Below are 57671 nucleotides of genomic sequence, written 5' to 3' on the forward strand. Positions count from 1 at the left end.
AATAGATGGCGCCGAACATGACGATGGAGAAGAAGGCATACAGCCCCAGGTGGGCGTGCGCCACGGTGAAGTGCGTGAAGTGCGCCACGCGGCTGACGCTGCGCAGGGCCTCGAAGGAGCCTTCGAAGGAACTGACCGTATACATCATGGCGCCCAGCACGATGAAGCGCAGCGTAGGCGAGTAGTACATGGTCTTGAAATGGCCGCGCATCGTCAAATGCTGGTTCACCGAAAAGGCCAGCACCGGGATGATCATCATCATCGACTGGACGATGGACAGCGACACCAGCCAGTGCGGCACCGGGCCGCCCACCAGGTGGTGACCGCCGACCTGGCCGTAAAAGAACGCCAGCGCCCAGAAACCGATCAGGGACAGGTTGTAGGACTGGATCGGGCGACCGATGATCTTGGGCAGGAAGTAGTACACCGAGGCCAGGGCGATCGGGGTGTAGTACAGACCCAGCACGTTATGGCCGAACCACCAGTTCATGGTGGCCTGCTCGACACCGAAGTGGACACCGGGGACTTTACCGACCAGATACAGCACCGGGAACCAGAACAGCGCGGCGCCCATGTACCAGATCGAAACATACAGATGATCGACCTTGCGGTTACGCAGCGTGAACACCAGCGGCAGGGCGATCAGCGAACCGCCGATCACCAGCAGGATACTGACCTGCCAGGGGATTTCCAGCCATTCCAGGCCGTCGTTGATGCCTGCAGCAATCGCGCCCAGGCCTGCAATCAGGCCGGCATTCCACAACATGCAGCCCAGCAGCGCGAAACGACCGCCGTACAGGCGGGTTTTCAGCAGACGCGGCAACACCCAGATGGCAATCCCGAAAGCGGCCATCGGGCACCAGCCGTAGGCCACCATATTCAGGTGCAGCGTCCGGGTGCGGCCAAAGGTCAGCCAGGCGTAGTCCGTCAGGAATTCTGGGCTGTGCAGCTTGATCGAGCTGATCAGACCAAAGGTCGATGCAGCGACCAGCCAGACGATGGCACAGGCCAGGAAGACGAAGGTCACATAGGCGGTGGACTGGTCAGCCTCCATGCGCTCGGTCAGTTCCGCCTTGAGCTTTTCAGCCAGCGAGGGGTCGATGACGGCCTTGCCGCCGTCGGTGACGACCTGCTGCAAGCCAGCCCGCTGTTCGGGCGTGGCGGAAGGGTCTTCAACGTGGCCGATTTCGCCGGTTGAAAAGATCACCCCCGCAGCCGCAGGGTTGTCGTCGAACATGTTCCGTCGCAGGGACCAGATAAAAATACCCAGCCCGGTCACGGACATGATAAAGGTCAGAAGTAGTACGGTGACGGTATCCACAGCGCTTCCAGTGAAGGACAATTGACGCTCGAGCGCGGATAAAATCCGGGGCTCGGCAGCCGACAATTGTAGCGTTAGTTTTGATTTATGATAAATCTACGGTTTAGATCAAGAAGGATAAACCCCCATACGGAGCAAGGGTTTCCGACCGTTCTGACGATGACTGTCATAGCAACATAATCAGGGAAAACCCTAGGAAACACACGATCATGGAATGCACCCTCGACTGGCAAGGCCCGGATGGCATGCTGTTCATTTCACGCACCGGCAGCGGACACGTCCTGGCGATGGATGGCGCCCCGGATGGCGGCGGCCAGAATCTGGCGGCACGCCCGATGGAGACTGTCCTGACCGGCGCCGGCGGCTGCGCCGCCTACGATGTCGTGCTGATCCTGAAGCGCGGCCGCCATGCCATCACCGGCTGCCGGGTCAAGCTGACCGCTGAACGCGCCGATACGGAACCCAAAGTTTTCACCCGCATCCATTTCGCCTTTCAGGTCACGGGCCGGGATCTGCCTGCCGCTGCCGTCGAACGCGCGGTGGAACTGTCGCACACGAAATATTGTTCCGCCGTGGCCATGCTGGAAAAGACGGCGACGATCACACATTCAGTAGAGATCATCGCCGCCTGACAGGCGCTACACCGCCATCGGCGCCGTCAGCGGCGGGTGGTGCCGATAGCCTTCCAGTACGAAGTCGCCGGGCTCCACGCGATCCAGCCATTCCGGCGCATAGACGCCGGTGTCGGCATAGGCGGGGATGCGGTCCGACAGGCGCAATTGCGGCGCCGGGTACGGATCGCGGCGCAGCTGTTCGCGCAGCATGTCGACATGCGTCTCATAGATATGCGCATCGCCGATGAAATACGTGAACCAGCGTGGCGTATAGCCCGTCAGCTTGGCCATCAGATGCGTCAGGGCAGCGCCTTCGGTCAGATTGAAGGGCGTCCCCAGACCGACGTCATTGCTGCGGATGTACAGGCACAGGGATAGTTCACGCGTCGTCGGGTTGGCTAGAAACTGGTACAGCAGATGGCACGGCGGCAAGGCCATTTCTTCGATCTGCGCCCAGTTCCAGCCATGAAACAGAATACGGCGGCTGCCGGGGTCGTTCATCAGGGTGTCCAGGCACTGCCGCAACTGGTCCACTGCCTTGTACAGCACAGCCTGGCGGGCCTTGCCGTTGCCAGCAGGGTCTGCCACCACGCCGACCTGCCGGTAGCCGCGCGCCTGCGCATCGATCATCTGCGCGGCGCTACGCGGTTGATCCAGGTCGATCAGCTTGTAGGCCGGCCACTGGCGCCACTGCACGCCATAGACGGGCCCCAGATCATCGGGACCGTCGCGCCAGGGGCTGGCCAGCCAGGCCTGGTTTTCATTGGCGTTCTGATCCCAGACGCGGCAGCCCAGGGCGCGAAAATCCGCCGCGCTGTCGGCCGCCCGCAAAAACCCGACCAGCTCGCCGATGGCCGACTTGAACGCCAAGCGCTTGGTCGTGACAGCCGGGAAGCCTTTGCTCAAGTCGAAACGCAGGCAGGCGCCGGGCAGGCTGAGCGTGCGCACCCCCGTGCGGTTGTCCTGCCAGGATCCCTGATCAAAAATCGACTGCACCAGGTCCAGATACGCCCTCATGCCGAGCGCATCCGGTACAGATTGCCGCGTTCCAGCACGCGCCGGGCGCTTTCGATCACCGGCAGATCCACCATGCGGCCATCCAGGCGGAACGCATATTCCCCGGTACTGTCCGCATGATCGACCACGCGCTGCGCCCAATCGAGTTCCTCGGGCAGCGGCTGATACACCTGATGCACGACCGGCACCTGCTTGGGATGAATGCACAGCATGCCGCCGAATCCCATGTCGCGGGCCAGCACGGCGGTACGTTCCAGGCCCTCGAGATCAGAAAAGTCGGCGTAGATCGTATCGACCGGATCGGCCAGCCCGTGCATGCGGCTGGCCTGCAAAATCTGGAAGCGCACCTGATCCAGGATCCGCTGGGCGCCTTCTGTGCGCGGCCGGGTGCCGAATTCCACCATCAGGTCCAGGATTCCGAACGTCAGGCGCACTACCCCGTTGGCGCCGGCGATATCGTCCAGCACCCGCAGGCCCTGGGCGGACTCGATGGCCGGGATCAAGGGCTTGCCGGCGCCGGAGACCGTGTAGACGTGCTCTGCCGCCTGGGCCTTGGGCAGCACGATGCCGGCCACGGCGGACAGTTCACGGCACATGGCCAGATCGTCGTCGAACCAAGGCGTCGAGCCATCGTTGATCCGCACCCACAAACGATCCTGGGGATGTTCGGCCGCGTAACGGACCAAGGCATCCCGCGCGGTGGATTTATCATCAGGCGCCACGGAGTCTTCCAGGTCGACGATGACGACATCCGCGCCGCTGGCGATGGCCTTGGGAAAGCGATCCGGTCGGTTGGCCGGCACGAACAGCGCACTGCGCATCAAAGTGTCATGCATAGCATCCCCCTGTGTCATGAAGAAAAAACCCGTTCAAGCCCCGGCGGCGACCACGCGAGCGGCAATCCGCTGCTGCCATTCCCGAGGACCGGTCGTGTGCACGGACACCCCTTGGGAATCCACCGCCACCGTGACCGGCATGTCCTGCACCCGGAATTCATAGATGGCTTCCATGCCCAGGTCTTCAAAGCCCACCACCCGGGCGGAGCGGATGGCCTTGGACACCAGGTAGGCGGAACCGCCCACGGCCATCAGGTAGGCCGAACCGTGCTGCCGAATGGATTCGATGGCCTCGGGGCCGCGTTCGGCCTTGCCGATCATGGCCAGCAAACCGGTCTTTCCCAACATCATATCGGTAAACTTGTCCATGCGCGTGGACGTGGTGGGGCCGGCGGGGCCGACAACCTCGTCGCGCACCGGATCGACCGGCCCGACGTAGTAGATCACCCGCCCGGCGAAATCGACCGGCAAGGATTCGCCTCGGGCCAGCATGTCCTGGATGCGCTTGTGGGCGGCATCACGGCCGGTCAGGATATGGCCGGACAACAGCAGGCGCTCGCCTGGTTTCCAGGAAGCGACGTCTTCTTTGGTCAGGGTATCCAGATCGACCTGGCGCGAGGCTTTGTAGTCGGGCTTCCAGTGGACTTCGGGCCATGCGGACAGCGCCGGCGGCTGCAGGGCAGCCGGCCCGCTGCCGTCCAGCACGAAATGCACGTGGCGCGTGGCGGCGCAGTTGGGAATCATGGCGACCGGCTTGGACGCCGCATGGGTGGCACAGGTCATGATCTTCACGTCCAGCACCGTCGTCAGGCCGCCCAGGCCCTGGGCGCCGATGCCCAGGGCATTGACCTTCCGGTACAGATCGATGCGCAGTTCTTCGAGCTTGTTTTGCGGCCCGCGCTGCAGCAGTTCATACATATCGATGTCCTGCATCAGGGACTGCTTGGCCATGAGCATGGCTTTTTCCGCCGTGCCGCCCACGCCGATGCCCAGCATGCCCGGCGGACACCAGCCCGCGCCCATGACCGGCACGGTCTTCAACACCCAATCCACCAGTGAATCGCTGGGGTTGAGCATGGCGAACTTGGTCTTGTTTTCCGAGCCGCCGCCCTTGGCGGCCACCTGCACGTCCACCGTATCGCCGGGGACCAGTTCCACCTGCAGCACACAGGGGGTGTTGTCGCGGGTGTTGCGGCGGGTGAACAAGGGATCATCCAGCACCGAGGCCCGCAGCGGATTGTCGGGATTGGTGTATCCCCGGCGCACGCCCTCGTCGCAGAGTTCCTGCAAGCTGCGGCGCGTATCGAAACGCACGTCCATGCCGACCTTCAGGAACACATTGACGATGCCGGTGTCCTGGCAGATAGGCCGGTGGCCTTCGGCGCACAGGCGCGAATTGGTCAATATCTGAGCGATGGCGTCGCGCGCAGCGGGGCTTTCCTCGACCTCGTAGGCGCGGGCCAGATGCTGGATGTAATCCAGCGGATGATAGATGCTGATGAACTGGACGGCATCTTCGATGGATTGGATCAGATCGTGTTCGGTGATGGTGGTCATTATTTTCCCTTCCAGACCGGTGGTCGTTTTTCGGCGAACGCAGTCGCGCCTTCGCGCGCGTCCTCGGATGTAAAGATATGGGCAATGCGTGGGCGCTGCAGATCGAACATGTCGTCTGCGCGCCAGTTGCGCGATTGTGAGATGACGGCTTTGGCCGTGCGCACCGCCAGCGGGCCGTTGGCGGCGATCGTCCGCGCCAGGGCCAGGGCGGCATCCAACGCGCCGCCCGGTTCCGCCAGGCGGTTGACCAGGCCCAGCTGATGAAAGCGGTCCGCCGGGAACAGATCGCCCGTCAGGACGGCTTCCATGGCGACGTGGTAGGGAATGCGCGAAGGCAGGCGCAGCATGCCGCCGGACCCCGGCACCAGCCCGCGCTTGACCTCGGGCAGGCCGAACGTCGCATCACGGGCCGCCACGATCAGGTCGCAGGCCAGCGCCAGTTCGCAGCCGCCCGCCAGGGCATAGCCCTCGACGGCGGCAATCAGGGGTTTTTCCGGCGGGCGTTCGCACAATCCGCCAAAGCCGCGATTCCCCACATAGGGGCGCTGACCGCTGGCGGCAAAGGCCTTCAGATCCATGCCCGCGCAAAAATGGCCGCCCGACCCGGTCAGGATGCCCAGGCGCAATTGCGGGTCGCCGTCCAGCATATCGAGCGCCGCCGCCAGGGCTCGCGCCGTTTCCAGATTGACCGCATTTCGCGCCTGCGGCCGGTTCAGGCTCAGGACCAGGATATCGCCCTGTCGCCGGACTTCCAGACACTCGCTCATGTGTTCTCCGACAAAGTGGATAAAATGGCCGTTTCGGGTGCAGTCCGCACTGTACCCGAGTTTCGGATACAAACCTTGCGGGTCACCCGCCACGTCATGCTCACATTCCAACAACTGATTTTATCGCTCCAGCAATATTGGGACCGGCAGGGCTGCACCCTGCTGCAGCCCTACGACATGGAAGTCGGGGCCGGCACGTCCCACACCGCCACGTTTCTGCGCGCCATCGGCCCGGAACCCTGGCGGGCGGCGTACGTCCAGCCATCCCGGCGCCCCAAAGACGGGCGCTACGGCGATAACCCGAACCGGCTGCAGCATTATTATCAGTTCCAGGTGGTCCTGAAACCGGCCCCGCTGAACATCCTGGACCTGTACATAGGGTCCCTGAAAGCCGTCGGCATCGATCCGCAGCAACACGACATCCGCTTCGTCGAAGACGACTGGGAAAACCCCACGCTGGGCGCCTGGGGCTTGGGCTGGGAGGTCTGGCTCAATGGGATGGAAGTCACCCAGTTCACCTATTTTCAGCAGGTCGGCGGCCTGGACTGCAATCCCACGATGGGCGAAATCACCTACGGGCTGGAACGCCTGGCCATGTATCTACAAGGGGTGGAATCCGTCTACGACCTGGTCTGGACGCAAGCGCCCGATGGCCGCTGCGTCCACTACCGCGACGTGTTCCACCAGAACGAGGTCGAACAGTCCACCTACAATTTCGAATACGCCGCCACGCCCATGCTGTTCACCCACTTCAACGACTACGAGACCGAGGCCAAGCGCCTGATCGAAGTCCCGCTGGCCCTGCCCGCCTACGAGGCCACCCTGAAGGCCGCCCACACGTTCAATCTGCTGGACGCCCGGGGGGCCATCAGCGTCACGGAACGCGCCGCCTACATCGGCCGCATCCGCAACCTGTCACGCGCCGTGGCACAGGCCTACTACGAATCCCGCGAACGGCTGGGCTTTCCCATGCTGGAGGCCCAGGCATGAACACGAGCCCCCTGATCATCGAGCTGCTCACCGAAGAACTGCCGCCCAAAGCGCTGAACGCCCTGGGTAACGCCTTTGCCGAGCACATCCGGAAAACCCTGCAGGACCGGCACCTGCTGGCGCCATCCTGCACCTGCGCCGTCTACGCCACGCCGCGCCGCCTGGCCGCCTATTTCAGCGCGGTCCTGGGTCAGGCCCCGGATCAATCCTACAGCGAAAAACTGATGCCCGCCGCCATCGGGCTGGACGAGCAAGGGGCCGCGACTCCGGCCCTGTCCAAAAAACTGCAGGCCAAAAACCTATCCCACCTGACCCCGGCCGATCTGGTGCGCCGCCACGACGGCAAACAGGATGTGCTCTACGCCGAGGGGACGGCCCCCGGCGCCGTGCTGGCCGACGGCCTGCAACAGGCGCTGGATCACGCGGTCACCCACCTGCCCATCCCCAAGGTCATGCAGTATCAACTGAACGACGGGCATACCAACGTCAAGTTCGTACGGCCGGCCCACCATCTGCTGGCGCTGTGGGGCGATGCCGTCGTCCCGGTGCATATCCTGGGCCTGCAGGCAGACCGCATCACACGCGGACACCGCTTCCTGTGCCAGGAACCCCTGACGATCACATCCGCCGATGATTGGGCGGCCGTCCTGGGCAACACAGGCCATGTCATTCCCGCGTTCGCTCAACGTCGCGAACGCATCGCCCGGCAGCTGGCGGAAGCCTCCGCCGCCTTGGACGCCACCATCGGCACGACCCCCGAAGTCGATGCGCTGCTGGACGAAGTCACCGCACTGGTGGAATGGCCCACCGTCTATGTCGGCGCCTTCGAGGAAGCCTTTCTGGCTGTACCGCCGGAATGCCTGATCCTGACCATGCGGCTGAACCAGAAATACTTCCCGCTGTTCGATCCGGCGACCGGGGCCTTGACCCACCGCTTCCTGATCGTCAGCAATATGCAGCCTCAGGACCCTGTCCACATCATCCAGGGCAACCAGCGTGTGGTGCGCCCTCGCCTGGCTGACGCACAGTTCTTCTACCAGACCGACCTCAAGACCCCGCTGGCCGACCGCGTCGCCGATCTGGCGCACAGCGTCTACCACAACAAGCTGGGCTCCCAGCTGGAACGCACAGAACGGGTCCGCAAGGTAGCGCGCTGGCTGGCCCCTCTGCTGGGCGGGCAGCCGCTGGTCGCCGCCCGTGCCGCCATGCTGGCCCATGCCGACCTGGGTACGCTGATGGTGGGAGAATTCCCCGAACTGCAAGGCATCATGGGCGCCTACTACGCCCAGCACGACGGCGAGCCCCCCGAGGTCGCGCGCGCCTTGCGCGATCAGTACCGCATCCGCCTGGACGAACCCGTCCAGGCCGACACCTTGATCGCCGCCGTGCTGTTCATGGCTGAACGCGCCGAGACCCTGATCGGCATCTGGGGCATCGGTCTGGCGCCTACCGGCGAACGCGATCCCTATGGCCTGCGCCGCGCGGCGCTAGGCCTGATCAGCGCCTACGAACAGCTCGTGGCCGGCGGCTGGCTGCAGGCCAACCAGGATTCCCCGGCCCGCTTGGCCGAGCTGCTGGAACAGGCCGCCGCCAACTTCGGCCCCGGACAACTGGCGCGCGGCACGGTCGATGCGGTGCTGGAATTTGTCTACGAACGTTATCGCAATCAGCTGGCGGCCACGTGTGACCGGGCAGCCATCGACGCCGTCCTGGCGCTGCGCCCGCCAGTGCACCAGGTCGCCGCCCGCGTGCGGGCCTGCATGGAATTCGCCGCCCTGCCGGAAGCCGAATCCCTGGCAGCCGCCAACAAACGCGTCAGCAATCTGCTGAAAAAGGCGGATGGCGCCCTGCCCGACTTTGATCGCAGCCTATTGTCCGAGCCTGCGGAACAGCAGCTGGCCGATGCCATCACACAACTGACGCCGCAGGCGCAGGCGGCCTTGCAGGCGGGCGACTTCACCGCCAGCCTGGCTATCCTGGCCCAGGCCCGCACCGCGGTCGACCGCTTTTTCACCGACGTCATGGTGATGGCCGAAGACCCGCGTATCCGCGGCAACCGCCTGGCTTTGCTGAAATCCCTGCATGACCTGATGAACCAGGTCGCCGATCTGTCCAGGCTGGCCCAGTGAAGCTCATCATCCTGGACCGCGACGGCGTCATCAATGAAGACAGCGACGCCTACATCAAATCGCCCGACGAATGGATCCCCATTCCCGGCAGTCTGGAAGCGATCGGCCGGCTCAGCCAGGCTGGCTGGCGGGTCGTCATCGCCAGCAACCAGTCCGGCGTAGCGCGCGGCCTGTTTTCCATGGAAACCCTGGGCGCCATCCACACCCGGATGCGCCAAGCGGCGGCGGACGCAGGCGGGCGCATCGACGCCATCTTCTTCTGCCCCCACGGCCCCGAAGACGGCTGCGCCTGCCGTAAGCCCCAACCCGGCATGCTGCATGACATCGGACGCCGCCTGGATATCCACCTGGACGGCATTCCCCTGGTGGGCGACAGCCTGCGCGACCTGCAGGCAGCCGCTGCCGTCGGCTGCGCTCCGTGGCTGGTCCTGACCGGCAAGGGCCGCAAGACCTGGGAAACAGCCGGCACCAGCGGGGAACTGCCCGTCGGCACCGAGGTCCGCGACGACCTGGCCGCCGTCGCCGATGCATTGATCAAGGCAAACCCATGATTTTCCTGCGCTCCGCGTGCTACATGGCCTTTCTGGTCATCACCGTGATTCCCTACGCCCTGTGCTGCGTCCTGTGGGCGCCGCTGCCCCTGGTCTGGCGCTACCGCTTGACCTTGGGCTGGCCGCGCCTGGCCCTGTGGGGCGCCCGCTGGATACTGGGCATCCGATACCGGACGCAGGGCACGGAACACCTGCCCAAGGGCCCTGCCATCATCCTGTCCAAACACCAGTCGGCTTGGGAAACCCTGTATTTCGCCGTCAAACTGCCCCGCGACGTGGTGTTCGTCTACAAAAAAGAACTGCATCACGTGCCGTTTTTCGGCTGGAGCCTGGCGCTGCTCAGCATGATTCCCATCGATCGGGCCAAGGGCCGGGAATCCTTTGATCAGGTGGTACGCATCGGCAGCCAACGGCTGCAGGAAGGGCGCTGGCCGGTGCTGTTTCCCGAAGGCACCCGGGTCGCCCCCGGCGAAGTCGGACGCTACAAGCAAGGCGGCGCCCTGCTGGCCTGCAAAACAGGCGTGCCGGTCATCCCGGTGGCCCACAATGCGGGCGAACGCTGGCCGCGCAACGCTTTTCTGAAAACTCCCGGCCTGGTGACGGTCTCTTTCGGCCCGCCACTGGACCCGACGCAGCACAACCCGGTTTCCCTGAACGGCGCCGTGCGCGACTGGATCGAGGCCGAGATGCGGGTCCTGAATCCGGAACGCTATGCCAAGCGGTGAACCGCGCCAGCTCAGCCTGTTCGACTCGCAGGTCCCCGGCGCCCGCACCACCGCGCCAACGGTTCCTACAGCTGATACGAGCCCTGACATCGCGCCTCGTATCAGCCCGCCGAACCGCAGCACCCCCGCCCCGGAAATGCCAGGCTATCGGCGCCATGCGCTGCATCTGCCCGACGGCCCCCTGGACTATGCGCTGCGGCGTTCCCGCCGCCGCACCATCGGCCTGACCATCCGCGATGCCCGTCTGCTGATCCAGGCGCCCTCCTGGGCCACACGGACACAGATCGAGGAGGTCATCCACGAAAAATCCCGCTGGATCCGCGACAAACTCAAGTCCAGCCAGGAACGCCTGACCTTGCTGGCGCTGCAAGACACGCAATGGCGCGCCGGCGGGCGCATCCCCTATCTGGGCGTCATGATTGCCCTGCAATTGGACGGCGCCCAGGATGCCTGGTTCGACGGCGATAGCCGCCACCCCGCAGCAGGCGATTGCCTGCGCCTGCCCCTGCCTGGCGACACAGAGACAAGCCGCATCCAGGAGCGCGCCCAGGCCTGGCTGCAGGCCCGTGCCACCGAAGACTTTGAATGCCGTCTGCGCGACGCACTGGACCGGGCAGGCCAGCAGATCGACAGCTGGAGACTCTCCGGCGCGCAAGGCCGCTGGGGATCCTGCACCAGCCAGCGCCGCATCCATTTGAACTGGCGGCTGATCCATCTGCCGCCCGCACTGATCGACTACGTGGTTGCGCACGAGGTCGCGCATCTGAAGGAAATGAATCACGGCCCCGCCTTCTGGCGCGAGGTCGAAGCGCTATGCCCGGACTTCAAGCAGGCCCGGGACGCCCTGGCGCAGCATCACCCGGCCAGCCTGCCCCTGTTCTAGACGGCAGCAGCATCCGCGGCAGGGGGATCGATCACGACGCGGCCGCGCATCGCCAGCCAATGGAAAAATCCGCCCAGGAAAGCGCCGATGATCCAGCCGAAACCGCCCAGTGTTTCCCCCACGATGGGCACCCAGACCGTCGCCATGGAAAAGACGGCGGCGGCGCCGACGGCGAACAGGGCCCGGTAATTCCAGCCGTTGGTGAAGTGGTACACGCTTTTCTCGGACATGGTGAACATATCGGCGACATACAGGCGGCCTTTGCGCAGGATGTAGTAATCGCACACCAGCAAGCCATATAAGGGGGCCAATACAGCGCCCAGCGTATCAACGAATTTGTCGAACCCCATGGGCGCGATCACCGCGACCCACAGCACAGAGATGATCAGGCCGACCGTGGCGGTGATGTAGCCGCCGATCCGAAAGGAAATCCTGGACGGCCACAGATTGGCCAGATCGTAGGCGGGCGGAACAAAATTGGCCACCAGATTGATGCCGACCGTCGCTACGAAAAAGGTAACCGCCGCAATCAGCGTCAGGTAGGTGTTGCCGACCAGGCCGACGATGTCCGCCGGGTTGGTCAGCGGTTCGCCGCCGCCATGCTGCAAGGCGATATAAGACCCGGCCGTGATGAACAAAGCCAGGAACGTAAACAAGGTAAGCGATACCGGCAAACCGTAGAAATTGCCCCGGCGCATCTGCGACAAGGAGCCGGTGAATCTGGAAAAATCGCCGTAATTCACGACGACAGCCGCAAAATACGCCACCATGGTACCGACCACCCCCACAAAGGATGACACCGCCGCCCAACCGCTGAGTTCCGACTGGAACAAGGAACCGACCCCGCTGATCAATTCATCGCCCGCCTCGACCCACAGGAAGATCAGCAGCATGATCATCACGACATACACCGCCGGCCCGGCAAAATTCAGGAAGCGCGAGATCCAGCCGATGCCTCGGGAAAAAATCACCAGCTGGAAAACGGTCACGATGATGATCGACAGCCAGCCCACCCACGTCAGGGACAGGAACGTGACGGCCGAATGGTGGGGAAACAGCACATTGATGGCCAGGGCCACGGCGGTAGAGGCGAAATACGTCTGGGCGCCGAACCAGAACATGCCCACGATGCCACGCAGCAAGGCGGGAAACCGCGCCCCCAGCACGCCCATATTGGTGCGCGCGATCACCGCATAGGGGATGCCATAGCGCACGCTGGGCTTGCCGGACAGATTGACCAGGAACATCACCACGACGCTGGCGACGATGATGGCCAGAAATACCAGCCACCCGCTGATGCCCGCCGTGATGAACAGGCTGGCCGCCAGGGTGTAGCCCGCCAGCGACTGCACGTCGTTGGTCCAGACATTGAAGATTTCCAGCGCCCCCCAGGTCCGCTTCGAGGCCGGCACGGGGGCCAGATCCTCGTTGAAGAGCCTGGCGTCGCGATCGTTGATCGCATAGTCCGCCTCGGACAACAAGCCCGTCGTGCCGGAGATACGCTGATGGATATCAGATGCGCTCATGGCTGATCTTCCCGTCATGGTTATCGATCGTGACGACCTTGCCTGCCTCACGACAATTGCTCAAAAGGTACCATGAAGCCTGCGGCGCCGATAGCGGCATTTACGCCATCTGGAATGTAGGGTAAGGTTTTGCTGCAGTCCCCTCACTCACACGGCCAACAGGTGACGATATGAATGCGGAGCACAACAATCAACAGGTTGTGGTGGGTTACGACGCCAGCCGGGAAAGTGATTTCGCACTGCAGTGGGCGGCGCGCGTCGCGCAGCGGCGGCAGTGTTCGCTGTTGATCGTCTCTGCCACCGAAGTCGACCAGAGCAGCGTCGAGCTGGCACGCCCCGGCATCCAGGAAATGTACCTGCGCCAAGCGCAGCACACGGCGGAATCCGGCGCCGATCAGGCCCGGCAGATCGCCGACCTCGACATCCAGGCCGAAGGCCGTCCCGGCGATGCCGCCAACGCTCTCATTGAAAGCGCCGAACACGCCTCTCTCCTGGTCATCGGCCACCGGGCCCGAGGCGTGCTGCCCGATATCATCCTGGGCTCGGTCGCCTTCAAAGTCACCCACCACGCCAACTGCCCCGTCGCCGTGATCCGTCGATCACCCCGCCCGCTGCCTTCCATGGAATACCCGGTGGTAGCTGGGGTGGATGGCTCCGCATATGGGGTGCGCGCCCTGCAAGAAGCCGCGCGCCTGGCGGCGGACACGGGTTCCTTCCTGCGTATCGTCGTCGCCTGGAAGCGTCCCAACTGGAATCTATGGTCGCTGGCCACATCCTTGAACCCTCTGGCGGAAAAGTCCGAAGGCGCGCCCCAGACGGACCACCCGGGGCATGACGACCCCGTCTATCAGCAAATCGTCGCCGATACCGAACAACAGGCCCAGACCATCGCCCGGCAGGCGGCCGAACAGGTCCGCCAGCGCTACCCTGCCCTGAAGATCGAGCAGATCATCAGCGAAGGCGCTGCCGACCAGGCGATCCTGTCCGCGGCGGCAGACGCCAGCATGATCGCCGTCGGCGCCCGCGGGCTGGGCGACCTGCAGGCGCTGCACCTGGGCTCCATCAGCCGCAAGGTCATGCAGCGGGCGGAATGCGCTGTCTACGTAGTGCGTTAGGATTCCCGATATGCGTATGATAGAGGCACCATTCCGCTAAGGATTCACCATGCGACTACTACATACCATGCTGCGCGTCAGCAACCTGGATCGTTCCCTGATGTTCTATACCGACACACTGGGAATGCGGTTGCTGCGCCGCAAGGACTACCCGGAAGGCCGCTTCACCCTGGCCTTCGTCGGCTACCAGGACGAAACCGAGGGCGCCGTGATCGAATTGACCCACAACTGGGATACGGACGCCTACGAACTAGGGACCGGTTACGGCCACATCGCCATCGAAGTCGAAGACGCCTACGACACCTGCGCCACCATCAAGACGCGCGGCGGTCTGGTCGTGCGCGAAGCAGGCCCCATGAAACACGGATCGACGGTCATTGCCTTCGTTCAGGATCCGGACGGCTACAAGATCGAACTGATCCAGCGCCACGATCGCCAGGACTGATACCCTTCAGGCTACCCCGGCAGCCGCCAGTGCATCGGCCATATCCAGGAATTGCGTCACGGATAATTCCTGGGGCCGCACGGTGCTGGCAATCCCCAAGGCATCCCAGTCCAGATGATTCACCCAGTCGCCCAGGCTGCCGCGGATCATTTTGCGCCGATGTTCAAACACCCGCGCCACCACACGATCAAACACCGCAGCGTTGACCGGCTGGCGCCAGTCGGCAGCGGCCAGCGGGCGCATGCGCACAATGGCGGACATGACCTTGGGCGGCGGATCAAAAGCATCCGGCGGCACATCGAATAAGTGCACCATCCGGTAGCGCGCCTGCAACATGACCGACAGACGTCCGTACTGGCTGTCGCCGGGCCGCGCCACCATGCGGTCGATGACTTCTCGTTGCAGCATGAAATGCTGGTCCTGCACCTGATCCGCCCATTGCATCAGATGAAACAACAATGGCGTAGAAATGTTGTAGGGCAGATTGCCGACGACGCGCAGGCTGGGCGCGGCAGATGCAGCGGCAGGCCCGCCGGTACTACCCATCAGATCCGAAAAATCTACCGTCAAGGCATCCGCTTCGATGAGGTGCAGGCGGTCGGCCCCCCATCGCGCCCGCAGGCGCTGAGCCAGATCGCGGTCCAGTTCCACGGCCATCAAGCGCTTCACACGATCCAGCAGCGGCGCGGTCAGGGCGGAAAGCCCGGGGCCGATTTCCACCATGTAATCGTCAGCCTGGGGATCGACGGCCCGCACGATGGCATCCACGACGGATGCATCGTGCAAGAAGTGCTGGCCGAAACGTTTGCGTGCCTGATGCGCCATGGTGATGATTACTGAGCGCCGCTGCGCGTATGTTCCAGCCGGTTGTCGATATAGGCCTGGCTGCGCAGCTGATCCAGCCAATCTTCGTAGGCCGGGCCGATGCGGCGTTCCATCAGTTCGCGGCGAGCCTGCATGCGGCGGAACTCCTGTTCCATGTTCTTGCTGCGCCGATCCTCGACCTGGATCAGGTGCCAGCCGAACGGCGATTTGACCGGTTCGCTGACCTGGCCGTTCTGTAAGGTATTCATGACCTGCTCGAAAGCCGGCACGGTCTCGCCCGGATTGAGCCAGCCCAGGTCGCCGCCCTGCGGCGCCGAAGCATCCTGCGAATAGCGCTTGGCCAACTCAGCAAAGGATTCGCCATGCTCGATCCGCTGGCGCAGGCTTTCCAGCGTGCTGCGGGCCTTGTCGTCGCTGACGACCTTGGAGGTCTTGATGAGGATATGCCGCGCGTGGGTCTGCGTCACCATCATGGGGCCGGACGGCGTCTGGGCCGGTGCGGCTGCCGGTGCGGGAGTGGACCGTGCGGCGGCCGCCTTAGCAGGCGCCGGGCGCTGGGCATAACCCCGGCGCAACACCTTCAGGATATGAAAACCGCGACCGCTCTGGAGCACGCCAGTGACCCCGCCTGCGGGCACCTCAGCGACGGCCCGCGCAAACAGGTCAGGCCAGTCTTTCAGGGGCCGGATGCCCATATTGCCGCCTTCCAAGGCTTGCGGCCCGTTGGAAGCTGCTGCAGCCAGGCCGGCAAAGTCCGCACCGGATTTCAGCTTGCGCAAGATGGCTTCGGCCTGCTGGCGTTTTTCGTCCACCACGGCATTGGCGGCGTAATCCGGCACCTCGATCAGGATCTGAGCCAGTTCGACCAGTTCAGGACCGGACGGCGCCGTGGCAGGCACAGGCGGCGTTTCAGGCTGCGGCTGCGACGGCGCTTGCTGTTGCGGCACAGGCCGGTCACCCACCGTCTGCAGGAAGGCATCGATGTCGCTATCGCTGATGCTGATGCGATCCTCGACCGAGCGTTGGCGCAGTGTGTCGTCCTGGATCTGCGAGCGCAGTTCGACGCGATACTGATCCCAGCTCATGCCGCTGCTCAGAATTTCCTTTTTCAGCTGCTCGACGGTCAGACGGTTGCGTTGCGCCACCGTCTGGATGGCATGATCGACCTGGGCGTCGGAGATACGAATGCCCTGCCGCTGGGCTTCCTGATCCTGCAAGGCTGCATTGATCATCTGCTGCAGCACCTGACGCTTGAAGACAGCGTCTTCGGGTACGGGAATCTGCTGTTGCTGCATCTGGCGGCGCACCTGGGCCTGCTTGTCGGCCAACTGCCCCAGCGTGATGACCTGCTTGTTGACGATAGCGGCGATCCCATCCACAAACTGTTCACTTGGCGCCGGCGCAGCGGCAGGACGGGTTTTGCCGGCCGCCTGGGCCAGCGGCGCCAGGGCGCTACTGCCCAGCAGCAGAGCCAGGAAAAGCGCACCGGCGGGATGACGCGAGCCAGACATCATTCATACCTCTCGAAAACAGTTTTTTCAGGTGTGGGAGGAGTCACGGACTGATACCCCGTAATCCGTTCGGACAACATGGACATGGGATCGGTACCGAGTGAGCCCAGGCCGGTGAGTTCCAGCTGCAGGAAGAGCGCTGTATTGGTTTTTTCCGCTGATACCGCATAGCGTTGCAGCACCGCACGCGCAGCCCAGCCGCCATCACCCCGGTATTCCAGGCCGACGATGGATTGGGTATTGCGCTTTTCGGCCAGAGAATAATCATAGCGACCCACCCCGAACCACCGTCGGGCCAGCGGCCATTGGCTGCTGAAGCTGACCTGTTCACGCGACTGCTGCTCGGCGCCTGCCGGCAAGATCTGATAAGGGTCGGTGTACAGATTGGGATCGCGTTCGTAGCGATAGGACAGTGACATCGTCGCCAGGCGCTTGGGCGCCCAGCGCATGCCGGCGCTGAGGCGGTTGCGTTTTTGGGTGTCGTGATCAAACTGACCATCGAAAAAGACCGAAAAACGATCGGTCAAAGCTGCCTTGGCCCCCAGCAGGTAATCGGATTCCGTGGCCTTGCGCGGCGTCTGGCTGGGCAGCGTGACTTGCTGGTCATCGAAATAAAAGCGCTGAGCGGCCGACAAGGACAAGCGCTCGAAGCCCGTATCGGCGTCCAGCCAGCGGGTCGTCAAACCGGCCGTCAACTGATTGGCATTGGCGATGCGGTCCCAGCCGCCACTGAAGATATTTTCATCGAAGGCCTGTTGGTAGCTGAAGGACGCCATGCCCGTATCGAACACCGGCAGCCCGGATTGATCCCGATAAGGCACATACAGGTAGTACAGGCGAGGCTCCAGCGTCTGCACCGCCGCCTTGCCGAACCAGGACGAATCACGCTCCAGCGTCAGGCCGGCATCCACCGAGGCGATCGGCAGCACCCGCGTCTGCACACGGGGTTGTCCCATCAATTCCGGGGGCAGCCCCTGGATCTCGCCGTAGAACCAATCGGTGCTGTACTGGCTCATGTGCATGCCGACCTTGGGGGTCAGGTAGGCGCCAGGCAGGATGAACGGCCGCGCGATCGAGGTATACGACGTCATGCGGGTGCCGTTAGGCATCAGGCGTTTGCCGGATTCATCCGGGAAAGCATTCCCGCGATAGATGGGCGCGACGAAACGGGTGGCGTAGTTGTCCGACACCACGTCAAAGCCGTTCCAGCCGTAATGCTGGGCCCGGAAATGGAGTTCCGGCAGCTTATCGTAAGGCGGCGCCAGAAACGAACCCGTACTGTCCTGCAGCGTCTGGTAACGATAGAACTGCAGCGACCCGCTGAAATGCGGCCCCCCTGACCAGTTCAGCAGCGCCTGGCTGGGCATATAGGTAATGGCGGCGTCGGTCAGGCCGAACGAGGAAAAATCCCGGAAGTAATCATCGTCCGAGACCTTGCGGGCATCCAGAGAGGCCTGTAAGCCATGCCCCAGATTCTGGGTATGCTGCACCGAATACATCCAGCGCTTGTCTCCGGTCTGGCGGTCACGCATGATGTAGGCGCCAAACAGCTCGGAATGCGACGATTCGCCCAGATGGCGGAATTCCGTGCCCAGCAGCAGGCCGCGCTTGCTCATGTAGCGCGGGAACAGGGTAGCGTCGTAATTGGGCGCCAGATTCAGATAATACGGAGTGGTCAGTTCGATCCCGGCATTGGACGATGTGCCATAGGTGGGGGTCAGAAAGCCGCTCTTGCGATCCCGCCCCAGCGGGAAGGTCAGGTAGGGCGAATACAGAATGGGGACGCCCTTGAAGCGCAGCACCCCGTTGCGGGCGGCGCCTTCGTTTTCGTCCAGATACAGATCGACGCGGCTGGCGTCGATAGTCCACGCGGGATCCGGCCCCGACCAGCCGGTGTAGCGCACATCGGTCAGGCGCATGTGCTGGCGGCTCAGGATGTCGGCCTGCTTGGCCTGTCCTTGGCCGGCCGACGCCCCCAGCCAGAATCGCGGGGCCTCGACGCTGCCCTGGCTGGTCCGGGTATTGAAGCGCAGGTGCGGCCCCCGCACGATATTGCCATCGCGCATCAGCAGGCCGTTGCCACGGACTTCCGTATCGCCGCTCGTCTGGTCGTAATCGATGCGATCGCCCTTCAGCACCCCATCCAGGCGGCGGACTTGGGCGTTCCCCTGCAGCGTGACCCGCCCCTGGGCATCCCGTGAAATGTCGTCACCGATCAAAAAGGACGGCAAGGCGTCTTCCTGCGGGACCGGATGCAGGCGCAGGCTGTCCACCATGCGCAATTCGCCAGCTGGGACAGGGGTGTCTGCAGCCAATGCCGGCGCCGACAAGGCGGCACTCAGGAGGATGATGCGGCTGATCCAATGCACGAAGACCGGGCCCTCTAGGGTGAAATGAGAAATGGCCGACCAACGCACCATAGCGATCAGCGACCCAGTATTATAGAGAAGCCACGCCATCCGCGTGTGATCCGCCATTTTCATTGCCACGATCCCCTACATGACCGACACCCGCACCCCGGACGCCCGCCTGACAGCCTTGCGCCATTGGCTGGACGCCCACGCCGCCCCCTTGGGCCTGCGACCCGACACGCTCACGCCCGTCTCCGGGGACGCCAGTTTTCGCCGCTACTTTCGCCTGCAGGCGGCCGAAGGTACGCTGATCGTCATGGATGCTCCCCCGCCCCACGAGGATTGCCGGCCTTTCGTCGCGATCGCCCAACAGCTGGCGGCCAGCGGCTTGCATGTGCCGGCCATCCTGGCCCAGGATATCGACCAGGGATTTCTGCTCTTGTCCGACCTGGGCCGACAGACCTTCCACGAGGCTATCCAGGCCGGCTTCTGTCAGGACGATGCCGTCTGGCAACAGCATATGCGCGGCGTCCTGCGGGCGCTGGTGCGGCTGCAGCAATGCCCGACCGATGACCTGCCGGCGTACGACCAGGCCCGCCTGCTGCAGGAACTGGCGCTTTTCCCTCAATGGTATCTGCAGACGCACCTGGGCCATACGCCAAGCGCCGACACCCAGGCCATGCTGGACAGGACTTTTGCCGTGCTGGCCCGTCAGGCAGCCGATCAGGCCCAGGTGTTCGTACACCGCGATTTCCATTCTCCCAATCTCATGATCGGCCCTGGCGCGCCGAACTTCATTCCCGGCATCATCGACTTCCAGGACGCACTGCGCGGCCCCATCAGCTATGACGTCGCCTCGCTGGTCATGGACGCCCGCACCACCTGGGACGAACCGCAGCAGCTGGACTGGGCCATCCGCTATTGGGAATACGCCAGAACCGCCGGCATGCCGGTGCCCGCCGATTTCGCCGAATTCCATCAGCAGTACGAATGGATGGGCCTGCAGCGCAATCTGCGCATTCTGGGGGTCTTCGCCCGCCTGTCCCACCGGGACGGCAAGCATCACTACCTGGATCACATCCCCCGGGTACAGGCCTATGTGCGCCAGGTGGCTGGGCGCTACACCGTCTTTCATCCCTTGTTGCGCCTGCTGGATCAGGTCGAGCAGGTGCCGCAGAAAAACGGATATTCGTTCTGATGCGCGCCATGATCCTGGCGGCAGGACGCGGCGAACGCATGCGCCCGCTGACCGACGCCTGCCCCAAACCGCTGCTGTCCGTCGGCGGCCAGACGTTGATCGCCTGGCACCTGCAGCGCCTGGCCCGCGCCGGCATCACCGATATCCTGATCAACCATGCCTGGCTGGGCGCGCAGATCGAAACCGCGCTGGGGGACGGCAGCTACTGGGGGGTGCGCCTGTGCTATTCGGCTGAATCCCCCGCCCTGGAAACCGCTGGCGGCATCGCCCGAGCGCTGCCGTTTTTTCAGGACCAGCCCTTTCTGGTCATCAACGGCGATATCTGGTGTGACTGGGATCCTGCTCAGGCCGGCCGCTGGGCTGAGCAACTGCCTGCCGGCACGCTGGCCCACATTCTGCTGGTCGACAATCCGGCCCATCACCCCGACGGCGACTTTCACCTGCAGACCGATGGCCGGGTCACTCTACCGGAGACCGGCCCCAGCGCCCTGACGTTTGCCGGCGTCGGCCTGTACCGTCCGGTGCTGTTCACCGCCCTGCCCCCCGGCCGCCCCGCCCCCCTGGCGCCGCTGCTGCGCCAGGCCATGGCCCAAAACGCCGTGCAGGGTTCGCACCATACGGGCCGCTGGACCGACGTCGGCACTCCCGAGCGCCTGCAGGTCCTGGACCAAGCCCTGAGACAGGGCCCGGCAGGCTGTTAAAATGGCAGGCGGATCAGGTTGACCATGTGCCAACCTTTCGATTCAGGCGCCTTCTATCCAGTTCTGGCAATTCGCAACCGTCTGTAGACCGCTTGGTGAAGACGGCGACAAACCGTTTATGCTAACGAACTTTGGTGCCCTGCTCCGCGCCTTGCCGCTTCAGGAATTTCCTTATGTCTCTCGGTTCCAACCGCCCCACGTTCAAACCTACCCCTTATGGCTATACCCGCCGCAGCCGCGGCATTCCCCGCTGGCTGCTGCTGCTGATCACCGGCATCGTGCTGGGGGCTGGCGGCGTCCTGTTTCTGCAACGCAGTTATGGCCCGCAGCGCCTGACGGTCGAGCAGTCCGAACAGCTGCGTATGGATCTGAACACGGCCAACCTGGAAAACCAGCGCATGAATACCGAATCCAAGGCGCTGCGCCAGGATCTGGATCAAGCGCAAGCTGCGCAAAAAGAACAGAACGCCCAGGTGGAACAGCTGCGCAAGCATGCCGCCGACATGCAGGCCGGCGTCGCTGGCCTGATTGCCGCCATTCCGCCCGACCCGCGCGGCACCTCGCCCGGCATCCGCAGCGCCGACATGACGCTGCAGGATGACGGCCTGCATTATCAGGTGCTGCTGATCCAGGACCCTGTCGACGGCGACACCCAGGTTGCCAATCTGCGCGGCGAGGTCAAGCTGATCGGCATCGGCACCTATCCCAACGGCAATACCGCCTATGTGGGCTTGGGCTCGCAACCCCTGGACATGGGGCGCTACACCGTCATCAACGGCCAGACAGAATTGCCCAAAGCCTACCGGCTGCATCAGGTGACGATCCAGATCATGGGCGAGGGATCGGACAAGGTCGTCGCCACGCGCACCTTCCGGGTCACGGCGGCAAAATAAACGCGGGTATCGCAGCCCGGAACGGAATGGACAGGCGGGCGAACCCGCCTCGATCCATCAGGACACGTGCTGCAGAAAATCCTTCAGCCGCTGGCTGGGCGGATTATTGAGCAAGACTTCAGGCATGCCGTCCTCGGCGATCTTGCCCTGATCCATGAAGATCAGACGGCTGCCGACCTTGCGGGCGAATTCCATTTCATGCGTGACCACGATCATGGTCATGCCTTCCTCGGCAACGTCCTGCATGACCCGCAGGACTTCATGGCGCAGTTCCGGATCCAGCGCCGAAGTCGGTTCGTCAAACAACATCAGCATGGGCTTGATGGCCAGCGCACGGGCGATGGCCACGCGCTGCTGCTGACCGCCTGACAACTGACCGGGATAATGGCCGGCGCGATCGGCCAGCCCTACCTTTTCCAGCAATTCCTGCGCCTGCTGCCGTGCCTGCGCTTTGGGAGCGCCCCGGGTATGCAAAGGGCCGAACATCACGTTTTCCAGCGCCGTCAGCTGCGGAAACAGATTGAACTGCTGGAACACCATGCCGGCTTCGCGGCGCAATTCACGCACCTGCGATACCGTCCCCAGCACACTGAGCCCATTGACCACGATATCGCCGCCCTGGATTGTTTCCAGCACATTGATGCAGCGCAGAAAGGTGGACTTGCCGGAGCCGGACGGCCCGACCACCACCACGACTTCGCCGGATTCTATGGACAGGTCGATGCCGTCGAGCACCACATTGTCACCAAAGCGTTTGGTGACGTTCTTGAATTCCACGATGCTCATACGATGCGGGTCCTGTGTTCAATGAACTTGAGCGCCAGGGCAATGAAGCCGGTCATGATCAGATAGATCACTGCGACCGCCCCCCAGATTTCCACCGCACGGAAATTACCGGCGATGATTTCCTGCCCCCGGCGCGTCAGCTCGGCGACGCCGATCACAATGAACAGGGAAGAGTCCTTGAGACTGATGATGCACTGATTGCCCATGGTGGGAATCATGCGCCGCAGGGCCACCGGGCCGATGATACGCGTCAGGATCTTGTAGAAGGGCAAGCCCATGGCCTGGCCGGCTTCTTGCAGGCCTTTCGGCACTGACAACAGACCGCCGCGCACGATTTCAGCGATATAGGCCCCCGAATTGATCATCAGGGTGACCGTCGCTGCCGTAAAGCCGTCGATGCGCAGATTGACCAGCAGCGGCAGGGCGAAATAGATGAACATCACCTGCACCACGATCGGCGTGCCGCGCATCAGCAGGATATAGATCTGGGACACCACGGACAGCGCCAACGGCACCCAGGCCAGGAAGCGCCAGACCAGCAGCGCCAGCACCAGCAGTTGCACAGCCCACCATACGGCGTCGGGCACCCCCGCCAGCGGGCCGTCGCCCAGCCAGGACGCCAGCCGCAACAGGCCATAGAGCACGACCAGCGCCACCGCGCTCCAGGTCAGTGACCGGCGCGTGATCGGCACCGGCACATAGGTGACGACCACGCCGGACAAGCCGCCGATGATCGCCCCCCCCACCAGACCCATCACCGTGATTTGCACGGTCATCCAGGCGCCGGCCATCAGATCGGGCCAGGCAGCCCAGATTGCAGACCATTCAAATGTCACGATGCGTCCCGATCAGTCCGGCTTTTTGCCGAACCAGGTTTCGTACAGCTTGTCGTAGGAGCCGTTGGCCTTCAGGTCGGCCAGCGCCTTGTTGACGACCGGGACCAGCTTGCTGTCCTTCGGGAAAGCGATGCCGTAGAAGTCGCCGCTTTTCAGAGAACCCACGACCTTGACCTTGTCTTGACCGGCTGTTTTCGCGTAGTACTGGACGTTGGGCGTATCGTGCACCACGGCATCCACGCGCCCTGTCGCCAATTCCAGGAAAGCGTTGTCGATGTTCGGGAAGAGCTTGAGTTTGGCCGACGGCACGTTGGCCTTCATGTAGTCAACCGTCGCGGTGCCGATTTTGACGGCCACGGTCTTGTTTTCCAGGTCTTTGGCAGTCTTGATCGGACTGTCCTTGGCGACCAGAATGGCCAGACCGGATTCATAGTAGGGGTCGGAAAAATCGATGACCTTGGCGCGATCCGGACGGATGGTGATGCCCGCCAGCGCCACATCGATGTTGCGCGTCTGCAGACCCGGGATGATGCCGTTGAAATCCATGGGCTGCAGGCGGTATTTCAGATTGGCCTGCTTGGCGATGGCTTCCCACAGTTGAACGTCGAACCCGGTGTATTTGCCGTCCTGCTTGAATTCGAAAGGCACAAAGGCGGTATCGGTAGCGACGACGAGTTCCTTGTCAGCCGCCTGAGCGGTCGGCAGAGCGAGGGTAAAGGCCAGCCCCAGCAGGGCGGCTTTCAGGGATTTGGGCAACATCATCTAGGTCTCCTTGTGGGATGATTCCAGGGCAGCCCGCAGGCTGCGCCAGGCGTTCATGTTAACTGAAAGGCCCGGAATTTCCGCCTCCGAAACGGCAAAAACCCCGGGCCTTTCAGCGATTTTCGGGAAATCCCCTAGCCTTTCCAGGGGATTTCCCACACCCTTGCGGCGATCAGAATGCCGGCACGATGGCGCCCTTGTATTGGGTCAGAATGTAATCGCGCACCTTGGCGGACTGCAGCGCCTCGACCAGCTTGCGCACGGCGGGGTCATCTTTGCGATCCGCGCGGGTCACGACCAGATTGGCATAGGGGGAATCCTTGTCCTCGATGAACAAAGCGTCCTTGATCGGGTTCAGACCGGCTTCCAGCGCATAGTTGGTGTTGATCAGGGCCAGATCCACATCGGGCAGCACGCGCGGCAACGTGGCGGCCTCCAGTTCGCGGAATTTCAGGTGCTTGGGATTGTCCGACACGTCACGCGCTGTCGCCAGAATGTTGCTGGGGTCTTTCAACTGGATCAGGCCCTGTTTTTGCAACAGCAGCAGGGCGCGGGCGCCGTTGGACGGATCATTGGGAATGGCGACCTGGGCGCCATCCTTCAGGTCCTTGATGTCCTTGATTTTTTGCGAATAGCCGCCGAAAGGTTCGACGTGCACGGCGCCGACCGACACCAGTTTCGTGTCGTGTTCCTTGTTGAAGGAAGTGAGATACGGCTGATGCTGAAAGAAGTTGACGTCGATCTGCTTGTCGGCGACTTGCAGATTGGGCTGCACGTAGTCGGTAAAGACCTTGATATCCAGATCCACGCCTTCCTTGGCCAAGTCGGGTTTGACGAGTTCCAGCAGTTCGGCATGGGGAACGGGCGTAGCCGCCACGGACAGCTTGGCTGCATGGGCCGGAACAGCAAACGCCAGCGGCAGAACCAGCGCCAGCGCCGGTGCAAATTTCTTCAACATGAAAGATCTCCTGAAAAATCGCCTGATGAATATGACTACTTTCGATTCAACCGGGCCACCCAACGGTCGCCCAGCACCTGAAACACTTGCACCATGATGACCAGCACCACCACCGTCACCGCCATCACGTCGCCTTGATAGCGCTGATAGCCGTAACGCACGGCCAGATCGCCCAGACCGCCGCCGCCGATCACGCCCGACATGGCGGAATAGCCCACCAGGGTGATGGCCGTCACCACGACCGCCGCCAGGATGCCAGTGGTGGCTTCCGGCAGCAAAGCCCACAGCACGGTCTGGCGCGACGTCGCTCCCATGGACCGGCATGCCTCGCTGACGCCAGGGTCGAGTTCCCGCAATACGTTTTCAACCAGCCGCGCGAAAAACGGCGCCGCGCTGGCGACCAGCGGCGGGATCGAGCCTTGCACGCCCAGCGCCGTGCCGACCAGCAGGCGCGACATGGGAATCATCACGATCAGCAAAATCAGGAACGGCACCGACCGCAACACATTGACGATGAACGCCGTGCTTTGATAAATGCCCCGGTGGTTCATCATCTGCCCCGGGCTGGTCAGAAACAGCAGCACACCGACCGGCAAGCCGATCAATATCGTGAACAGCAGGGAAAAACCTGTCATCAGCAGGGTGTCGATCGTGGCCTCGCCGATCAGCCACCAGTCCACATTGGCCATCATGTCCGCAGCACCTCGTAGTGAACACCGGCCTGATCCAGCACGGCCCCCAGGCCGTCCAGATCGGCATCCGCCCCCTGCGCCGCCACAATCAGCTGCCCGTAGGGCGTGTCTTTGATGCGCCCTACCGACCCCTGCAGGATGCTGAGATCCAGATGCAGATCACGGCTCAGGCGGCTTAACAAAGGCGTCCCCGTGGCATCCCCCCGGAAGCTGAGCCGCAGCAAGCGTCCCGACAGGCCTTCGGCCATGGCTCGCCAGCCCTCGCCGCCATCCAGGCCGCTTTCAGACAGCAAAGAACGCGTGGCATCGTGCCGCGGATGCAAAAAGACTTCCAGCACCTGGCCGGATTCAACGATCTGTCCGGCCTCGATCACGGCGACCCGGTCGCAAACCGCCCGGATCACATCCATGCTGTGCGTGATCAGCACGATGGTCAGTCCCAGACGCTGATTGATGTCGCCCAGCAGCCGCAAAATGGATTGCGTGGTTTCCGGGTCCAGGGCGGATGTCGCTTCGTCGCACAGCAGCAGACGCGGCTTGCTGGCCAAGGCGCGCGCGATCCCCACCCGCTGCTGCTGCCCGCCCGACAGCTGGCCGGGATATTTATGCGCATGATCGGACAGGCCGACCAGATTCAGGACCTCGCGGGCGCGCACCGCACAGTCCGCCCGCGACATGCCTGACAGGCGCAGCGGAAAACAGACGTTATCCATCACGGTGCGGGACCGCAGCAGATTGAAATGCTGAAACACCATGCCTACGCTGCGCCGGTATTCGCGCAGCTGCGCTTCGGAATATGCAGTGATGTCGTGACCATCGACGCGCACAACGCCTTCGGTGGGCCGCTCCAGCAGGTTCAGCATGCGGATGAGCGTGCTTTTGCCCGCGCCCGAACGGCCGATGATCCCGAAGACTTCGCCTTCGCGGATATTCAGATTGACATCGGCCAGCGCATGTACCGAGCGGCCGGCCGATTCAAAGGTCTTACGAATGTTCTCGAGATCGATCAAGATACGGAAATGCTTAAAAAAATGACGCCCTGGATCAGCAGGACGGGGCGCTGTGAGCAAGCCCTGAAGCGGGAATTTACCATGCCGATCCACAGAGTTAACTGCGTAGCATATAACAAAAAACTATAAACAGCCCATCAGCGCTGCCTCTTGGCGGACTTATCGCGATACATCTCGGCATCCGCAAACCTGATCAAGGCTTCTGCATCCTGTGCATCACTCGGCCAGCACGCGGCTCCGATCGCAGAACCCAGCTGGATCACGCGGCCCGAAGCGACGCCCTCCAGCGTCTGCAAGGGCATCTCGACACATGCCTGCAGCTTGCACCTCAAATCATTGACCGCATCCGCAGAGGATATCCCCTTGGCCACGACGACGAACTCATCGCCCCCCAGCCGGGCCACCATATCCTGAGACCGCAGGCCTGCCTTGATCCGAGCGGCGACCTCGATCAGGGCCCGATCGCCATTATCGTGGCCGAACTCGTCGTTAAGCGGCTTGAAGTCGTTCAAATCAATGAAAAAGACCGCGAAGGGCGCCTTGCGGCGATCCGTGATCAGCCGGGCCAACAGACTGTCGAGCGCCATGCGGTTCGCCACACCTGTCAGACAGTCAGTGAACAGATCGACCTGCATTGCACTAAAGTTACGAGCCAGATCACCCAGCTCATCCCGACGCCGGGTGGCAATGGCGACAGAGGCGTCCCCCGACCGGATGCGATCGACGGCCCGAGACAGAGAAATGACCTCGTGGGCGATGCGACCAAAGATGCGGGTGCCGATCAGGATGGTCAGCAGGACGGCCAGCAGGCCAATGCCCAGGGCCACGCCGAACTGCTGGCGGATCCCCGTAAAAATGGCGTCACGCGGAATCGCCACGATCGCCAGCCAATCCATGCCAGCATCATCCACCACCCGCCGAGCGGCCACGGTAATGATGTCACCCCGGCTATCTCGCACCTGCGTCCGGTATTCACGGTTGTCATCCAATTTGGAATTCGCCTGGGCTTGCCCAACCATCCGGGAGATGCCTTCGTAGGCCGCCTGGATGACGGGATCATCGCTATTGGCAGCGCTGACGCGCATCGGTTTGCCCTCGACGCTGAGGCCCAGATTATTGAACCCCGTCGCAGCGATCAGCTTGCCATCACGCTCGATCACGAACGCCCGCCCCTGATCGCCGATCTCCAGACTTGAAATAAAACGGTTGATTTCCCGCAGGGACACATCGGTGGCGACTACCCCCCGGAAACGGCCATCCTTTCCCAGGACTCTCTGCGCACGAGTCACCACCAGATCCCGCGATGAAAAATCGATATAGACAGTCGTCCAGATCTGGCCGCTGGTCTGCTGCGCCAGCTGATACCAGATGCGCTCACGCGGATCGAACAGGCCAGGCTCCTCTTCAACCAGGCGCGGTTTGCCGCTGATCCCCTGGTAGCGATAGTACAGGCGATGCAATTCGGGCCGTAGTTTCAGTCGCAGCTCAACCGTCTTTTCGCTCAGGCGCTTGAGCGCAATGCTCTGTCCCGCCTGGTTTCCGTAATAGACATAGTTGTTCGGGTTGGTGAACATGGAGGTCGCCACCCAGAACCGCGTGCGCAAATTATCCAGGTCCGAGGAAAGATCGGCCTGAACAGGCACGCCTTCCGGAAAAGCAGCCTCAAGAACCGAAGCAGATCCATGGACATGAAAGTGGACCGCCTGCACGATACGCGATGCCACCGCCCGCATGTACTGATCCGAGAACAGACCGATATTGCGACTGGCAGCCCAATAAGAAACACCCCCTAAGGCAGCGGCGGCCAAGGCGATCAGCAATACATACGGCAGGATCAACGATACCCGCAAAGACCGTAGGTTCATTAGCCGGAAAAACTACTACAAATGAAATAACAGAAAGGAAGTTTACTGTATATTACATTTCACCCAGGCAACGGTCTGATGGTTTCGGTGGAGAGGTGACCGCCTCATCCGATCTCAATTGAAGTTTCAACCATTGCTGCCGTAAACCGATGCTGACGCCAGCTACCGATCTACTGCGTGACCTCATGATGATGGATTCCTTTTTCCTGACAGCCGCCGACGGGACGAACTTCGTCCAGGGCAGCTACCAGGCCGGCCTGGTCTTTCTGTCCGTCCTGGTGCCGGTCTGCCTGTCTTTGATGGCCTTGCATACCGCGCACATCGCCCTGAACACACAGAACCGCGCATACCGCCACATCGCCATCGGCATGGGCGGCATCGCCCTGGGCGGCGGCATCTGGGCCATGCATTTCATCGGCATGCTGGCCTTCACGCTGCCGGCCCCGGTGCGCTACGACCTGAATCTGACCCTGCTGTCGCTGCTGCCCGGTTGGGCCGCATCCTGGCTGGCCCTGTACATGTTGTCGCGATCGCATCTGTCGCCTGGCTTGCTGACCATCAGCGGCGCCCTGATGGGGGCCGGCATCGGCCTGATGCATTACACCGGCATGATGGCCATGGTGACCCCGCTGGCCATGCGCTACGACCCGGCGCTGTTCGCACTGTCCATTCTGGTGGCCGTGATCCTGGCTATGCTGGCCCTGTGGATCCGCTTCGGGCTGCAGCAGACCCGGCTGGACGCCCGCCTGCGCTTTGTCCTGAGCGGCGGCATCATGGGAGTCGCCATCGCCGGCATGCACTACACCGGCATGGCGGCCGTGCGCTTCCTGGGCGAACCCGGCCTGGCCGACCATACCATCCGCGTGGATGCAGCCTACGGCGCGCTGGCCCTGTCGTCCCTGACCATCACCATCGGCGTGCTGGTGGCCGCCCTGAACGGCCTGATCCACACCCGCGAACTGTACCGCCAGGTCGATCTCAGCAAATCCCGCCTGCGTGCCATCGTCGACACGGCGGTGGACGCCATCATCACCATCGACGGCTACGGCACCGTGCAGGAATTCAGCCCGTCGGCCGAACGCCTGTTCGGCTACACGGCCGGCGAGGTCATCGGCCGCAACGTCAAGATGCTGATGCCCGAGCCCTACCATTCCGAACACGACGGGTATCTGCGCCGCTACCGCGACACCGGAGAAGCCCACATCATCGGCTCCGGGCGCGAAGTCACGGGCCGGCGCAAGGACGGCAGCCAAATGCCGGTGCGCCTGGCCGTCGGTCGGGTAGCCATGGTCGGCGGCGATCCGCTGTACGTGGGGATACTGACCGACATCAGCGACCGGCAGGCGCTGGAAGCATCCCTGCGCGAAACCGCCCAGCGAGCGGAACAGGCCGCCGCCGCCAAGAGCCGGTTTCTGGCCAACATGAGCCACGAAATCCGCACACCGATGAATTCCATCATCGGCTTTGCCGAACTGCTGCAGCAGACCGACCTGAGCGCCACCCAGCGCAGCCATCTGAACACGATCGGCCAGTCATCGCGCACCTTGCTGCGGCTGATCAACGACATCCTGGACACAACCAAACTGGAACACGGCCAGATGGCGCTGGAAAACCGGGATTTTTCCCTGAAGGCGCTGGCGCAGCAGATCGAATCCTCGTTGCGCCTGAGCGCCCAGGCCCGCAGCCTGAGCCTGACGATCCATTACCCGGCGGACATGCCGGAATACTTCCAGGGCGATACGCTGCGACTGCTGCAGATCCTGACCAATCTGGTGGGCAATGCCATCAAGTTCACCGAAACCGGCGGCGTCGACATTCATTTTTCCTACGAGCCCGGCACGGTGCACATCCACGTCCGCGACACCGGCATCGGCATGACGGCTGACCAGATCCGCGCGATCTTCAACCCGTTTACCCAGGCTGACGCCTCCATCAGCAGACGCTTTGGCGGCACCGGGCTGGGGACGACCATTGCACGGCAACTGGTGCAATCCATGGGCGGGCGCATCGAGGTCGACAGCACGCCTGGCCAGGGCAGCACATTCTCTATCTGCCTGCCGCTACCGCTGGGCAAAGCGCCCGCCGCCGTGCCGGCCGCCGAACTGCTGGCTTTGCCGCCTCTCCGGTGCCTGATCGCCGATGACGTGGACCTCAATCTGGAGCTATTGACCCTCACGCTGCAAGCGCAGGGCCACCAGGTCACCTCCGCACGCGACGGTAAGGAAGCGGTCGATAAATTCCTGGCGGGGACCTTCGACGTGGTGCTGATGGACGTCCATATGCCCGGCACCGATGGCCTGCAGGCCACCCGCCTGATCCGCCAACATGAGCGCAGCCGCGCACTCACCCCCACCCCGATCATCGCCCTGACCGCCAGTGTCATGGCCCACGACCGGCAGCAGGCCGAACAGGCCGGCATGGATGGCTTTGCCGTCAAGCCGCTGGATGCTGCGCGCCTGTTCAAAGAAATCGCCCGTGTGCTGTCACACCGACACCCGGCTGCCTCCGCCGAATCCCCGGCGACGCCCCCGATGACCGGCGCGCCCATCGACTGGGATCGCGGTATCGCGCTATGGGGAGACCGCACCCGGCTGGCCGAACGCATCCTGGCTTTTCTGGACGACTTCCTGGACCATCACCCCCTGGCCGCCCTAGAGACGCACAATGCCGATCCGGAAACCCTGTGCTTCAGTCTGCATGGACTGCGCGGCGCGGCAGGCAATCTGGGATTGCAGGCCCTGTCGCGTTACGCCGGCGACCTGGAAGACCAGATCCGCGCCGGCGCCACGAACGACGTCCCGTCCCGGCTATCCGCCTTGCCAGCCCTGGTGCTGGCGGCGCGCCAGGAAGCCCGATCCGCCCTGGCAGCCCGGCCCGCCACGACCAACGACATCCCCGCACAGCCCGTCTGCCAAGATCTCCTGGGCGCCGTCACCGCACTACAGGCTGTCCTGACCCGGCACGAACTGGACGATGCAGCGCTCGAGACGGTCTGCGCAGGCCTGACGGCAGATGGTCAGCAGGCGCAGGCCACTGCCCTGCGCCACGCCGCCGACGCGTTCGACTTCGCTCGCGCCAGCGCCCTGTTGCAAGCCTGGCTGGATGAAAAGATACCGTCATGAATGCCCATACCGATACCCGGCGCACCCTGCTGCTGGTCGATGATGAACCCACCAACCTGCAGGTCCTGCGCCACACCTTGCAGGCCGACTATCGCTTGCTGTTCGCCAAAGACGGCCCTGCGGCACTGGCCCTGCTGCAAACAGACCGGCCCGACCTGATCCTGCTGGACATCATGATGCCCGGCATGTCGGGTTATGACGTCTGCGCGATACTAAAAAACGACGCCGGCACCCAGTCGATTCCGATCATCTTCGTCACTGCGCTCAACGACGCCGCCGACGAACACAAGGGCCTCGAACTGGGCGCTGTGGACTACATCACCAAGCCCTTCAGCCCACCCATCGTCCAGGCTCGCGTACGTACGCACCTGTCCCTGGTCCAGGCCACCGAAGTCCGGGAAACCCGTCTGCAGATCATCCGCTGCCTAGGAGCCGCTGCCGAATACCGGGACAATGAAACCGGCCTGCATATCGTGCGCATGAGCCACTACGCCTGGCGCCTGGCCCGCGAGATCGGCTACAGCGACGAGGCCGCTGACGAACTGCTGCATGCTGCGCCCATGCACGACGTGGGCAAGATCGGCATCCCGGACAGCGTGCTGCTTAAACCCGGCAAGCTGGACCCCGCCGAATGGGCCATCATGCGCCAGCATCCCGCCATCGGCGCCCGCATCATCGGCGACCATCCTTCCGGCCTGCTGCGGCTGGCCGCGACCATCGCCCTGCGACACCACGAAAAATGGGATGGCAGCGGCTATCCCGACGGCTTGGCGGGCGAGGCCATCCCCTTGGCGGCGCGCATCGTGGCCCTGGCGGACGTCTTTGACGCCCTGACCAGCGTGCGCCCCTATAAATCCGCCTGGTCCGTGGACGATGCCATGCACTACATCCGCGAGCAAAGCGGCCGCCATTTCGATCCCGCGCTGATCGAGGCCTTTGAACGCTGTCTGCCGGATATTCTGGTCTTCAAGGCTCGCTGGGCGGATGACGCCGCCACCCCCTAGCCACACGGCAACCCACGCACCGCAGCCGAACAGACTATCGGCATGCGCATAAACACGGATTCACAGGCTGGGGTTTGCGTCGCAGAATGCGGAAACAGGGGGCAGCCAGACATCCTGGCGGCAAAGACAACAATGCCCAGGCGAGACCTGGGCATTGCAGGGGAAGCATGGTGGGTCGTGCGCGGTTCGAACGCGCGACCAACGGATTAAAAGTCCGGTGCTCTACCGACTGAGCTAACGACCCAACATAAGCATTAAATTTTGACATCTTATGAAAATCTCGTCAAGCGGCTCGACAGAAAACATCATTGTCATGTCAGATTCTGAGGGTTCAGCAACTCTGCGGCTGCATATTGTCTCCGACCTGCACCTCAGCATGCAGGGTCTGGTCTTGCCCGACATCCAGGCCGACGCCACGATCCTGGCCGGGGATATCGCCCGCCCTCAGGCAGCGATGCAATGGGCCGGGCAAATCCCCCGCCCGGTGCTGTACGTGCCGGGCAATCACGAATTCTACGGGGGAGACATCCCCGGCGTGCGGGCGCAACTGGCACAGGCAGCCATGCAATACGGGGTCGAATTGCTGGACCAACGCGCCCTTGTCATCAAGGGGGTGCGCTTCCTCGGGGTGACGCTCTGGACGGATTTCGAACTGTTCGGCACCGATCAGCGCGACCAGGCCATGGAGCAGACCAGTCAATTCATGCGGGATTTCCAGGTCATCAAAAATGGCGACGGATCGCGCTTCACGCCCCAGGACGCGGCGGCGCTGTTTCGCCAGCAATACGACTGGCTGGATGCCGCTCTGGACGAGCCGTTCGACGGGCCTACGGTGGTGATCACCCACCACGCACCCAGCCTGCGCAGTGTCCATCCCCGCTTTGAAGATTCTTTAGTCAGCGCAGGTTTCGTCTCTGATTGCACCGGGCTGATGGGCCGATCCTGTCTATGGATTCACGGCCACACGCACGATAGCTTCGACTACGCCGTGCGCGGCACCCGGGTGCTGTGCAACCCTCGTGGGTACTGCCGCGACGGTGTCAACGAGAACCCGGCCTTCAAGCCGGCATTCTGCGTCGACGTACCGATCACGACATCATCGAGCTCGTGAAATACGCACTTCCGCACCGCGCCGCTTGACCTCCAGGCCTGCGGACGGCAGGATTTTCAAGCCTTCCAGCCCTTTGATATAGCTGGACCCCTGCATCTGCATGACGCGAATCTTGTTACGCATGACGACCGGATTGTGTTCGGGCATGCCGAACATCCAGACCTCTTCCAGGATGCGGGCGGAATTGATTTCCCCCGTATGCTGGGCAACGGGCCCCAGACACAGCATGTGCCCCTCGCGGCCAAACACCGGCAGCGCATCCAGGCCGGCTCGCACCGTCCAGCACGTGCCGCCCTCGTAGCGCCAGCCGGTGCTCAGATCCCACCAAGCGTCGCCCTTGGGCAGGTAGACTTCGGTTTCCCCGCCGGGCTGCATGACGGGCGCCACCAGCAGCGCCGGCCCCAGCAGATACTGGGTATCCCAGACATGGGCGTCCGGATCGGCGGGATAAGCCTGAGCCATGGAACGCTGCACGGGCAAGCCGGTGCGCACAGCATCATCAATAATGCCGGCCACATAGGGCAACAAACGATAGCGCCACTGCAGCCAATGCTTGATCACGGCCCGGGTATCGGTATCAAAGGCATCCGGCATCAGATCAGGGAGCCCCTGGAAGCTGAAGTTGGCGGAAAACACCCCCATGGCCAGCCAGCGCAGGTAAAGTTCTGCCGACATCGTCGAAGCCGGCCGCGCCGCGCAACCCAGACCATGGGTCTGGACCGCCACGCCGCTATTGCCGACGGACAAGGCCGCCCGCAGGGTCCGGGCATAACCATCCCAGCTATTGTCCACGTCCGGCCCCTGTTGCCAGGCGAAACGCTGTACGCCCGGGAACAGGTCGCGGCTGAGCATCACGCCTTCTTGGGGAGTGCGCGGCCCGGCCACGGCATCGAACAGCGCCTGACGCGCCAGGTGCGGATAGGCGGTGCGCAACACGGCGCCGGTTTCGCCGCCACGGGCCTCGACATCAGGCGGAAAATCAAACTGGGCCTGACAGACGGGGGCTTCCAGGCCGTCTTCCAGCGCCTGTTGATAGCGTTCGGCCCACAAGCGGCGAGCGTCCTTATGGGTCAGGTCCAGCAGACCAAAAGGCTGGCCGCCGGAGGCCGGCGTGCCGGGATAAACCCAGGCGGCCCCATCCGCATCGCATAACAGCCAGCCGCGGTCTTCCCATTCATCGAACAGGACCGTGCCCTGCAATACGCCGGGGACCACGCTGCCGGCCAGATGCACATCCATGGATCCGGCGGCGGCGGCCAGCGCACGCCAGTCCGGAACACGATCCGACCACTCGAATACCGGCTTGTCGGACTGAAACCCGACAATGGCGGGATCCGCCAACCGCAGGGCGTCCAGCGCCAGTCCCTGCGCCCGCAGGCTGCGAATCTGCTGCAGGCTGTGCTCAACCGACTGCCCTGCCGCCTGATCCAGCCAGACGCCCATGGGCCAGAGGTTGGGCTGCCCGGCACGCCCGGTCAGCGCCGTATATTGATTCAGAATTTCGGACGGATCCCCCACGAACAGGAACAGATCCAGGCCCGCGCCGCGCACCTGCACACGGTAGTGCGCAGATGTTTGCAGGTCATGTTCGACCCGATCCAGGGTATTGGCGAATACCCCCCAGCCCAGAGGGCTCCAGACCAAGGGCAACACACGATCCACCGGCGCATCGGACACCAGACGGCAACCGCGCCGGTCCTGATCTCCCTGGGTTTCACCCAGACCGAACAGGCCCTCGGTCTCGGCCAGAGACCATTCAAGCGACCAGACGGGTTCCCCATCGCCTTGCGCAGCAGGGCGGGACGACATCCGGACGCGCGCCACGCAATGATCCTGGCGCAGCAGCTGGATGGCAGGCTCGGCCCCGCGAATGTCCAGGCAGGCATCCCCCTGGGTCAGGCGCCACGCCCCAGGCTCGGGCGACTGGCAGTCGAGTTCACCGACCGCCTCTTGGCGAGCCAACAACATATCGGCCTGACGTTGCATCCGCAACGTAGGTTTGCCGGGCTCCAGCCAGGCGCGTGGTCCGCAGCGCAGGCGGAACACGCCGGGCGCGTGGGCTTCAATGCGCAAACACCATTCGTCAGAATGGTAGGCCCATTCGACGTAGGACGACGTCGTGGTGACCGGGCCAGTCTCGAACAGTTGGTCCGCCAATTCGATGGTGGGCGACACAGCGTGATCCTCTGGGCATTCGCCCACATGAGTCTTGTAAAAGATATTATTCTGACGGATTTACGCCATAAAATAAAATCCGATCGTCATTTAGGTCTGAAAACCGCTGATTATCCCTGGTTTTCGGGTATTTTGATCGTTCCGGCATGATCGGACGGCCTCAGCGCAGCCGAATCCGATGCTGCAGTTCATGCTCGATCGGCCAGGGTTCCTGATCCAGACGCGCACCGATCAGATCCCCGGCCAGGGCCGACCAGCTCAGGCCGCGCGACCCATAGGCACAGGCCAGCCAGAGCCCCGGCAAGGCCGGGACGGCATCGACAATCGGCAGATGATCCCGCGTCGCCGCCCGCCATCCTGCCCACCCCTGCGGCGCGGCGCGCCCCAGCCACGGCACCGCGCCTGCCGGCAACCAGGCGCCAAGCCGTTCCAGAATGTCGTGATGGCCGCTCTGGTCAGCCACACTATCGGCAGCGCCAGATCGGTACGTACTGCCCGCCACCGCCCAACCATGGCGCGGCGGCAGGCAGTAGCCATTGCCCGACAGGATACACGATGGCAGTCTGCGCTCGGACGATGACGGATACAGGCTGACCTGCCCCGCGATGGCTGTCATTCCCGCAAACACCGGCCAGTCCGCCAAGGATACGAGCCCTTCCAGCAGCAATGCGGCATGGCGGGCATTGGCCAGCACCAACTGATCCGCCGTCCCCAGCACCCTGCCGTCATCGGCCAGCAATCGCCAGCCGCCTTCGGCGGCGGCCTGCACACCGCCCACCCGCACAGCATGACGCGTGATGCCATGCTGTGACAGCAAGGCGGCGGTCAGCGCGCCAGGACACACCTGCAACGCGCGAGGAAACCACAAGCCGCCATGGCGCACCGGCACACCCGCCTGCTGGCCCGCGGCATCGGCATCCAGCCAGCGCACCCAACTGCCGGGCAACTGCAAACGCGCCAATGCCTGCTGCTGCAAGCCAGCTTGCTCATCCGCCTGCGCGCAGACCAGGGCGCCACAGGCATCAGGTTGGGCATCCCCACCCAATGCCTGCCAGCGCGCCCAGGCGCGCTCCAGACCGGCACGACTCAGACGGGACCGTGTGTCGTCATCAGGACTCAAGGCGGGCACCAGAGCCGCCGCACCGAGCCGCCGCACGGAGGGGTCGACATCCAGCGCACAGAACGGGTCCCAGACCTGGATATCGTGCCCACGCAAGGCCAGCGCATGCGCCACACCGGCCCCGGCCAGCCCCGCCCCCACGACCGCCACGGTCTGCCGACGCCAGCGCTGCAGCGGCGCTCCCAGATTAGGGCGCAGCACCGCTACCGTGATTTCGCGCTTACCTGCCAGACCGGGCGCTTTCCGGACCAGAAAGCCGGCATCCCGCAAATCCCGCCGCATCTGCCCGGCCACGCACCAGGTCGCCGCCGTCGCTCCCATCCGGGCCAGTCGCCGCAATTGACTGAATACGGTGGGCGACCACATATCGGGATTGAGCCGGGGCGCAAAACCATCCAGAAAAAAGGCATCGGCGATAGCCTGAGCCTGCCGGGCCGTCCGCCGGATATCCCCGAACCACAAGGTCAGGCTCAGACGCCCATCCGCCAGATCCAGGCGATGCGCTCCCGGCGTCAGCGCCGGCCAGCAGGCCGCCAGTTCATCGGCCAGCGGCTGTACCGCATCCGGCAGACGCGCCCAGGCGCGGCGCAGGTCCGGCAGACGAAAGGGATGTGCCTCGAAGGCCAGATAATGCAAACGCGCGCTGCGCTGCGGGTCGTCATGCCAGGCCTGCCAGGCGGCCAGGAAATTCTGCCCCAGGCCGAAACCGGTCTCGCAGATGGTGAAAGCATCGCGTCCCTGCCAGCGCTGCGGCAAGCCATTGCCCTGTAAAAATACGTGCCGGGCCTGCCCCAACGGCCCTGCTGCGCCGTAATACACGTCGCCATAGCGTTCGCTGAGCGGGACGCCGTCCGCATCCTCGCTCCATTGCGCGGGAATCAGCTTTTCATAAGGGCCTGACATGCGGGGACACTCTCTCGATGCTCACGTACAATGAAATACACGCCATGCAGGCCGGCTGGCGGCCGCGTGTGCGCAGCACAGGAACGATACTGACATGTTGACACCGCATCTCCTGTCGGCCGACTATCTGGACGCAGCCGTCACGGCCGCCCATACCGCGGCGGCCATTCTACAAAACCACGCCCTGCACCGCGCCGATCTGATCATCGACACCAAACAGCGCAACGACCTGGTTTCGCAGGCCGACCGCGAGGCCGAACAGGCCATCATCGCCATCCTGCAGGAACGCGCCCCGGACATCGGCATCATCGCCGAAGAATCCGGCGGTCAACCTGGCAGCCAGGCGACCTGGTGCATCGATCCGCTGGACGGCACGACCAATTTTCTCAGCGGCATCCCGCATTATGCCGTCTCGATCGCCCTGATCGGCCATGCCGGCTGCCGCCCTGATGGTCGCACCCCCCTGCCGCAGGATACTCCGCTGATCGGCGTGGTCTACGACCCGAACCGCCAGGAACTGTTCACCGCCCTGCACGGCATCGGGGCCTGGCTCAATGGCCGGCGCATCCGGTGCTCCCAGACCGAATCGCTGGACCAGTCCGTCCTGGCCACCGGCTTTCCTTTCCGCGACTTTTCATTCGAACCGCAATACATGCCCGGTTTTCTGGACGCCATGCACCAGACACGCGGCGTGCGGCGCCTGGGGGCGGCATCCCTGGATCTGGCCTGGACCGCCTGCGGGCGCTACGATGGCTACTGGGAAATGGGCCTGGCCCCCTGGGACGTGGCCGCAGGCACGGTACTGGTCCGCGCCGCCGGCGGCGTCTGCGAAGACCTGCGCCGCCAGGATCCCTGGCCTCAAGGCGGCTACGTCGTCGCCGCCAATCCTCACATCGCCCTGGCCCTGGACGCACTCATCACCCGACACCTATGAAACAAGCGATCCTTGACACACTGGGCAGCTGGCTGCCTGACATGACCGACATCCGGCGGTCCATCCATGCCTGGCCCGAACTGGCCTTTCAGGAGATCCGCACTGCCGATACCGTCGCCCAGCTGCTGGAATCCTGGGGGATCGAAACCCACCGCGGCCTGGGGCAAACCGGCGTCGTCGGCCGCATCGCCGGCACGCAAACCGGGCGCTCCATCGGCCTGCGGGCCGACATGGACGCCTTGCCCATGCCCGAGGCCAATACCTTTGCCCATGCCAGCCGCAACCCCGGCGTCATGCATGCCTGCGGCCATGACGGGCACACGGCCATGCTGCTGGCGGCAGCCCGCTATCTGGCGCAGCACCGGGACTTCCCCGGCGCCGTACAGGTGATCTTCCAGCCTGCCGAAGAAGGCGGCGGCGGCGCCCGCCACATGATCGAAGACGGCCTGTTTGACCGGTTCCCCATGGACGCGGTCTTTGGCATGCACAACTGGCCGGGGCTGCCGGTGGGCACGTTCGGCCTGACTCCGGGCCCGATCATGGCGTCCAGCAACCGCTTTGAAATCATCCTGCAGGGGCGCGGCGCCCACGGCGCGATGCCGCACCTGGGCGTAGACCCGGTCGTCGCCGCCGCCCAGCTGACCATGGCCTTCCAGACCATCCTGACGCGCGACCAAGACCCCCTGGACGCCGGCGTCATCAGCGTCACCCAGATCCATGCCGGCTCGGCCGACAATGTCATCCCCGATCAGGCCGTGCTGCGCGGCACGGTGCGCACGCTGTCCACCTCAGTACTGGACCTGATCGAATCGCGGATGCGCGATATCACGCAACACCTGGCAGCGGCCCTGCGCTGCACGGCCGACTTCCAGTTCAGCCGCGAATACCCCGCGACGATCAACCATCCGGCGGAAACGGCGCTCAGCATTCAGGTGCTGAACGATCTGGTGGGCGCCGACCACGTGCGCACGGCCGTACGCCCCTCCATGGGCGCCGAGGATTTCGCCTTCATGCTGCAGGCCCGCCCAGGCTGCTACATCTGGATCGGCAACGGCGACGGCGATCACCGCAGCGCCGGGCACGGACTGGGTCCCTGCAATCTGCACAATGGCAGCTACGACTTCAACGACAAACTCATCCCGCTGGGCGCCGCCTACTGGGTGCTGCTGACGCACCGCTATCTGACTGCCGCATAAGCGCACGGCCCGGCGCATGCGCATGCCGTAAAATACGCGCGGTATCAGGTCGCACACCCGCGCCGCCCCCACCCGCCGAGGACGCCATGTCTACCACCCTGCCCCCGAATCATCCCCCCGCCGTGCTGCGCGTCATGCCCATGCCGGCCGATGCCAACATCCACGGCGACGTATTCGGCGGCTGGATCATGGCCCAGGTCGACATCGCCGGATCCATTCCCGCCACCCGCCGGGCGGCAGGGCGCGTCGCCACCGTCGCCGTCAACGCGTTCACCTTCAAACAACCCGTCTTCGTCGGCGATCTGCTCAGTTTTTACGCCACCATCACCCATACGGGCCGTACCTCGGTCACAGTATCGGTCGAGGTCTACGCCGAACGCCAGCGCCTGGAGGCCGAGGTCGTCAAAGTCACCGAGGCGACCCTGACCTACGTGGCCACCGACGAAAGCCGCCACAGCCGGCCCCTGCCTCCAATCTGAGGGCCCGGACTCCATGGCTGAGCAGCCGGCTCTCGATCCCACCGCCCCCGTCGTCATCCCGCGCCGCCTGGACCCGGAAGACGCCCAACTGGCCCTGCAGGAACTGCAATCCATCCTGAAACGCCAGGAGGTCGTGGACACGCTCGCCCAGCGCCAGCACGACACCGAGGACGAAGACGGCTCCAACCTGCTGGAAGGCATGCTGCAACGCCAGCACGAAGACGAAATCCGGCTGATCATCAACGCGCTGCACCCGGCCGACATCGCCTTCATTCTGGAGTCCCTGCCGGTCACGCAGCGCCAGGCCATCTGGCAGCTGGTCAGCCAGGAATACGACGCCGACGTACTGCTCGAGGTCGAAGACTGGGTCCGCGAATCGCTGATCCAGTCCATGGACCACGAGGACCTGATCGCGGCCACCGGCAACATGGATGCCGACGAGATCGCCGACCTGGCGCCGGACCTGCCGCCCGATGTCATCGCCGAGGTGCAGAAAGGCCTGACCGACGCCGAACGCGCCCAGCTGATCGCCGCCATGGGCTACCCCGAAGACACCGTCGGGGCCATCATGGACTTCGACATGGTGCGGGTGCGTGAAGACATCACCCTGGAAGTCGTGCTGCGCTACCTGCGCCGCCTGCACGAACTGCCCGACCACACCGACCAGATCTTCGTCGTGGACCGCACCGACCAGTTGCGCGGCACCCTGTCGCTGTCGCGCCTGCTGCTCAGCGAACCCGATACCCTGGTCAATGCGGTCATGGAACCGGACGTGCTCAGCCTGAATCCCCTGGATTCCGACGCTGACGCCGCCAGCGCCTTCGAACGCTATGACCTGGTATCCGCCCCTGTGGTGGACGAACAAGGCCGCCTGATCGGCCGCGTGACCATCGATGAAGTGGTGGACGTGCTGCAGGAAGACTCGCAGGAACAGGAACTGTCCCGCGCCGGCTTGCAGGAAGAGGACATCTTCGCCCCCGTCCTGTCGGCGCTGCGCAACCGTGCGCCCTGGCTGCTGGTCAATCTGTGCACGGCCTCGATCGCATCGCTGGTGGCTTCGCGCTTCGAGGACACAGTCAGCCACATCGTGATTCTGGCTTTCCTGATGTCCATCGTGGCCGGGATCGGCGGCAATTCAGGCAATCAGACCATGACCATGATCATCCGCGCCATGGCCACCGGCCGCGTGACCGGCGCCAATATCTGGCAACTGGTCAAACGCGAACTGCAGGTCACGTTTCTGGTCGGCGCCTGCGGCAGCCTGGTCGCTGCCTCGTTCGCCTGGATGATTTCAGAATCCTACGCCATCGCAGCCGTGATGATGGCGGCCATGGTCGGCAATATGCTGATCGGCGCCGCCCTGGGCGTGCTGATCCCGCTGCTGCGCGACCGTTTCGGCAAGGACCCGGCCATGGGGTCGTCGGTGCTGCTGACCTTCGCCACGGATTCCCTGGGCTTCTTTCTGTTCCTGGGATTGGCGACGGTGTTTTTGCTGTGATGATCCCGCTGCGTTGACATATCCCAGCCGTGCGCCACCTGGAATGCCGCGCCGCTCACTCGGAACCGCCCCAGGACGTCACCGAGTGTTCACACAAGCCCAACCGATGCCGCATACAAAAAGGCCGGGATCCCATCCCGGCCTTTTTACACATCACGCCAATTTGCCGTGGCAGTGCTTGTATTTCTTTCCGCTGCCGCAAGGACAAGGATCGTTGCGCCCCACCCGAGGCACCGCCCCGGCAGGAACGCCGCCCGACGACGCGCCGGCCTGATCCAGGCCCGGGTCATCCCCGCGCAGCGCCGCATCATAGTCCGCATGGTGATAGCGCACGTTTTCCAGTGCCGGAGACGCGGGCTCTTCGATTTCCACCTGCTCCGCCGACTGGATGCGCACCGTCATCAGCACCCGGACTGTTTCATTGCGGACCCGGTCCAGCATGTCGGAAAACAGGGTGAACGCCTCGCGCTTGTAGGCCTGTTTCGGATCCACTTGCGCATAGCCTCGCAGATGGATCCCCTGACGCAGATGGTCCAGAGACGCCAGGTGCGAACGCCAGTTGCTGTCCAATGCCTGCAGCAGCACCGACCGCTCGAACGGCTCCCAGCCCTCGCGACCCACCAGCGTCACCTTTTCATCGTACAGACGCTTGGACTCGGCCAGCACCCGTTCCAACAGATCATCGTCCGTCAGATTGGGTTCCTTTTCCAGCATGTCCGCCAATGGCATCAGAATCGCCCAATCCGATTCCAGCGTCGTCTGCAGGCCGGGAACATCCCACTGCTCTTCCATCGTTTCCTCTGGAATGTAGCGGCGGAACACAGCGGTGATTTCCGCTTCGAGCAGATTGGCGATCGTATCGGCCACCGAGGCCGATTCCAGGACCTCGTTGCGCTGCCCGTAGAGCACCTTGCGCTGATCGTTGGCTACGTCGTCGTATTCCAGCAATTGTTTGCGGATATCGAAGTTGCGGCCCTCGACCTTGCGCTGCGCCGACTCGATCGAACGCGACACCATGCGGGCCTCGATCGGCTCGCCTTCCGGCAGGCGCAGGCGCTCCATGATGGCACGCACCCGGTCGCCGGCGAAAATACGCATCAGCGAATCGTCCAGCGACAGATAGAAGCGCGAAGACCCGGGATCGCCCTGGCGCCCGGCGCGGCCGCGCAGCTGATTGTCGATACGGCGCGACTCGTGACGTTCCGTCCCGATGATGCGCAGCCCCCCGGCGGCCTTCACGGCGGCGTTGGCGGGCGCCCATTCGGCGCGGATCGTCGCGATGCGGGCGTCTTTTTCCTCTGGGCTGAGATCCGGGTCGGCGCGCACCAGATCCACCTGCTTGTCCACGCTGCCGCCCAACACGATGTCGGTACCGCGCCCGGCCATGTTCGTGGCGATCGTGATATGCCCCGGCTTGCCGGCTTCGGCCACGATTTCGGCCTCGCGGGCGTGCTGTTTTGCATTCAGCACGCTATGCGGCAGACCGTCTTTCGTCAGGGCATTGGACAGCAGTTCGGAATTTTCGATACTGGTCGTACCGACCAGCACCGGCTGGCCGCGTTTGTGGCAGTCGACGATGTCCGCCAGAATCGCCTGGTATTTTTCCGCATCGGTCTTGAAGACCTGATCATTCTGATCATCGCGGGCCATGGGCCGGTTGGTCGGGATGATGACGGTTTCCAGGCCGTAGATTTCCTGGAATTCGTAGGCTTCGGTATCGGCCGTCCCCGTCATGCCCGACAGCTTGTCGTACATGCGGAAATAGTTCTGGAAGGTGATCGACGCCAGCGTCTGGTTTTCGTTCTGGATGCGTACGCCTTCTTTGGATTCGACAGCCTGATGCAGGCCGTCGGACCAGCGGCGTCCGGCCATCAGACGGCCGGTGAATTCGTCCACGATGACGACTTCGCCGTTTTGCACCACGTACTGCTGATCCAGATGGAACAGATTGTGGGCGCGCAACGCCACCAGCAGGTGATGCATCAGAGAAATATGGCGCGGATCGTACAGGGATTCGCCTTCCGGCAGAATGCCCTGCTGGATCATGATCTGCTCGGCCTTGATCTGACCGTCTTCGGACAGATGGACCTGCTGAGCCTTTTCATCGACCCAGAAATCGCCTTCGGGCTCGGGCTCGTGCGGCTTAGGCTCTTCCACCATGCGGGTCAGCAGGGGCGGCACCGCATTCATGCGGACATAGAGTTCGGTATTGTCTTCCGCCTGACCGGAAATGATCAGCGGCGTGCGCGCCTCGTCGATCAGGATCGAGTCGACTTCGTCGACGATGGCATAGGCCAGATTGCGTTGACGGCGGTCTTCCGGGCGGAATTCCATATTGTCGCGCAGGTAATCGAAGCCGTACTCGTTATTCGTGCCGTAGGTGATATCGGCCTGGTAGGCGGCGCGCTTTTCCTCGTTTTCCTGCTGGGGAACCACCACCCCGGTGCTCATGCCCAGGAAACTGTACAAGCGCCCCATCCAGTCGGCATCACGCCGGGCCAGATAGTCATTGACGGTGACGACATGCACGCCGCGACCCGGCAGCGCATTCAGGTAGACCGCCAGGGTCGCCATCAGCGTCTTGCCCTCGCCAGTGCGCATTTCAGCGATCTGGCCGTTGTGCAACGCGATGGCCCCCAACATCTGCACATCGAAATGGCGCATGCCAAAGACGCGCTTGCTGGCCTCGCGCACCACGGCAAAGGCTTCGGGCAGCAGGGAATTCAGAGACTTGCCGTCAGCGATACGCTGGCGGAATTCAGCGGTCTTGGCCTGCAGGTCCTCGTCGGACAGGGCTTGCAGAGAAGGCTCGAGCGCATTGATCTGTGCGACCTGCTTGCGGTACTGCTTCAGCAGCCTGTCGTTGCGGCTGCCAATAATTTTTTTGAGCAGAGAAACCATAGTGTGTCGTCGCTGAGGCCCAGCTCAGGATCAACCTAAGCTGGCAACCGGAAGATTGTCAGGTACGGTCACTGAACAGTGACCGCAGGTAAACGATGCAGTTTAACGCAGCTGGGGGTCACCCGCTTTGGGGCCGGCATCCGCAGCGGCCAGCTTGACCGATCCCGATGCCTCCAGCGGCTGCCCGCCCGTCCGGATGAATAATGTCGGGTCCAGCGGATAATCGGCCATGCGGATTTCGAAATGGAGATGCGCCCCCGTGGAGCGGCCGGTACTGCCCACCTTGGCGATCAGATCTCCCTGGCGCACGATATCGCCTGCTTTGACCAGCAGGCTGGAGGCATGCGCATACCGCGTGCGCAAACCGTTGCCGTGATCGATTTCGACCATCTTGCCGTAGCCGCGCTGCGCGCCCGAACGCACCACCAGCCCGCCGGAAGCCGCACGGATCGGCGCCCCGCGAGGCGCCACGAAATCCAGCCCTTCATGCATGCGGCGGCGCCCGCTGACCGGATTGCGCCGCCAGCCAAATGAGGAACTGAGCGCCGGATAATCCACCGGCGACAGTGTCGGGAGACTGGCCTGAAACCCGGCCTGACGGGACAGCGCCGCATCGACCAGGGTATAGGCGTCTTCCTGGGTCGCCAGCCGCTGGCCCAGCGCGTCGATATGGCGGCCCAGCTGCTCGGCCGACCCCGCCGATGGCAATACGACGTCCTGCTCGGGAATATCGTCCAGCACCTGCGAAGCATCGGCCTGCGGCTGGCCATCGGCTGCGGGCGCCAGTTCCGGCGCGCTGTAGCCCAGACCGGCGGCGGCCGCAATCCGGCGGCGCACGACCTCCATCACCAGGACCCGGCCCTGCAGCTCGCCGACCTTGCCGGCCAGCCCGGCAATACTGCCTTGCAGCGTGGCGGATTCCTGCTGCAGCCGGGCGTCCAGCGCTTGGCGCTGATCGGCATCCAGCGTCGGCGCCTGCCGCGCCTGCCACTGCGCCCCGCCCCAGGCCGCCAGGACCAAGGCCAACAACAGCCCACCGGCTTTTGCCAGCCGCACGCTAGAATGTCCAGGCGGGCTTACCGCTCGTGATGCTTCGATCCATTTTTTCATCCATTCTTTCCTTCATGTCATCGGCCTCGCACCACCGCAGTCGTTCCCACGGGGTTCCGGCCATGGACTGGCTGAGCCACCACCCGCAAGGCGCGCGCCTGCTGCAGACAGCGCACGAATTGCTGGCCCTGCAGACGGCGCTGGCCCGCATTCTGCCGCCCGCCCTGGGGCGTCGTATCCAGGTAGCTCGTGTAGATGGACAGCAAATCACCGTCATGGTTCCCAGCCCGGCGCACGCCGCCCGCTTGCGCCAGCTGACAGACGGCACGGCACGCCAGCTGCGGGACGCCGGCTGGCCGATCGATGCCATTGTCGTGCGAATCGACGCCGCCATGGGTCGGTACGAGACACAAAAGCCCATCAGGGAAACACTGCCCCTGAATGAACAAGCCCTGCAGTCGTTTGAGGCCTTGCAGCAACAGCTAAGCCCCAGCCCGCTGGCTGACGCCATCGCGCGATTGCTGCAGCATCATCGCCGCTGACTTCCAGGAGTGCGGTGCGCCCGCCGAAACAATCAGGCGAACTGCCAGTCGCGGGTATAGGCCGCCGGCGCGGTTTCCGGCGAATCGTAGCTGACCAGCTCCCAGCAATCCTGCTGCGCCAGCAAAGCCCGCACCAGTTGATTGTTCAGGCCATGGCCCGACTTGCAGGCCACATAGCGCGCCACCAGGGGCTTGCCGGCCAGATACAGATCCCCGATAGCATCGAGGATTTTATGTTTGACGAATTCGTCGTCATAGCGCAAGCCATCGGTATTGAGCACGCGGTATTCGTCCATGACGATGGCGTTGTCCAGACTGCCGCCCCGCGCCAGCCCCATGGAGCGCAAGGCTTCGACCTCGCTGGCGAACCCGAAGGTGCGCGCACGGGCGATGGCCTTGACGTAGGAATCACGGGCGAAATCGACTTCGGCCCGGTTGGCCGTGGAATTGATGGCCGGATGGCGGAAATCGATGGCGAACGACAGGGCGAAACCATCGTAGGGTTCCAGGCGCGCCCATTTGGCGGCGGGGCCTTCGCCCTCAAGGATTTCGACGGGTTTCAGGACCCGGATGAACTGTTTGGGCGCCGCCTGTTCCTGCAGGCCGGCGCTGCGCAGCAGATAGACAAAGGTGCCGGCGCTGCCATCCATGATGGGCACTTCTTCAGCATCCAGGTCGATGTGCAGATTGTCCACCCCCAGGCCAGCCAAGGCGGACATCAGGTGTTCGACTGTGGACACGCGGACCGATCCCTGCTGCAGCACCGAGGCCATGCGCGTGTCGCCCACGGCGTCGGCGCGCGCGGGCAGATCGACGACTTCGGGTAGATCGACGCGATGGAAAACGATCCCGGTATTGGGCTCGGCCGGGCGCAAGGTGATTTCCACGCGGCGGCCGGAATGCAGGCCCACGCCTTTGGTGGAAATCGATTGCTTGATGGTGCGCTGTAAGAGCATGGGATCTTTGTGATCGGCGGCGGTCGTCGCACAGACAGACAGGCCACAGGCGTGAATAATCTTCTTATTGTAACGGGTCTACGGGTTTTCCACGACTTTTATTGCCAGCAACTGTATCCATCAGGATGCATAAGGCAAGCGAAGGCGCACCCGCCCCCAGGGGAAGGGGAGAGTGCGCCAGGCGCCGCGACCTGCATGACGGCAGCCGCGATGTGAGGTGACAGACTGTCAGATCAAAGAGCGATCAGTCAGCCTGTTTACGCAGGAAAGCAGGGATGTCGAAATGATCCATGCCTGCGCCTTCCAGGGCCCGAACCTGAGCCGAGGCATTGGAGCGCGGATTGCGGATGACCGACGGTACGTCCGTCCCCGAAAAATCATGCCCCATGTGCACCGGCTGATTGTCGGTGCCGGTACGCTGGGCTTCGACAGGATGCGGCACCAGCGTCGGCTTGGTGATGGCCGCGCCCAGGCCGGTCGCCACGACCGTCACCCGCAGGTTCTCGCCCATGGACTCGTCATAGGCCGTACCGAAGATCACGGTAGCGTCTTCCGAAGCATAGCTGCGGATGGTGTCCATGATCTCGCGGGTTTCGCGCATCTTCAGCGAGCGGCTGGCCGTGATGTTCACCAGGATGCCGCGCGCGCCATGCAGATCGACGCCTTCCAGCAGCGGGCAGGCAATGGCCTGTTCGGCTGCGATCCGCGCGCGATCCGCGCCGCCTGCCACGGACGTGCCCATCATGGCTTGCCCTTGCTCGCCCATGATGGTCTTGACGTCTTCGAAGTCGACGTTGACATTGCCTTCGACATTGATGATCTCGGCGATCCCGGCGCACGCATTGTGCAGCACGTCATCGGCCGCCTGGAAGCAGTCTTCCTGGGTGGCGTCCTCGTCCATCAGCTCGTACAGGTTTTCGTTCAGCACCACGACCAGAGAATGCACGTGGCGGGACAGTTCGCGGATGCCTTCCTCGGCCAGGCGCATGCGCTTGTTGCCTTCGAACACGAACGGTTTGGTGACGACACCCACCGTCAGGATCCCCAATTCCTTGGCGACTTCGGCCACGACCGGGCCAGCTCCCGTGCCGGTGCCCCCGCCCATTCCGGCGGTGATGAACACCATGTGGGCGCCATTCAGAGCCGCGCGGATTTCCTCGCGGGCCGTCTCGGCCGCCGTGCGGCCCTGGTCGGGCTTGGCGCCTGCGCCCAGGCCGGAGCGGCCCAGACGGATCTGCACGGGGGCCTCGCTGGCCAGCAAGGCCTGAGAGTCCGTGTTGGCGCAGATGAACTCCACGCCCTGGACGCCTGAATGGATCATATGGGCCACGGCGTTGCCGCCCGCCCCGCCGACGCCGACCACCTTGATCACCGTCCCGTTTCTGCTGGTATCCAGCATTTCAAAATTCATCATGGTTGACTCCCTCACATACGGAAAAACAGAACAATCCCCTGATGATTCATGACCGCCCCGAAAGGTCAGTTCATGAACCATTCCTTCATGCGCGTCAGAATGGACTTCACCGTCCCTTTCTGTTGCGCTACTTTGCGACCGCGCGCCCGCTGCATGCGGGCCTCGGTCAACAAACCCATGACCGTCGAGAAACGCGGGTTGCGCATCACGTCGGCCAGACTGCCTTCATACATGGGCACGGCCACCCGCACCGGCTTGAGGAACACATCCTCGGCCAGTTCGACCATGCCCGGCATGAGCGCCGTCCCGCCGGTCAGCACGACCCCGGACGACAGCAATTCCTCGTAGCCGGATTCGCGCACCACCTGCTGCACGAATCCGAACAGCTCTTCCATGCGCGGCTCGATCACCGCGCCCAGCGCCTGGCGCTTGACGCTGCGATTGGGGCGATCCCCCAGGCCCGGCACTTCAATCATTTCCTCGGCATCGACCAGCACCTGCTTGGCCACGCCGTAGCGCAGCTTGATCTCTTCGGCATCCGGCGTCGGCGTGCGCAGCATGGCGGCGATGTCGCTGGTGACCTGATCGCCCGCAATGGGAATGACCGAGGTATGACGGATCGCGCCGCCCGTATAGATGGCGATATCAGTGGTGCCGCCGCCGATATCCACCAGCACCACGCCCAATTCCTTTTCGTCGGCGGTCAGGCACGACAGGCTGGATGCCAGCGGCTGCAGGATCAGATCCTGCACTTCCAGACCGCAGCGGCGCACGCACTTGACGATGTTCTGGGCGGCGCTGACCGCCCCGGTGACGATGTGCACGCGGACTTCCAGGCGCATGCCGCTCATGCCGATGGGCTCGCGGATGTCTTCCTGGGCATCGACGATGAATTCCTGGGTCAGCACATGCAGCACCTGCTGATCCGTGGGGATGTTCACCGCCTTGGCGGTTTCGATCACGCGCGCCACGTCGGTGGCGGTGACTTCCTTGTCCTTGACCGCGACCATGCCGCTGGAATTGAAGCTGGTGATGTGGCTGCCGGCGATGCCGGTATAGACCTCGCGGATCTTGCAGTCGGCCATCAGTTCGGCTTCTTCGAGCGCCCGCTGGATGGAATTGACGGTGGACTCGATGTTGACGACGACGCCTTTACGCATGCCCTCGGATTCGTGCTGGCCCAGGCCAAGCACTTCGAATCCGCCGTCCGGCAAGATCTCTGCCACGACGGCTACCACCTTGCTGGTGCCGATATCGAGTGCAACGATCAGGTCTTTGATGTCACGGGTCATGGTTTGGACGGTTGGGAAGAAGCTGCGGTTTCAGGGGCCAGCGTGATGGCGAATCCATTCGGATAGCGCAAATCGGCGCTGGCGATCATTCGGTCGCCCAGACGCCGGGACAACGCCGGCCAGGCCTGGACAAAACGTTCAATACGAGCGGCAAAGGGCAACGCGCCCGAGCGGCCATGCGGATCGGCGACGTCGGCGGCCGGATCGCGCCCCAGCGTCAATCTCACGCCGTCGGACAAGGACACTTCCCAGGCGTAGCGAGGCGACAGCGTGGCCTCGCGCACGCTCAGGCCCAGGGGGGCAAACCAGCGGGCGATCTCGGCATAACGCTGCACCACCAGACGCTCGGAATTGCCCGGCCCATTCAACTGGGGCAAATGCAGATCGTCCGGCAACTCGCCGGGGTTGGCCGTGAAAGACTCGCCCCAGGTATTGATCATCTGGTTTTCATTCCAAAGCGCCAGGGGCTGCTGTTCTTCGATACGCACCAGCAACGTGGAAGGCCAGACACGGCGAATCGACGCATGCCGCACCCAGGGCACGGTCTCGATGCGGCGGCGCACCTGGTCCAGATTCAGCAAGAAGAAATTGCCCCGCACCTGCCCCGCCAATGCAGTCTGCAGGCTGGTGGGACTGATGTACTGCAAGCTGGCATCGGCCATCGGGGCCAGCTGGATCTGCTGAATCGAAAAATAAGGACGTCGGACCACCCAGGTCAGGGCGCCCACGACCATTGCCAATACCGCCAGCAAAGCCAGCAGATTGGCAATCAGATTGGTCAGACGGGCGTCCGCAAACACAGTTGGCTCTCCCTAGTCGGCTGCCGGCCGGCGCACTTTGCAGCGCGCCGTCGCCAGAATCGCCACACACAGCTGGGCATAGCTCATGCCCTGCGCCTTGGCCCCCATCGGCACCAGCGAATGACTGGTCATGCCCGGAGACGTATTCATTTCCAGCAACCAGGGCCGGTTCTGTGCGTCCAGCATCAGATCGGCCCGGCCCCAACCCTCGCAGCCCAGCACGCGGTAGGCCTGGACTGACAGGTCCCGTATCTGACGGCTCAGCGCGTCGGGCAGGTCTGCCGGGCAGACATAGCGCGTGTCGTTGGATACGTATTTATGTTCGTAGTCGTAATTGCCCTGGGGTGCGATGATTTCGATGACCGGCAAGGCATGCGCATCGTCGCCGCTGCCCAGGATGGGCACCGTCAGCTCACGCCCCTGGACGAATTGCTCTGCCAGCACACGATCATCAAGCTCACACGCCAGCGCCAGGGCCTGCGGCAACTGCTCGACCGACTGCACGCGCGTCACACCCAGCGTGGAGCCTTCGTGAGGCGGCTTGACGATCAGGGGCAGCCCCAGTTCCCGGGCCAGCACAGTAGGGTCGGCCTGACAGTCCAGCACTGCGAACTGCGGCGTGGGCAAACCATGCTGCAGCCACAGCCGCTTGGTGGCGATCTTGTCCATCGCCAGGCTGGACGCCAGCAGCCCGCTGCCGGTATAGGGGATGCCCAGCAGCTCCAACGCGCCCTGGATGGTGCCGTCTTCGCCAAAACGGCCATGCAAGGCGATGAAGACCCGTTCAAAGCCGGCGGCGGCCAGGTCCGCCAGGCTCTGGCGCCCGGTATCGAACAGATGCGCATCGATGCCAGATTCACGCAGGGCCGCGCATACGCCCGCCCCCGACATCAAAGAGACTTCCCGTTCGCCGGACAAGCCGCCATACAGCACCCCGACCCGACCGAATGACTGGCTGCTCATAGCGGGCTCCCCAGTTGCGCGGGCACCCGGCTGATGGACCCGGCCCCCATGATGATCACGACGTCGCCATCTCGGGCGAAGTCCTGGATGGCGGCAGCCATATCGGCCACCTGCTCGACAAAGACCGGCTCGACCTTGCCGGCCACGCGCAGGCCGCGCGCCAGCGCCCGGCCATCGGCGGCGATCAGCGGCGTTTCGCCCGCCGGATAGACCTCGGTCAGCAGCACGGCATCCGCTTGGCTGAGCACCTGGACGAAATCCTCGAAGCAGTCGCGTGTGCGGGTGTAGCGGTGCGGCTGAAACGCCAGCACCACACGGCGATCCGGCCAGGCCCCTCGGGCAGCGGCCAGCGTGGCCGCCATTTCCACCGGGTGGTGACCGTAGTCATCGACGACGGCATAGGCGCCACCGCCGTTGCGGGCCGACACGGGAAAATTGCCGATCTGCGTGAAGCGTCGCCCAACGCCCCGGAACTGCCCCAGGGACTCGACGATATCGGCATCGGGCACGCCCAGTTCGGTGGCCACGGCGATCGTCGCCAGGGCATTGAGCACATTGTGCCGCCCCGGCAGATTCAAACGCACCGCCAGCGGCGGCAAGGCGCCGTGCAGGCTCTGGCGTTCCACGGTAAAGGCCATCGTCGTGCCCTCGGCACGGATATCGTGCGCCCGCACCTGGGCGGGTGACTCGATGCCATAGGTGGTGACGGGCCGCGAGACGAAGGGAATGATCTCGCGCACGTTCGAATCATCCAGGCACAACACCGCGCTGCCGTAGAACGGCAGGCGCTGCGTGAACTCGACAAACGCGCTCTTGAGCCGTGCAACGTCATGACCATAGGTATCCATATGGTCAAGGTCGATATTGGTGATGACCGCCATCACCGGCAGGAGATTCAGGAAGGATGCATCGGATTCATCGGCCTCGACGACGATGTATTCCCCCTGGCCCAGGCGGGCATTGGCGTCGGCGGCATTCAAACGCCCGCCGATCACGAAGGTCGGGTCCAGGCCGCCGGCCGCCAGCACGCTGGCCACCAGGCTGGTGGTGGTCGTCTTGCCATGCGTGCCGGCCACGGCGATGCCGCGTTTCAGGCGCATCAGCTCGGCCAGCATCAGGGCGCGGGGCACCACGGGGATGCGCGCGGCGCGCGCGGCCAGGACTTCGGGGTTGTCGGCATGAATGGCCGTCGACGTGACGATGGCGCCGGCGCCCTGGATATGCTCGGCCGCATGACCGATGCTGATGCGCGCGCCCAAAGACGCCAAACGGCGGGTGACGGCCGTTTCCTGGACGTCGGAGCCGCTGATGGAATAGCCCAGGTTCAGCAGGACCTCGGCAATGCCGCTCATCCCGGAGCCCCCGATGCCGACAAAGTGAATATTCCGGATGCGATGCTTCATGCCGATTCCTCTTTGGTATGGACGCAGGCTTCGGCAATCAGCTGCGTAGCGTTCAAACTCGCGTGTTCGTGGGCGTGGGCCGCGACGGCGGCCAGTTCCGGGCGCTGGCGTTCGGCCAGCCAGCCTGCCAGACGGACTGCATCCAGATCTGCCTGGGGCATCATCCAGCCGCCCCCGCACGCCGACAGATACCGGGCATTGGCCGTCTGGTGATCGTCGATGGCATGGGGCAGCGGGATGAACAGGGCCGCCACGCCCACGGCGGCGACTTCGGCCACCGTCATGGCGCCGGCGCGGCAGATCACCAGATCCGCCTCGGCCAAGGCGTGCGCCATATCCTCGATGAAGGCGGATACATCCGCCTGCACATCCAGACGCGCGTAATGCTGACGGACGTGCTCCGCATGGCGTTCGCCCGCCTGATGATGGACCTGCGGGCGCTGGTCCGCCGGCATGGCCGCCAGCGCCTCAGGGATCAATTCATTGATACGGGCCGCCCCCAGGCTGCCGCCCAGCACCAGCAGGCGCAGCGGTCCCTGACGGACGGCATAGCGCTGCGCAGTCGGGGCGACCGACAACAGGGCCTGACGCACCGGATTGCCCACCATCAAGGCGTCGGGCAAGACGCCGGGAAAGCCGGTCAAGACCCGGCCCGCCAGGCGCGCCAGCAAGCGGTTGGCCGTCCCTGCCACGGCGTTCTGTTCATGGATCACCAGGGGGATGCCGCTGAATCGGGCCACCAGCCCTCCCGGCACGGCGGCATAGCCGCCCATGCCCAACACCACGTCGGGACGGCGCTGGCGCAACAGCCGGCGCACCTGCAGGCAAGCCGCCGCCAGGGTGAACGGCAGTTTCAGCAACGCCAACAGGCCCTTGCCGCGCACGCCGCCAAAATGCAGGGGCAGCAATTCAATCTCCTGAGCGGGTACCAGACGCCCTTCCATGCGATCCGGATTGCCCAGCCACAGTACCTGCCAGCCCTGGGCCCGCAGCGCATTGGCCACGGCCAGACCCGGCATGATGTGCCCGCCTGTGCCGCCGGCCATGATGAGGATCACAGGCTGCGTCATCGCCGTTTCCCTCGCATCATGCAGCGTGTTTCGTAATCCACGCGCAACAACAGGGCGATCGCCACCAGATTCAGCACAATCCCCGAACCGCCATAACTGACCAAGGGCAGCGTCAGACCCTTGGTCGGCAGCAGACCCAGACATACCCCGACGTTGATGAAGGCCTGCACCCCCATCCACAACGCGACCCCTTGGGCGGCCAGGCCGTCGAACACGCGATCCAGCACCATGGCCTTGCGGGCGATTTCAAAGCCGCGCAACACGATAAAGACGAACACGGCGACCAGGCACATCACCCCGACAAATCCGAGTTCTTCACCGATCACGGCCACGATGAAGTCAGTATGGGCTTCAGGCAGATAATGCAATTTTTCGATGCTGGCGCCCAAACCGACGCCAAACCATTCGCCGCGCCCCAGGGCGATCAGGGAATGGGACAGCTGGTACGCGCTGCCATAGGCATTGTCGGGATTCCAGGGGTCCAGATACACGAACAGGCGTTCCCGGCGCCAGGGCGACATCCAGATCAGCAGCAAAAAGCACGACATCACCGCCGCCAGCAGTGTAGAAAACAATTTCAGGTTGATGCCGCCGATGAACAGCACCCCGACGGCAATCGCTCCGATGACGATGAATGCGCCCAGGTCAGGCTCCATCAGCAGCAGCAGGCCGACCAGCGCCAACGCCATGGCCATGGGCAGAAAGCCGCGCCAGAACCCCTGCAGATGCGCCTGTTTGCGCATCACATAGTCCGCCGCATACAGCGTCACGGCGAATTTCATCAATTCCGAAGGCTGGAAATTCAGCGGCCCCAAGGCCAGCCAGCGGCGCGCGCCATTGACCTCGCGCCCGATGCCTGGCACCAGCACCACCAGCAACAGCAGCAAGGCCAGCGCAAACAAGGGCAAGGCCAGTTTCTGCCAGACCTTCATCGGGATGCTGGCGGTAAACAGCGCAGCCATCAGGCCGACCATGATGAAGACCGCATGGCGGCCGACAAAATAGAACCGGCCATAGCTTTCGTAGCGCGGCCCGTCAGCCAGCGCAATCGAGGCGGAATACACCATCAACAAGCCGAACAGCACCAAGGCGCTGACCGCGACGATCAAGCTGGCGTCCACGGTCGGCATGGTCGTGCGGCCCGGACGCACGGCGTTCAGACTGGCGCTAAGGTCGGCCAACACGCTCATGCCGCCTCTCCTTGATCGCCATCCACCTCGCGGCCTGCATGCTGCCCGGACTCGCCCGGTGCAGGGCAGTCCGCAGGGACTGCCTCGCGTCCAGACTCATCCAGTTCTCGCACTGCCTTGATGAAGCAGGCGCTGCGATGCGCGTAGTTGCGGAACATATCCATGCTGGCGCAAGCCGGTGACAGCAGCACGGCGTCGCCCGGACGAGCCAGCTCCAGGCCTTCACGCACGGCCTGCTCCAGGGTCTGGCACGGCACCAGCGGCACCGCGCACCCGGCCAGCGCCTGCCCGATGACAGGGCCGTCCTGACCGATCAACAAGACCGCGCGCGCATGCGCCCGAACTGCCGCTGCCAAGGGCGAGAAATCCTGACCCTTGCCCAGTCCTCCGGCAATCAGCACGACCGGACGGCCCAGGCCCTGCAAGGCGGCAAGCGTCGCGCCGACATTGGTGCCTTTGCTGTCGTCGATGAAATCCACGCCGGCAATGGACTGGATGAATTCAGTCCGATGGGCTTCGCCCCGATAGTCACGCAAGGCGTGCAGCATGCGAGCCCAATCCAGGCCGGCTGCCGCCCCCAGCGCCAAGGCGGCCAGGGCGTTGAGCGCATTATGCTGCCCGCGGATCTGCAAGGCGTCGGCTGGCATCAGCGCCTGCGCCGTTCCCTGGGGGCGGCGCGCCGGTTCAACAGCCGCCTGCGTCTTGCGGCGCGGCGCGACCGGTTCAGGCTCCGGCTCGGCCATGGGCGCCGCCGCCAGCCAGCTCAGGTCATGCTGCGTCTGCAACCCCAGGTCGCCCGCCAGTACGGGGGCGTCAGGGCCAAAGCTGCGTACATCGAGATCGCCCAGATCCTGAACCATTGTCCGCACCCGCGCATCAGCACGATTGACGATGCGCACCCGCGCCATCGTCAAGATCCGCGCCTTGGCTGCCGCATAAGCGCTCATGGAACCATGCCAGTCCAGATGATCCTGGGTGATGTTCAGCACCACGGCAGCATCGGCCGCCAGCGAAGTGGTGGCTTCCAGCTGAAAACTGGACAACTCCAAAACCCAGACATCAGGCAGATCATCCGTCTGCAGGGCATCCAGCAGGCTGTCCAACGCCGCCGGGCTGATATTGCCCGCCGCGCGCACGCGCCGCCCGCAGCCTTGCGCCAGATGGCGCGTCAGCGATGTCACCGTGGTCTTGCCATTGGTGCCGGTGACAGCCAGCACGACGGGCGCATAGCCCTGCGGACGCAGATCCGCCAGCGCCCTGGCAAAGAGTTCGATTTCACCCAGAACCTCGATGCCGCGGGCGCGGGCCGCTTCCAACAACCCGGCAATCGGGGCCTCATGCGGATTCAATCCGGGGCTGAGCACCAGGGTCAGCACGCCATCCAGCGCCGTTTCCTGCAGGGCCTGCGGCCCCAGATGCAGGTCGGCGGCTATCCCGCTATCCCGCAGGGCCGCCAAGCCACCCGGTTCGTCGCGCGTATCCAGCACCCGCAGCGGCGCCCCTTGGGCCGCGCACCAGCGCGCAGCGGCCACGCCGGTTTCTCCCAACCCCAGAATCAGGGTCAGGCCGTCGCGGCGCAGGGAGGGGAACTGGTATTGGACAGTCATCGCAGTTTCAGGCTCGACAGCCCGATCAGGACCAGCATCATGGTGATGATCCAGAAGCGCACCACCACTTGGGTTTC

At 63.8% G+C, this 57671-nt stretch carries 49 protein-coding genes and 1 tRNA gene (2 of these 50 cut by a window edge); 19 read left to right on the forward strand and 31 right to left on the reverse strand.

What is annotated here, in order from left to right:
• Positions 1-1321: the 5' portion of a cbb3-type cytochrome c oxidase subunit I gene (locus VDP79_RS04055; protein ID WP_323016927.1), read on the reverse strand. It extends 353 nt beyond the left edge of the window; the window shows 1321 of its 1674 coding nt (coding positions 1-1321); the start codon lies at positions 1319-1321; its stop codon lies off the left edge, out of view.
• A 209-nt stretch (positions 1322-1530) separates the two neighbouring features.
• Here VDP79_RS04055 and VDP79_RS04060 point away from each other — a divergent pair, with 209 nt between their 5' ends.
• Positions 1531-1953 (forward strand): OsmC family protein, encoded by a 423-nt coding sequence (locus VDP79_RS04060; RefSeq protein ID WP_323016928.1) that lies wholly within the window; start codon positions 1531-1533, stop codon positions 1951-1953.
• 6 nt (positions 1954-1959) lie between these two features.
• Here the strand turns inward: VDP79_RS04060 and VDP79_RS04065 are convergent, their stop codons facing one another.
• From VDP79_RS04065 to VDP79_RS04080, 4 genes are read right to left on the reverse strand one after another with little or no spacing between them, the layout of a single operon-like run.
• Complete coding sequence (locus VDP79_RS04065) at positions 1960-2952, reverse strand: thymidylate synthase (RefSeq protein ID WP_323016929.1); 993 nt, start codon at positions 2950-2952, stop codon at positions 1960-1962.
• Positions 2949-3788, reverse strand: coding sequence for a CoA ester lyase (locus VDP79_RS04070; protein ID WP_323016930.1), 840 nt, complete (start codon positions 3786-3788; stop codon positions 2949-2951). Before VDP79_RS04070 ends, VDP79_RS04065 begins: the two co-directional genes overlap by 4 nt.
• A 33-nt stretch (positions 3789-3821) precedes the next feature.
• Positions 3822-5345 (reverse strand): fumarate hydratase, encoded by a 1524-nt coding sequence (locus tag VDP79_RS04075; RefSeq protein WP_323016931.1) that lies wholly within the window; start codon positions 5343-5345, stop codon positions 3822-3824.
• A complete protein-coding gene (locus tag VDP79_RS04080) occupies positions 5345-6112 on the reverse strand; it encodes a crotonase/enoyl-CoA hydratase family protein (RefSeq protein ID WP_323016932.1) in 768 nt (255 codons plus the stop codon). Before VDP79_RS04080 ends, VDP79_RS04075 begins: the two co-directional genes overlap by 1 nt.
• Positions 6113-6208: 96 nt before the next feature.
• Here VDP79_RS04080 and glyQ point away from each other — a divergent pair, with 96 nt between their 5' ends.
• Genes glyQ through VDP79_RS04105 form a run of 5 tightly spaced genes read left to right on the forward strand, consistent with a single transcriptional unit; the run spans position 6209 to position 11390 of the window.
• Positions 6209-7102, forward strand: a complete 894-nt coding sequence (gene glyQ / locus VDP79_RS04085; protein ID WP_323017021.1) for a glycine--tRNA ligase subunit alpha — start codon at positions 6209-6211, stop codon at positions 7100-7102.
• Positions 7099-9231 (forward strand): glycine--tRNA ligase subunit beta, encoded by a 2133-nt coding sequence (gene glyS, locus VDP79_RS04090; protein WP_323016933.1) that lies wholly within the window; start codon positions 7099-7101, stop codon positions 9229-9231. Before glyQ ends, glyS begins: the two co-directional genes overlap by 4 nt.
• Positions 9228-9782 (forward strand): D-glycero-beta-D-manno-heptose 1,7-bisphosphate 7-phosphatase, encoded by a 555-nt coding sequence (gene gmhB / locus VDP79_RS04095; RefSeq protein WP_323016934.1) that lies wholly within the window; start codon positions 9228-9230, stop codon positions 9780-9782. Before glyS ends, gmhB begins: the two co-directional genes overlap by 4 nt.
• Positions 9779-10507: a lysophospholipid acyltransferase family protein gene (locus tag VDP79_RS04100; RefSeq protein ID WP_323016935.1), complete on the forward strand. Its 729-nt coding sequence runs from the start codon at positions 9779-9781 to the stop codon at positions 10505-10507. The genes gmhB and VDP79_RS04100 overlap by 4 nt, the downstream gene beginning before the upstream one ends.
• The gene (locus VDP79_RS04105; protein WP_323016936.1) at positions 10494-11390 is read left to right on the forward strand and encodes a SprT family zinc-dependent metalloprotease; all 897 of its coding nucleotides are present in this window, start codon (positions 10494-10496) and stop codon (positions 11388-11390) included. The genes VDP79_RS04100 and VDP79_RS04105 overlap by 14 nt, the downstream gene beginning before the upstream one ends.
• On the opposite strand, the gene VDP79_RS04110 is transcribed toward VDP79_RS04105, so the two are convergent.
• Positions 11387-12916, reverse strand: coding sequence for an NCS1 family nucleobase:cation symporter-1 (locus tag VDP79_RS04110; protein WP_323016937.1), 1530 nt, complete (start codon positions 12914-12916; stop codon positions 11387-11389). The two genes, VDP79_RS04105 and VDP79_RS04110, sit on opposite strands and share 4 nt — an antisense overlap.
• Before the next feature lie 170 nt (positions 12917-13086).
• Here VDP79_RS04110 and VDP79_RS04115 point away from each other — a divergent pair, with 170 nt between their 5' ends.
• Together VDP79_RS04115 and gloA are read left to right on the forward strand one after the other, a co-directional pair.
• Positions 13087-14031, forward strand: coding sequence for a universal stress protein (locus tag VDP79_RS04115; RefSeq protein WP_323016938.1), 945 nt, complete (start codon positions 13087-13089; stop codon positions 14029-14031).
• 49 nt (positions 14032-14080) lie between these two features.
• Positions 14081-14476 carry a lactoylglutathione lyase gene (gene gloA, locus VDP79_RS04120; protein WP_323016939.1) on the forward strand — a complete coding sequence of 132 codons (396 nt, stop codon included), beginning with the start codon at positions 14081-14083 and terminating at the stop codon, positions 14474-14476.
• Between the two features lie 6 nt (positions 14477-14482).
• Here gloA and rsmA read toward each other — a convergent pair whose 3' ends face one another.
• From rsmA to VDP79_RS04135, 3 genes are read right to left on the reverse strand one after another with little or no spacing between them, the layout of a single operon-like run.
• A complete protein-coding gene (rsmA, locus tag VDP79_RS04125; protein ID WP_323016940.1) occupies positions 14483-15301 on the reverse strand; it encodes a 16S rRNA (adenine(1518)-N(6)/adenine(1519)-N(6))-dimethyltransferase RsmA in 819 nt (272 codons plus the stop codon).
• An 8-nt stretch (positions 15302-15309) separates the two neighbouring features.
• The gene (locus VDP79_RS04130) at positions 15310-16815 is read right to left on the reverse strand and encodes a peptidylprolyl isomerase (RefSeq protein ID WP_323016941.1); all 1506 of its coding nucleotides are present in this window, start codon (positions 16813-16815) and stop codon (positions 15310-15312) included.
• Entirely contained in the window at positions 16812-19232 is a 2421-nt protein-coding gene (locus VDP79_RS04135) for an LPS-assembly protein LptD (protein ID WP_416233040.1), read from the reverse strand. Before VDP79_RS04135 ends, VDP79_RS04130 begins: the two co-directional genes overlap by 4 nt.
• Positions 19233-19311: 79 nt before the next feature.
• Here VDP79_RS04135 and VDP79_RS04140 point away from each other — a divergent pair, with 79 nt between their 5' ends.
• From VDP79_RS04140 to VDP79_RS04150, 3 genes are all read left to right on the forward strand, one after another.
• Entirely contained in the window at positions 19312-20361 is a 1050-nt protein-coding gene (locus VDP79_RS04140; RefSeq protein ID WP_323016942.1) for an aminoglycoside phosphotransferase family protein, read from the forward strand.
• Entirely contained in the window at positions 20361-21062 is a 702-nt protein-coding gene (gene murU / locus VDP79_RS04145; RefSeq protein WP_323016943.1) for an N-acetylmuramate alpha-1-phosphate uridylyltransferase MurU, read from the forward strand. Before VDP79_RS04140 ends, murU begins: the two co-directional genes overlap by 1 nt.
• A 173-nt stretch (positions 21063-21235) precedes the next feature.
• Positions 21236-21955 (forward strand): hypothetical protein, encoded by a 720-nt coding sequence (locus VDP79_RS04150; RefSeq protein ID WP_323016944.1) that lies wholly within the window; start codon positions 21236-21238, stop codon positions 21953-21955.
• A gap of 57 nt (positions 21956-22012) precedes the next feature.
• Here the strand turns inward: VDP79_RS04150 and glnQ are convergent, their stop codons facing one another.
• The 7 genes from glnQ to VDP79_RS04185 form a co-directional block, all read right to left on the reverse strand.
• On the reverse strand, positions 22013-22741 hold the full coding sequence (gene glnQ / locus VDP79_RS04155; protein WP_323016945.1) for a glutamine ABC transporter ATP-binding protein GlnQ: 729 nt from the start codon (positions 22739-22741) through the stop codon (positions 22013-22015).
• The gene (locus VDP79_RS04160) at positions 22738-23577 is read right to left on the reverse strand and encodes an ABC transporter permease subunit (RefSeq protein WP_323016946.1); all 840 of its coding nucleotides are present in this window, start codon (positions 23575-23577) and stop codon (positions 22738-22740) included. Before VDP79_RS04160 ends, glnQ begins: the two co-directional genes overlap by 4 nt.
• A gap of 12 nt (positions 23578-23589) precedes the next feature.
• The gene (gene glnH, locus VDP79_RS04165; protein ID WP_323017023.1) at positions 23590-24336 is read right to left on the reverse strand and encodes a glutamine ABC transporter substrate-binding protein GlnH; all 747 of its coding nucleotides are present in this window, start codon (positions 24334-24336) and stop codon (positions 23590-23592) included.
• A gap of 175 nt (positions 24337-24511) precedes the next feature.
• Positions 24512-25297 carry a MetQ/NlpA family ABC transporter substrate-binding protein gene (locus VDP79_RS04170; RefSeq protein WP_323016947.1) on the reverse strand — a complete coding sequence of 262 codons (786 nt, stop codon included), beginning with the start codon at positions 25295-25297 and terminating at the stop codon, positions 24512-24514.
• Between the two features lie 35 nt (positions 25298-25332).
• Positions 25333-25989, reverse strand: a complete 657-nt coding sequence (locus tag VDP79_RS04175; protein WP_323016948.1) for a methionine ABC transporter permease — start codon at positions 25987-25989, stop codon at positions 25333-25335.
• On the reverse strand, positions 25986-26999 hold the full coding sequence (locus VDP79_RS04180; RefSeq protein WP_323016949.1) for a methionine ABC transporter ATP-binding protein: 1014 nt from the start codon (positions 26997-26999) through the stop codon (positions 25986-25988). Before VDP79_RS04180 ends, VDP79_RS04175 begins: the two co-directional genes overlap by 4 nt.
• A 137-nt stretch (positions 27000-27136) precedes the next feature.
• Positions 27137-28864, reverse strand: a complete 1728-nt coding sequence (locus VDP79_RS04185) for a diguanylate cyclase domain-containing protein (RefSeq protein ID WP_323016950.1) — start codon at positions 28862-28864, stop codon at positions 27137-27139.
• 185 nt (positions 28865-29049) lie between these two features.
• On the opposite strand from VDP79_RS04185, the gene VDP79_RS04190 reads away from it, so the two are divergent.
• Both VDP79_RS04190 and VDP79_RS04195 read left to right on the forward strand, forming a co-directional pair.
• Positions 29050-31986 carry an MHYT domain-containing protein gene (locus tag VDP79_RS04190; RefSeq protein ID WP_323016951.1) on the forward strand — a complete coding sequence of 979 codons (2937 nt, stop codon included), beginning with the start codon at positions 29050-29052 and terminating at the stop codon, positions 31984-31986.
• On the forward strand, positions 31983-32990 hold the full coding sequence (locus VDP79_RS04195; RefSeq protein WP_323016952.1) for a two-component system response regulator: 1008 nt from the start codon (positions 31983-31985) through the stop codon (positions 32988-32990). The genes VDP79_RS04190 and VDP79_RS04195 overlap by 4 nt, the downstream gene beginning before the upstream one ends.
• Positions 32991-33158: 168 nt before the next feature.
• Here the strand turns inward: VDP79_RS04195 and VDP79_RS04200 are convergent.
• Positions 33159-33234: transfer RNA gene (locus VDP79_RS04200), tRNA-Lys, on the reverse strand.
• A gap of 69 nt (positions 33235-33303) precedes the next feature.
• On the opposite strand from VDP79_RS04200, the gene VDP79_RS04205 reads away from it, so the two are divergent.
• Positions 33304-34101 (forward strand): metallophosphoesterase, encoded by a 798-nt coding sequence (locus tag VDP79_RS04205; RefSeq protein ID WP_323016953.1) that lies wholly within the window; start codon positions 33304-33306, stop codon positions 34099-34101.
• Here the strand turns inward: VDP79_RS04205 and VDP79_RS04210 are convergent.
• Positions 34087-36174, reverse strand: a complete 2088-nt coding sequence (locus tag VDP79_RS04210; RefSeq protein WP_323017024.1) for a glycoside hydrolase family 31 protein — start codon at positions 36172-36174, stop codon at positions 34087-34089. The genes VDP79_RS04205 and VDP79_RS04210 overlap by 15 nt on opposite strands.
• 262 nt (positions 36175-36436) lie before the next feature.
• A complete protein-coding gene (gene mnmC, locus VDP79_RS04215) occupies positions 36437-38299 on the reverse strand; it encodes an FAD-dependent 5-carboxymethylaminomethyl-2-thiouridine(34) oxidoreductase MnmC (protein WP_323016954.1) in 1863 nt (620 codons plus the stop codon).
• 94 nt (positions 38300-38393) lie between these two features.
• Here mnmC and VDP79_RS04220 point away from each other — a divergent pair, with 94 nt between their 5' ends.
• The 4 genes from VDP79_RS04220 (at position 38394) to mgtE (ending at position 42406) form a co-directional block, all read left to right on the forward strand.
• Positions 38394-39233 (forward strand): inositol monophosphatase family protein, encoded by an 840-nt coding sequence (locus VDP79_RS04220; protein ID WP_323016955.1) that lies wholly within the window; start codon positions 38394-38396, stop codon positions 39231-39233.
• Positions 39230-40429 (forward strand): M20 aminoacylase family protein, encoded by a 1200-nt coding sequence (locus VDP79_RS04225; protein ID WP_323016956.1) that lies wholly within the window; start codon positions 39230-39232, stop codon positions 40427-40429. The genes VDP79_RS04220 and VDP79_RS04225 overlap by 4 nt, the downstream gene beginning before the upstream one ends.
• A gap of 86 nt (positions 40430-40515) precedes the next feature.
• The gene (locus VDP79_RS04230; protein ID WP_323016957.1) at positions 40516-40908 is read left to right on the forward strand and encodes an acyl-CoA thioesterase; all 393 of its coding nucleotides are present in this window, start codon (positions 40516-40518) and stop codon (positions 40906-40908) included.
• A gap of 13 nt (positions 40909-40921) precedes the next feature.
• A complete protein-coding gene (gene mgtE / locus VDP79_RS04235; protein WP_323016958.1) occupies positions 40922-42406 on the forward strand; it encodes a magnesium transporter in 1485 nt (494 codons plus the stop codon).
• A gap of 153 nt (positions 42407-42559) precedes the next feature.
• Here the strand turns inward: mgtE and secA are convergent, their stop codons facing one another.
• Together secA and VDP79_RS04245 are read right to left on the reverse strand one after the other, a co-directional pair.
• Positions 42560-45307, reverse strand: a complete 2748-nt coding sequence (gene secA / locus VDP79_RS04240) for a preprotein translocase subunit SecA (RefSeq protein ID WP_323016959.1) — start codon at positions 45305-45307, stop codon at positions 42560-42562.
• A gap of 102 nt (positions 45308-45409) precedes the next feature.
• On the reverse strand, positions 45410-46363 hold the full coding sequence (locus VDP79_RS04245) for a M23 family metallopeptidase (protein WP_323016960.1): 954 nt from the start codon (positions 46361-46363) through the stop codon (positions 45410-45412).
• 116 nt (positions 46364-46479) lie between these two features.
• On the opposite strand from VDP79_RS04245, the gene VDP79_RS04250 reads away from it, so the two are divergent.
• Positions 46480-46899 carry a DciA family protein gene (locus VDP79_RS04250; protein WP_323016961.1) on the forward strand — a complete coding sequence of 140 codons (420 nt, stop codon included), beginning with the start codon at positions 46480-46482 and terminating at the stop codon, positions 46897-46899.
• A 32-nt stretch (positions 46900-46931) separates the two neighbouring features.
• Here VDP79_RS04250 and lpxC read toward each other — a convergent pair whose 3' ends face one another.
• The 10 genes from lpxC to mraY all read right to left on the reverse strand — a co-directional run.
• Entirely contained in the window at positions 46932-47855 is a 924-nt protein-coding gene (gene lpxC / locus VDP79_RS04255) for a UDP-3-O-acyl-N-acetylglucosamine deacetylase (protein WP_323016962.1), read from the reverse strand.
• A 244-nt stretch (positions 47856-48099) separates the two neighbouring features.
• Positions 48100-49269, reverse strand: a complete 1170-nt coding sequence (gene ftsZ, locus VDP79_RS04260; protein WP_323016963.1) for a cell division protein FtsZ — start codon at positions 49267-49269, stop codon at positions 48100-48102.
• A gap of 65 nt (positions 49270-49334) precedes the next feature.
• On the reverse strand, positions 49335-50561 hold the full coding sequence (ftsA, locus tag VDP79_RS04265; RefSeq protein ID WP_323016964.1) for a cell division protein FtsA: 1227 nt from the start codon (positions 50559-50561) through the stop codon (positions 49335-49337).
• Positions 50558-51361: a cell division protein FtsQ/DivIB gene (locus VDP79_RS04270; protein ID WP_323016965.1), complete on the reverse strand. Its 804-nt coding sequence runs from the start codon at positions 51359-51361 to the stop codon at positions 50558-50560. Before VDP79_RS04270 ends, ftsA begins: the two co-directional genes overlap by 4 nt.
• Positions 51362-51373: 12 nt before the next feature.
• Positions 51374-52324 (reverse strand): D-alanine--D-alanine ligase, encoded by a 951-nt coding sequence (locus tag VDP79_RS04275; RefSeq protein ID WP_323016966.1) that lies wholly within the window; start codon positions 52322-52324, stop codon positions 51374-51376.
• Complete coding sequence (gene murC / locus VDP79_RS04280; RefSeq protein ID WP_323016967.1) at positions 52321-53727, reverse strand: UDP-N-acetylmuramate--L-alanine ligase; 1407 nt, start codon at positions 53725-53727, stop codon at positions 52321-52323. The genes VDP79_RS04275 and murC overlap by 4 nt, the downstream gene beginning before the upstream one ends.
• The gene (gene murG / locus VDP79_RS04285; protein ID WP_323016968.1) at positions 53724-54797 is read right to left on the reverse strand and encodes an undecaprenyldiphospho-muramoylpentapeptide beta-N-acetylglucosaminyltransferase; all 1074 of its coding nucleotides are present in this window, start codon (positions 54795-54797) and stop codon (positions 53724-53726) included. The genes murC and murG overlap by 4 nt, the downstream gene beginning before the upstream one ends.
• Positions 54794-55987 carry a putative lipid II flippase FtsW gene (gene ftsW / locus VDP79_RS04290; protein WP_323016969.1) on the reverse strand — a complete coding sequence of 398 codons (1194 nt, stop codon included), beginning with the start codon at positions 55985-55987 and terminating at the stop codon, positions 54794-54796. Before ftsW ends, murG begins: the two co-directional genes overlap by 4 nt.
• Positions 55984-57594: a UDP-N-acetylmuramoyl-L-alanine--D-glutamate ligase gene (murD, locus tag VDP79_RS04295; RefSeq protein WP_323016970.1), complete on the reverse strand. Its 1611-nt coding sequence runs from the start codon at positions 57592-57594 to the stop codon at positions 55984-55986. Before murD ends, ftsW begins: the two co-directional genes overlap by 4 nt.
• On the reverse strand, positions 57591-57671 hold the final stretch of the coding sequence (gene mraY / locus VDP79_RS04300; RefSeq protein WP_323016971.1) for a phospho-N-acetylmuramoyl-pentapeptide-transferase. The gene runs 1092 nt beyond the window's last position; 81 of the gene's 1173 nt are visible here — the last part of the coding sequence; its start codon lies beyond the right edge, outside the window; the stop codon is at positions 57591-57593. The genes murD and mraY overlap by 4 nt, the downstream gene beginning before the upstream one ends.

Origin of the sequence: Castellaniella sp., from assembly GCF_034675905.1 — a bacterium.
GTDB lineage: Bacteria > Pseudomonadota > Gammaproteobacteria > Burkholderiales > Burkholderiaceae_B > Castellaniella.

Coding starts and splice junctions, on each gene's coding strand:
- VDP79_RS04060 (WP_323016928.1), top strand. CDS start 1,531: ATGGAATGCACCCTCGACTGGCAAGGCCCGGATGGCATGCTGTTCATT.
- VDP79_RS04065 (WP_323016929.1), bottom strand. CDS start 2,952: ATGAGGGCGTATCTGGACCTGGTGCAGTCGATTTTTGATCAGGGATCC.
- VDP79_RS04070 (WP_323016930.1), bottom strand. CDS start 3,788: ATGCATGACACTTTGATGCGCAGTGCGCTGTTCGTGCCGGCCAACCGA.
- VDP79_RS04075 (WP_323016931.1), bottom strand. CDS start 5,345: ATGACCACCATCACCGAACACGATCTGATCCAATCCATCGAAGATGCC.
- VDP79_RS04080 (WP_323016932.1), bottom strand. CDS start 6,112: ATGAGCGAGTGTCTGGAAGTCCGGCGACAGGGCGATATCCTGGTCCTG.
- glyQ (WP_323017021.1), top strand. CDS start 6,209: ATGCTCACATTCCAACAACTGATTTTATCGCTCCAGCAATATTGGGAC.
- glyS (WP_323016933.1), top strand. CDS start 7,099: ATGAACACGAGCCCCCTGATCATCGAGCTGCTCACCGAAGAACTGCCG.
- VDP79_RS04100 (WP_323016935.1), top strand. CDS start 9,779: ATGATTTTCCTGCGCTCCGCGTGCTACATGGCCTTTCTGGTCATCACC.
- VDP79_RS04105 (WP_323016936.1), top strand. CDS start 10,494: ATGCCAAGCGGTGAACCGCGCCAGCTCAGCCTGTTCGACTCGCAGGTC.
- VDP79_RS04110 (WP_323016937.1), bottom strand. CDS start 12,916: ATGAGCGCATCTGATATCCATCAGCGTATCTCCGGCACGACGGGCTTG.
- VDP79_RS04115 (WP_323016938.1), top strand. CDS start 13,087: ATGAATGCGGAGCACAACAATCAACAGGTTGTGGTGGGTTACGACGCC.
- gloA (WP_323016939.1), top strand. CDS start 14,081: ATGCGACTACTACATACCATGCTGCGCGTCAGCAACCTGGATCGTTCC.
- rsmA (WP_323016940.1), bottom strand. CDS start 15,301: ATGGCGCATCAGGCACGCAAACGTTTCGGCCAGCACTTCTTGCACGAT.
- VDP79_RS04130 (WP_323016941.1), bottom strand. CDS start 16,815: ATGATGTCTGGCTCGCGTCATCCCGCCGGTGCGCTTTTCCTGGCTCTG.
- VDP79_RS04135 (WP_416233040.1), bottom strand. CDS start 19,232: ATGGTGCGTTGGTCGGCCATTTCTCATTTCACCCTAGAGGGCCCGGTC.
- VDP79_RS04140 (WP_323016942.1), top strand. CDS start 19,312: ATGACCGACACCCGCACCCCGGACGCCCGCCTGACAGCCTTGCGCCAT.
- murU (WP_323016943.1), top strand. CDS start 20,361: ATGCGCGCCATGATCCTGGCGGCAGGACGCGGCGAACGCATGCGCCCG.
- VDP79_RS04150 (WP_323016944.1), top strand. CDS start 21,236: ATGTCTCTCGGTTCCAACCGCCCCACGTTCAAACCTACCCCTTATGGC.
- glnQ (WP_323016945.1), bottom strand. CDS start 22,741: ATGAGCATCGTGGAATTCAAGAACGTCACCAAACGCTTTGGTGACAAT.
- glnH (WP_323017023.1), bottom strand. CDS start 24,336: ATGTTGCCCAAATCCCTGAAAGCCGCCCTGCTGGGGCTGGCCTTTACC.
- VDP79_RS04170 (WP_323016947.1), bottom strand. CDS start 25,297: ATGTTGAAGAAATTTGCACCGGCGCTGGCGCTGGTTCTGCCGCTGGCG.
- VDP79_RS04175 (WP_323016948.1), bottom strand. CDS start 25,989: ATGATGGCCAATGTGGACTGGTGGCTGATCGGCGAGGCCACGATCGAC.
- VDP79_RS04185 (WP_323016950.1), bottom strand. CDS start 28,864: ATGAACCTACGGTCTTTGCGGGTATCGTTGATCCTGCCGTATGTATTG.
- VDP79_RS04190 (WP_323016951.1), top strand. CDS start 29,050: ATGATGATGGATTCCTTTTTCCTGACAGCCGCCGACGGGACGAACTTC.
- VDP79_RS04195 (WP_323016952.1), top strand. CDS start 31,983: ATGAATGCCCATACCGATACCCGGCGCACCCTGCTGCTGGTCGATGAT.
- VDP79_RS04205 (WP_323016953.1), top strand. CDS start 33,304: ATGTCAGATTCTGAGGGTTCAGCAACTCTGCGGCTGCATATTGTCTCC.
- mnmC (WP_323016954.1), bottom strand. CDS start 38,299: ATGTCAGGCCCTTATGAAAAGCTGATTCCCGCGCAATGGAGCGAGGAT.
- VDP79_RS04220 (WP_323016955.1), top strand. CDS start 38,394: ATGTTGACACCGCATCTCCTGTCGGCCGACTATCTGGACGCAGCCGTC.
- VDP79_RS04225 (WP_323016956.1), top strand. CDS start 39,230: ATGAAACAAGCGATCCTTGACACACTGGGCAGCTGGCTGCCTGACATG.
- VDP79_RS04230 (WP_323016957.1), top strand. CDS start 40,516: ATGTCTACCACCCTGCCCCCGAATCATCCCCCCGCCGTGCTGCGCGTC.
- mgtE (WP_323016958.1), top strand. CDS start 40,922: ATGGCTGAGCAGCCGGCTCTCGATCCCACCGCCCCCGTCGTCATCCCG.
- secA (WP_323016959.1), bottom strand. CDS start 45,307: ATGGTTTCTCTGCTCAAAAAAATTATTGGCAGCCGCAACGACAGGCTG.
- VDP79_RS04250 (WP_323016961.1), top strand. CDS start 46,480: ATGGACTGGCTGAGCCACCACCCGCAAGGCGCGCGCCTGCTGCAGACA.
- lpxC (WP_323016962.1), bottom strand. CDS start 47,855: ATGCTCTTACAGCGCACCATCAAGCAATCGATTTCCACCAAAGGCGTG.
- ftsZ (WP_323016963.1), bottom strand. CDS start 49,269: ATGATGAATTTTGAAATGCTGGATACCAGCAGAAACGGGACGGTGATC.
- ftsA (WP_323016964.1), bottom strand. CDS start 50,561: ATGACCCGTGACATCAAAGACCTGATCGTTGCACTCGATATCGGCACC.
- VDP79_RS04275 (WP_323016966.1), bottom strand. CDS start 52,324: ATGAGCAGCCAGTCATTCGGTCGGGTCGGGGTGCTGTATGGCGGCTTG.
- murC (WP_323016967.1), bottom strand. CDS start 53,727: ATGAAGCATCGCATCCGGAATATTCACTTTGTCGGCATCGGGGGCTCC.
- murG (WP_323016968.1), bottom strand. CDS start 54,797: ATGACGCAGCCTGTGATCCTCATCATGGCCGGCGGCACAGGCGGGCAC.
- ftsW (WP_323016969.1), bottom strand. CDS start 55,987: ATGAGCGTGTTGGCCGACCTTAGCGCCAGTCTGAACGCCGTGCGTCCG.
- murD (WP_323016970.1), bottom strand. CDS start 57,594: ATGACTGTCCAATACCAGTTCCCCTCCCTGCGCCGCGACGGCCTGACC.